Below are 55,391 nucleotides of genomic sequence, written 5' to 3'. Positions count from 1 at the left end.
TGCGCACCCGTCACGCCGGGCGACGTCGGCAGCCCGAGGGTGGCGACGCCCGAGCCGGCGTCCGCGAGCAGGGCGTCGACATGGCCGTGGTAGCAGCCGGAGAACTTGACGATCTTGCTGCGACCGGTGAACCCGCGGGCCAGACGCACCGCACTCATGGTCGCCTCTGTGCCCGAATTCACCAGGCGCACCTCGTCGACGGGATCGACGCGGCGCACGATCTCCTCCGCCAACTCGATCTCGCCGAGCGTGGGAGCGCCGAAGGACAGTCCCGTGGAGGCCGCCTTCTGCACCGCCTCGACCACGGCCGGGTGGGCATGACCGAGAATCATCGGTCCCCACGAGGAGATGAGGTCGACGTAGTTGTTGCCGTCGGCGTCGCGCAGGGTGTATCCGCTGGCCTCGGCCATGAACCGCGGGGTTCCGCCCACGGAGTGGAAGGCCCGCACGGGCGAGTTCACGCCACCGGGGATGACGGCGGACGCGCGTGCGAAGAGTTCTGCGGATCGGGCGGTGGGGACGCCGGTGTCGGTTCCGCTCGAATGAGTCACGCCCTCCAGTCTTTCACAGGACGCGGAGTGCTCTTTCTGATAAGGAGCAGTCTCACACCGGCTGTCTCACGCCTCGATCAGGAGCTGCATCCAGGTCAGGTCGAGCCACCGCCCGAACTTGACGCCGACCTGCGGCATGACACCCACCACCGTGAAGCCGAACTTCGCGTGCAGGGCGATCGAGGTGGTGTTCGAGGACTCGATTCCCGCGACGATCGCGTGGACGTCCCCACGGCGGGCGCGCTCGATCAGTTCCGCCATCAACGCGGTCGCGACGCCGCGCCGATGGAAGCCGTCGGCGACGTACACGGAGTTCTCGACGGTGTGCCGGTAGCCGGACTTCGGACGGAACGGCCCGTAGGACGCGTAGCCCGCGACCCGCCCGTCGATCTCGGCGGTGAGGATCGGCAGGCCGGCGCCGGTGCGCTGGTCGAACCAGGCCTGCCGGTCCGCGAGTCCCACCTGCTCCTCGTCCCAGATCGCGGTCGTGTCCGCGATGGCGGCGTTGTGCACGGTGAGGATCTCGGGCAGGTCGGCGGGCACGGCGTCGCGAATCAGCACAGCGACACGGTAGTCGGCTGCAGGCAGGCACGATCGACGAGAATCGACTTGGTCGAAAGTGTTAAATCTGTGTTACACCGGGCATATCCTTCTGCCATGACGGCACCACACGAGCCCGACCGGCACCCGGGATCCCGACTGGCCTGGCCGGAGGGGTTCCGCGAGCACCTCGTCGAGCAGTGCGACGGCTTCAGCTCGATCATGTCGCGCGCCATCGCGGACAACGGCGCCTCGCTCTTCCGCGACGGCCCCTACGCCCCGTCGACCCCGCAGGCTGCGTCGATGGACGCCACGAGTGTGATGTTTCGCAAGATTCGCGCGGTGTGGCGTGAATTTCTGTGGCCGCGCTGACAAGTCCCTCCCGGGCACCTCGAGTTTTGGTTACCGTCGAGTATGACCACTACCGAGACCGGCACCACTGACACCGGCACGTCCTCCGACAACGCTGCTCAGCTGGCGAATCACCTGCGCAGGACTCTCGACGGACGGTGGCGCGACGTACGGAACCAGACGCGCGAGCAGCTCGCGCGTCACGAGTTCGCACCGCACTACACACCCAACACCGCCATCGCGCGGACCAAGGCTTTCGAGCAGCTGCGTGTGCTCGCCGCGGCCGGCGCGGCAGAGTCCGGTTTCGCCAAAGAGGTCGGCGGCACGGGCGACATCGGCGCCGCCGTCACGATGATCGAGATGCTCGCCATGTCGGATCTGTCGCTCATGGTGAAAGCCGGCGTGCAGTGGGGCCTCTTCGGTGGCGCGATCGAGAACCTCGGCACCGAGAAGCACCACAAGGAGTTCATCAAGCCCCTGATCGATCTCGAGACGCTCGGCTGTTTCGCGATGTCGGAGACCGGCCACGGCAGCGACGTGCAGTCGATCGGCACCACCGCGACGTACGACCGCGAGACGCAGGAATTCGTGATCCACACGCCGGACAAGTCCTCGCGCAAGGACTACATCGGCGGCGCCGCCGAGTCGGCGAAGTACGCCGCCGTGTTCGCGCAGCTGATCACCGCCGGACCGGGTGAGGAGCCCGAGAGCAAGGGCGTGCACTGCTTCGTCGTCCAGATCCGCGACGAGAACTTCGGCAGCGACCTCCCCGGCGTCACCACGTTCGACATCGGCTACAAGGGCGGCCTGCCCGGCGTGGACAACGGCCGCATCATGTTCGACCACGTCCGCATCCCGCGCGAGAACATGCTCAACAAGATCGCGGACGTCGCGGCCGACGGCAGCTACTCCTCGGACATCGACAACCCGAACCGGCGCTTCTTCACCATGCTGGGCACCCTCATCCGCGGCCGCATCACCGTGGGCGGTTCGGCGGGCGCCGCGGCGCGCGTCGCGCTGACCATCGCGACGAAGTACGCGCTGCAGCGCAAGCAGTTCAGCGCGCCCGGGACCGACGACGAGGTCACGATCATGGACTACCTCGTCCACCAGCGTCGACTGTTCCCGCTCATCGCCAAGTCGTACGCGCTGCAGTTCGCGCAGAACGAGCTCGTCTCGAAGATGCACGACATCCAGAGCGCCGAGGATCCCGACGCCACCGAGCAGCGGGAACTCGAGTCGCGGGCGGCCGGCCTGAAGGCAGCGAACACCTGGCACGCGACGAAGGCGATCCAGGAGTCCCGCGAGGCCTGCGGCGGCGCGGGCTACCTCGCGGAGAACCGACTCATCGCGCTCAAGGCGGACTCGGACGTCTTCACCACCTTCGAGGGCGACAACGTGGTGCTCACGCAGCTCGTCGCGAAGGAGCTGCTCACCGCGTACGCCCACGAGGTCCGCTCGTTCGGTGCGGCCGACTGGGTGAAGTTCGCCGCCGGCACGGTCGGCGACGTGGTGAAGAAGCGCACGGCGGCGGCGCCCATCATCCAGACCCTCGTCGACTCGCGTCAGGACAACGAGGAGGAGGGCAGCCTCTTCAACCGCGGCACCCAGATCTCGATGTTCGAGGAGCGCGAGGAGTACCTCATCTCCACGGCGGCGAAGCGTCTGAACGGGTTGTCCAAGAAGATGAGCCAGTTCGACGCGTTCAACGCGGTGCAGGACCACATCCTGCACGCGGCCACGGCGCACGTCGATCGCGTGGTGCTCGAGGCGTTCGTCGCCGGCATCGACAACTGCGAGGACGACGACGCCAAGGAACTGCTCGGCGAGGTGTGCGACCTCTACGCGCTCACCACGATCGACGCCGACAAGGCCTGGTTCATCGAGCACCGCTACATCTCCACGGAGCGGTCGAAGGCCGTCACGCGCGGGATCAACGAGCGCTGCCGCACGCTGCGCCCGCACGCCCACACGCTGATCGACGCGTTCGGCGTTCCCGAGGCGCTGCTCGGTGCGGCGATGCTCGCCGACGACGAGCCGGGTGAAGTGAAGGAATCCGTCACCGCCGACTAGGCCGGCGTCCTTTCGGCCCCCTCGCGAGTACGCCGATGATGTCGTGATTCAGTGCTCCACCCACGGCACTGTGGACGTACTCGCCGGGGGCGGGGGACGTACTCGCCGGGGGCGGGGCTCAGGAACGGACGAGGCGAGCGATCGCCTCGGACGCCTCCCTGACCTTCGCGTCCGCTTCGGGTCCGCCCTCGCGGGCCGCGTCCACGACGCAGCCCGCGAGGTGGGCGTCCAGCAACTTCAGCGACACGGACTGCAGCGCCTTGGTGACGGCCGAGACCTGCGTCAACACGTCGATGCAGTACCGGTCGTCGGCCACCATGCGAGAGATGCCGGCCACCTGTCCCTCGATGCGGCGCAGGCGCTTGAGGAGGTCGTCCTGATCGAAACTGCTCATGCGTCCAGAGTACCCCCAGGGGGTAACGGGTAGAGGTCAGCGCCGCCGTACGACGCGCATCACCAGGTACACCGCGACGGCCGCCGCGACCACGGAGAGAGCTGCCCAGGGCCCCGCGACACGGGTCGAGTCGTACGTGACCGAGAACCCCTCGAACGACGACGTGGTGGGGAACTGCTCGGTCACGGTGGTCGTGGTTCTCGACTGCACCCACAGCACCGCGGCCACGACGGCGAGGACGACCGCGACCACCACCGGAGCGAACCGGCGCATCACGCGTCGGGCTCCGCGTCGGTGGCGGGCGCCACGAGTGCGAGCAGTTCCTCGCGGAGCGTCTCGTCGTCCTTCGCCCACGCCTGGACCAGGCCGTTGCCCCGCAGCTTCAGGCCGACGCCGGTCCGCTTGCGCGGCACCCCGGACAGCTCCCCCAGCACTCGCGCGGCCTGCCACTTCTCCAGGGTGTTCCCGTTGGCGTCGTAGTCGGCCTCCGGGTACACCTCGAGGATGTCCGCGATGGCGACGTTCTCCGTGCCCTGGCTCAGCGTCGTCGGCGTCAGGATCACCGTGGCGTGCCGACGGGCGGCCACGATCTGCACGTAGGTGAAGGCCATGAGAACCAGCGCGATCACGACGAGCGCCACGTAGTGCACGACGGGTCCCGTGTAGATCTCGACGCCGAGAGCGATGAGACAGAAGATCGGCCCCCAGGCCAGGGCGCGCCACTTCGCGCCGTACTCGGCGAAGATCACCGGTTCCGTCTCGTCGCTCACGGGGCCTCCGGTGCCGCGAACCACGGCGCCGCGGACGGTCGGTACACGAGCACGCAGGCCACGAAGAAGAGGATCGCCCCGAGCGTCGCCAGCAGGGGCACGATGGCGAAGCCGACGGTCACCGAGCCCAGAAGCACCAGCCCGAAGACGATCGACAGGACCGTCAGTGCCCGGCGGAACCGCGGATCGCCGCGTCGACACGCGGGCCCCGCGAGGAATCCGATGGCCAGTCCGACGATGATCTCGAGGACACCGACCGTGCGCAGCACCGTGATGACGCTCTCCACAGCATCCGGCTCGCCCCCGGTCTCGGTCAGCTGGGTCCGCAGCGAGTCGGCCGGGAACGTCAGCGAGATGAGGCCGAGCAGCACGACGAGGACGGCCCCGAGAACCCACACGGCGAACGCGACGGTGACGATCCGGGGACGGCTGGGCGACGCGGGCTCGGGCTTCTCGACGTTCACTCGACCATCCTGCCAAGACGCCTCCACACGGTGGAGTCCAGGCGTCTCTCGATCAGGTGAGGACGGCCGGCAGAAGCACTGCGGCAGCCATGAGGATGCCCGTGATCAGCACGATGGCGAGCAACCACAACTCACGTCGGCCACTGCTGCACTCGACGGTCTGCATACGAGTGCGAGGCGCCGTGGAACCGGCGGAGGTGGAGGAGAAATCGGCGGGCAACACTGTCTCCGTACTGATCAGAATGCTTGTGACAGTGGTCACGATACACCGATCGATGTTTGACGCAAAAAGACAGCCTGACCAGCCAGGACGGGCGTCTCAGGCGCCCGAGAAGCCGCTGGCGACGACGAGGACGACCACCACCACGGCAGACGTCAGGAGCAGCAGGGCGAACACCTCGGCGAGAGGGTTGCGGCGGTCGTTGGCGTCGTGCCCGACCGTCTGTCGTGGGGTCATGAAGATCCTCCGATCAGGGTGTGTCCGATCGTCAGAACCATAACGCCACTTCTGTAACTCAGGTCACATCTGTCACGGCGTGTCGCAGGTCAGCGCGGTGATCTCCGGGAGAGGAAGTACTCCGACGACTCGCGTCGATGCATCAGATACACCGCACCCGCGGCCGCGACGGCCTGCAGGATCCCGAGCACCGCGGTGACCAGGGCGATCGCGCCTCCGGAACCGAGGCCGAACAGCGTGGGAATCGTGGTGACGACGATGACCACGCCGATCGCCGTGAGAACCGCGCGCGCCCAGAGCTTCCCGGCCCGCATCTTCCGCACCACCAGGAGGACGAGCCCAGCGATCAGCACCCCGACGATCAACGACAACACCATGGCCACGACGAGCACGGTGTCCGCGGTCTCGGGCGGCAGTGCCAACGACGGGTCCTGCGCCTCGAGGTCCGTCAGGAACGCGTCGAGAAAGGCGTCACGATCGGTGAACAGGGAGTAGAGCCCGATGAGCATCGAGAGCAGACCGATGCCGATCACGCCGAACCACAGGTGGCGCGCCGTCTCGATGTCGACCGGCGCCTCGCTGTTCTCCGGTGACCGCATCGGCTGCATCGCGCTCGGGGGTAGACCCTCGGGGTGCCAGTTGCCCTGCGGCTGCTGACCCCACTGCGGCTGCTGACCCCACTGCGGCTGCTGACCCCACTGCGGCTGACCCTGCGGATCGTGGGGGTCGTGGCGAGGGTCCTCCGGGTTGCCGCCCGGGCGCTGGTCGTTCACAGCCGCGTCGCGATCTCGGTGGCCCAGTAGGTGAGGACGATGTCGGCGCCGGCTCGGCGAATACTGGTGACGGACTCCATGATCGCCGCGTCGCGGTCGATCCACCCGTTCTGCGCGGCGGCGGTGATCATCGCGTACTCCCCAGAGATCTGATAGGCGGCGACGGGCACGGGCGACGCGTCGGCCACGTCGCGCAGGATGTCGAGGTAGCTCATCGCGGGCTTCACCATCACCATGTCGGCACCCTCGGCGATGTCGAGGTCGAGTTCGCGCATCGACTCGCGCCGATTGGCCGAATCCTGCTGATAGGTCCGGCGATCGCCGCGCAACGTCGACCCGACGGCCTCGCGGAACGGGCCGTAGAACGCGGAGGCGTACTTCGCCGTGTAGGCCAGCTGGCCCACGTCGGCGAATCCGGCGGTGTCGAGGCCCTCGCGGATCGCGCCGATCTGCCCGTCCATCATGCCGCTCGGGCCGAGCAGGTGAGCGCCCGATTCCGCCTGCGCCACAGCCATGTCCACGTAGCGCACCAGCGTCGCGTCGTTGTCGACGCTGCCGTCCGCGGCGAGGACGCCGCAGTGACCGTGGTCGGTGAACTCGTCGAGGCACGTGTCCGCCATCAGGACGGTGCTGTCGCCGAGGTCGTCTCGGAGCCGACGCAGACCTGTGTTCAGGATGCCGTCGGGATCCGAGGCCATCGATCCCTGTCCGTCCTTGTCCTCCGGACGCGGAACCCCGAAGAGCATCAGACCGCCGACTCCGGCCCGCACGGCCTCGTCGGCAGCGGCGGACAGCGAGTCCAGGGTGTGCTGGACGACGCCCGGCATGGAGCTGATCTCGCGCGGGGCATCGAGGCCGTCGGCCACGAACATCGGCAGCACCAGGTGCCGCGGTTCGAGCGACGTCTCCGCCACCAACCGGCGGATGGCTGGGGTACGACGCAGTCGCCGGGGACGGTCTACGGGGAACACGGAACCCTCACTTCGTTCGGCCGTGCGCCCTTTGCGTATCCCTGGATGCGCAAAGGGCGCACGGGCGGGTCAGCGCCTACGAGACTTCTTGCGCGGAGGCGGCAGTGCACCCTCGGCGCGCAGTCGTGCAGCGTGCTCGGCCAGTGCCTCGACCAGCGGTCCGACCTGAGCCGTCTCGGGCTGCACGTCGACACGCAGGCCGAACTCGACGGCCGTCTCGGCGGTCTTCGGTCCGATGCACGCCACGAGGGTGCGCGCGTGCGGCTTGCCGGCGATGCCGACGAGGTTGCGCACGGTGGAGCTCGACGTGAAGCACACGGCGTCGAAGCCGCCGGTCTTGATCATCTCGCGGGTCTCGGCGGCCGGCGGCGCAGCGCGCACCGTGCGGTACGCGGTGACGTCGTCGATCTCCCAGCCGCGCTCGCGGAGGCCCTCGGCGAGAGTCTCGGTCGCGATGTCGGCGCGCGGCAGCAGGACCCGGTTGACGGGGTCGAAGACCTCGTCGTACGGCGGGAAGTCCTCGAGCAGCCCGGTGGAACTCTGCTCGCCGGACGGGACGAGCTCGGGGTTGATGCCGAACGAGCGGACCTTCTCGGCCGTCGCTTCGCCGACGCAGGCGATCTTGACGCCGGAGAACGCGCGAGCATCGAGTCCGAACTCCTCGAACTTCTCCCACACCGCGCGCACCGCGTTGGTGGAGGTGAAGACGACCCACTGGTAGCGGCCGTCCACGAGGCCCTTGACCGAGCGCTCCATCTGAGCGGGGCTGCGCGGCGGCTCGACGGCGATGGTCGGCACCTCGATGGGGATGGCGCCGTGCGTCACCAGGCGCTCGCTCATCTCGCCGGCCTGGTCCTTGGTGCGGGGCACGAGGACGGTCCAGCCGTACAGCGCGCGGCTCTCCCACCAGGACATCCGGCTGCGCTGCGAGACGACCTTGCCGACCGTGACGATGAGTGATCCCACGAGCTCGGATCCCGCGTCGTTCAGCGTCGCGAGTGTCGCCTCGACGGTGCGCTGCTGACGCGTCGTACCGCGGACGGTGATGGCGACAGGCGTCTGCGGGGCCAGGCCGTGCTCGACGAGCGCGCTGGCGGTCTCGGCGAGGTGGCCGGACGTCGCGTGCAGCACGAGCGGTCCGGGTGCCGCGGCGAGCGACGCCCAGTCGACGTCGCCCCGGACGTCGGCCTCGGTGTGCTCGGAGCCCAGTGCCATGCCGGCGTAGCTCGGCACCGCGGACCCCGCGGGAAGGCCGGGAACGACCTCGAACTGCACCTGGGTCCGCGCCACGGCGGTGACCTCGGCGATGACGGAGTCGGTGGTCAGCGGATCACCCGAGACGAGCCGCACCACGTCGTGGCCGTTCTTCGCCTCGGCGACCAGCGTCTTGGCCACCTCGGCGGGCTCGCCGAGCGCCGGACGCACGTCCACGCCGTTCTCGCCCGTCTCGGCGTCGGCCGGGACTGCGGTGCCCACCAGGGCGATGACACCCTTGTCGACGTCGGGATCGGTGAAGGCCATCTCAGCGATCGCCAGCGCGTCCCTCGCCCGGACGGTGAGCAGGGCCGGGTCGCCCGGTCCGGAGCCCACGAACAGAATCCGTCCCGGGGTGTTCTTGCGGACTCGGCTCATGATTCGTTCTCCAGTGCAGTCTGTTCCGCGTACTTGTCGCGGAAGCGGATCTCGATCTCGGTGGCGGGACCCCGCTTGGGGATCAACCGCGATGTGGCGATGCGCTCGTACCGTCCCGGACGGGGTGTCACGCGTCGCCCGGGCAGGCCGCCACGTCTGTGTCGGCTCGCGGTCCCGACGACGCTCAGCGCCCTCTGCTCACGCATCGATCGACTCGCCTTTCTCGGTACCGCCCGGTCTCTGGGTCGAGGCGGCGGTGGACGAACTGGAGGGCTCGGTGACGGCGACCAGGTCTCGGGCGCCGAGATCGAGAAGTTCACGGGCGACGCGGCGGCCGATGCCGTCGGCGTCGTCGACGGGCCCCACTGCGGAGGCTCGGATCACGTCGGAGCCGTCCACCGCGGCGGCGCAGCCGCGCAAGGACAGTTCCTCGAAGACTCGGCCGTCCTCGTCGATGGACTCGACGACCTCGGCGATGGCCCCGACCGGAGCGGTGCAGCCGGCCTCGAGCTCGGCGAGCAGGGCCCGCTCCGCCGTCACCGAGGCGCGGGCCGCGGGATCGTCGAGGGTCGCGAGCACGGAGGCCAGATCGTGGTCGTCGGAGCGGCACTCCACTGCGAGTGCCCCCTGAGCGGGAGCCGGCAGGAACTGCACCGGCTCGAGAGCCTCGGTGACGACGTCCAGACGGTCGATCCGCGCCAGTCCGGCACGGGCCACGACGACGGCGTCGAGCTCACCGTTGGTGACCTTGCCGATGCGGGTGTCGAGGTTGCCACGCAGGGGCTGCACGTCCAGGCCGAGGCCGAGTGCGCGCAGCTGGGCGATACGCCGCGGTGCGGACGTGCCGACGGTGGAACCGGCGGGCAGTTCGCCGAGCACCAGTCCGTCGCGCGCCACCAGGGCGTCACGCGCGTCCTCGCGCTGCGGGATCGCGCCGATGGTGAAACGCTCGTCCTCCGCCGTCGGAAGATCCTTGTAGGAGTGCACGGCGACGTCGATGGTCTTGTCCGCCAATGCTTCCCGGAGGGCGGCGGTGAATACGCCCACGCCGATCTCCTGCACCGGTGCGGCCGACTTGTCGCCCGCGGTGGTCACGACGACCAGCTCGGTGCGGACACCGGCGGCCGTGATGGCAGCGCGGACGGTCTCGGCCTGCGTCGTGGCGAGCAGGCTGCCGCGGGTACCGATACGCACCACGCGATCACCCAGCGCAGCGGCGTTCGCGATCATTCCGTACTCCGCTCGTGGGAGAGGGTGAAGTCGTCCGCGAGGGCGGCGGTGGGATTGTCCGTGTCGACGGCGGTGGCGACCTCCATCGGCGACGCCACGGCCTGCACCGTGCTCGGCGAGAGCTCGAAGAGCTCCCGGAGCGCCTCGGCGTAGGAGTCGCCGCCCGGCGTGGTGGCCAGCTGCTTCACGCGCACGGTGGGCGCGTGCAGCAGCTTGTCGACGACGCGGCGCACGGTGCGGGCAACCTCGTCGCGCTGCGGGTCGGCCAGATCGGGCAGTCGCGAGTCGAGCCGCATGAGCTCCGACTCGACGACCTCGGCGGCCCGCTGACGCAGCGCCGTGACGGTCGGGGTGACCTCGGCGAGGCGCTGTCCGGACAGGTAGGAGGCGAGCTCGGCGGCCACGATGTCGCGGGCCGCACGCTCGTCGGACGCCGCGGCGCCGGCCGCGGGATCGTGCTGCAGCGACTCCATGTCCAGGACGGTCACGCCGGGCAGGCCGGCGACGGCGTGCTCGACGTCGCGAGGCAGGCCCAGATCGCAGATCACCAGCGGGCGAGCCTGCGTGTCGCGCTGGGCGAGCGCACGATGGGCGTCGGCAATGGTCACGACGGCACCCACCGCACCGGTACAGGTGACGAGAATGTCGGCGTCCGCCACCGTCGCGGAGAGCTGGTCGAGTGTGATCGCGAACGACGTCACGCCGCCCGCGGCCGCGGTCTCGGACAGGTGCTGCGCGCGGCTCTGGGTGCGGTTGGCGACCGCGATGCTGCCGATGCCGGTGCGCGTCAGATGAGCGACGGAGAGACCGCCCATCGCGCCGGCGCCGAGCACGACGGCCTTCTTGCCCGCGAGACCACCGAGCACGTCGGAGGCGCGATCGAGCGCGACGGAGACCACGGAGGCTCCCGCCTTGTCGATGCCCGTCTCGGAGTGGACCTTCTTGCCCACGCGCAGCGCCTGCTGCGCCAGCTCGTGGAGCGCGCGGCCCGATGCCTGCTGAGCGTCCGACGCCGCGTAGGCGGCACGGATCTGCCCGAGGATCTGCTGCTCACCGATCACCATCGAGTCGAGTCCGCCGGCGACGGCGAACAGGTGCTCGGCCGCGGCCTCGCTGTAGCGCACGTAGGCGTACTTCGTGAGCTCGGCGAGCTCAAGACCGGAGTGCTCGGACAACAGTGCACCGAGATCGGTCAGGGCGCCGTGGAAGGCGTCGACCACCGCGTACACCTCGACGCGGTTGCACGTCGAGACGATCATGACCTCGGAGACATGCGGCGACATCATGATCTCGTCGGTCAGTTTCGGGCGTTCCGTGTCGCTGACGGCGATACGTTCGAGCACCGAGACGGGAGCGCTTCGATGCGAAATCCCGAGGAGAAGGACACTCACGGTGCTATCACCGATCCGTTTCTACTAGCGGGGGTGACCGTCCGGGGATCACGACAGACCGGGCGGGCGGGACGGATGCGCGGTGCCTTGTGGGCGTTCGCGAACGAGAGGACCTGCAGCTCCACGGCGAGATCGACGCGGCGGAGATCGACGTGCGGGGGCGTCACCGGATCGGTGGACGCGAAACTGAGGATGCAGTCGATGTCGGCCTCGACGAGGGCGTCGACGGCGGACTGGGCGGCAGCGTCCGGCGTGGCGACGACGCCGACGGTGGCGCCGAGCTCGGCGGCGACCTCCACCAGCCGATCGACGTGCAGAACGGTGAGCTGCGAGTAGCCGTCGTCGGCGTTGCCGACGGTGATCTCACGGCCCACGACGGCCGGATCGCTGTCGAACAGGGCGACCATCGTGAAACCGCGACGACTGAACCCGTCGTACCCGACCAGTGCGGTGCCGAGGTTGCCGGTGCCCACCAGCACGACGCGGTGACCGCGATCCAGACCGAGCGCCAGCTCGATGCGCGCCCGCAGGCGAGCGACGTCGTATCCCACTCCGCGCACGCCCATCGGGCCGAGGAACGAGAGGTCCTTGCGCAGCGTGGCCGAACCGACCCCGGCGGCCGTCGCGAGGTCCTCGCTCGAGACGATCATCACTCGGGTGTCGGTCAGCGAACTCAGTACCCGGAGATACCCCGCGAATCGGGTGACCGTAGCCTGGGGCACAGCGCGAGAGACCGCACCACCGTCACGAGACACAGCACCACCGTCGCGGCCGGAGTCGGACACGGCGCCGGAGCGCGCGATACCGACGCCGGGCAGGCGGCGTTGTGAGGTCACGTCGAAGGCTCCTCGTCCGACGGCACGCCTGATGACAGGCATGCGGTCTCCACGGTCATCCGAGGATCGGCGGGCCACGCACAGGACCGTGGTACCTGTGACGCAGGGTTCGTCGCCGACCCCTTTCTTCTCTCCACGGTAACCTCTCGTGGAGGGATGAACAAAGTCGCCGACCCGTGTAGTACGATCCCGCGCCCGGCGATCCGACGGCCGCGCGCACCGACGGTGACGAGCGGCCCGGGTCAGTTCTCCAGATCGCGCCGCAGCCGGGGCACGTCGACGTCCCAGTAGCTGTGTTCGCGGCCGTCCAGCAGCACCACCGGCAGCCGGTCCCCGTACTCCGCCCGCAGGTCAGGGTCCTGCGCGGCCACCGCGTCGACGTCGACCGACTCGCAGGCCACGCCGTACTCCGCACACAGGGGAACGAGCACGCGCAGGGCGGCGTCGCACGCCCCGCATCCGGCGCGTGTCAGCAACGTCACGGTGCGTACCGGGCTGGTCATGAGTCGAGTGTCTCACCGCCTCGCGCACGCGGTTAGGGTGGATCGGCAGGACCGGGACGGCCCGCGCCCGTGGGACGACCGGTCGAGGTGGGGAGGTGCACCGTGCCCGATCAGCATGATCCGGACGACGCACATGCTGCTGTCACGCCCGATTCGGAACTCACCGAGTCGCCCGAGGTGATGGACGAGTCGCGGGAACGTCGACTCGTCGACCCGGAGGCGGCCGAGAAGCAGGTCCGTCGACGGATCCGCAATCCCCTCGGCCCCACCGCCGCCCAGATCCGCGCCAAGCTCGCCGGCGAGGCGAGCGCCGATGCCGCCATCGCGCTGCAGGCAGAGAGCGCCGAGGCCGCCGACGACCACGTCAGTACGGTTCCGCGTGATCTCACCGCCGCCGCGTTCTTCGACGTCGACAACACGATGGTGCAGGGCGCGTCGATCATCCACTTCGCCCGCGGGCTCGCGGCCCGCAAGTACTTCACGTCCAAGGACGTCTCCGAGTTCGCCTGGCAGCAGATCAAGTTCCGGGTGAGCGGCAAGGAGAACCTGGGCGACGTCAGCACCGGCCGCGAGAAGGCACTGTCCTTCGTCGAGGGCCGCTCGACCGCGGAGATCGTGCGGCTCGGCGAGGAGATCTTCGACGAGATCATCGCCGACCGCATCTGGGCCGGCACCCGTGCTCTCGCGCAGATGCACCTCGACGCCGGCCAGCAGGTGTGGCTCGTCACCGCCACCCCGGTGGAGCTGGCGTCCATCATCGCCAAACGCCTCGGCCTGACCGGCGCGTTGGGCACCGTCGCCGAGAGCAAGGACGGTGTCTTCACCGGGCGCCTCGTCGGCGACATCCTGCACGGTCGCGGCAAGGCCCACGCCGTGCGGACCCTCGCCGTGCGCGAGGGCCTCGACCTGCGACGCTGCACGGCCTACTCCGACAGCCACAACGACGTGCCGATGCTGTCCCTCGTCGGGACGGCCGTCGCGGTCAATCCCGACGCGGACCTGCGCGAGCTCGCGAAGAACCGCGGGTGGGAGATCCGCGACTTCCGCACCGGCCGCAAGGCCGCCAAGATCGGCGTCCCCACCGCTCTCGCACTCGGTGCCGTCGGCGGCGGCGTCGCCGCGGTGCTCGGCCGACGCAACGTATGAACCGACCGGCCTCCGGCCTACCCGCCACCCGACCGGCCTCCGGCCTACCTGTGAGAGCAGTCGTCATCGGTGCGGGTGTCGGCGGACTCGCCACGGCCGCCCGCCTGGCCCACCGCGGTGTCGAGACCGTCGTGCTCGAGCAGTCGCACGATCTGGGCGGGAAGCTCGGCATCGTCCGGCGGGACGGTTTCTCGTTCGACACCGGGCCGTCACTGGTCACCATGCCGCACGTGTTCGACGATCTCTTCGCGCAGACCGGTGGGCCGTCGGACCTCACGTTCGACCGGCTCCCGGTCGCGTGTCGCTACCGCTTTCCCGACGGCACCGAGCTGGACATGCCCGGTCGCGCGGAGGAGATCCCCGCCGCTCTGGACTCGGCGCTCGGAGCCGGTGCCGGTGCGCAGTGGTCCCGGTTCTCCGAGCGTGCCGAGCAGATCTGGGTCGCCACCCACGAGGCGTTCCTCGAGTCGCCCATCGGCCCCCGCGAACTGGTGTCGCTGTCGCGACGGGTGGGCGACCTCCGCACCATCAGCCCGTGGTCGTCGCTGCGTGATCTGGGTCGGCAGTACCTCACCGATCCGCGGCTCGCGATGATGCTCGACCGCTACGCCACCTACACCGGCTCGGATCCGCGGCGCGCCCCGGCGGCCCTCGCCACGGTGCCGCACGTCGAGCAGCGCTGGGGATCGTGGCACGTTCCCGGTGGGCTGCACCGCATCGCCGAGGCGATCGCCGACCGCGCGACATCGCTCGGAGCGGAGATCCGCACGGGTGTCACGGTGACCGGCGTGCGCGTCGAGAACGGACGCACCACCGGCGTCGACACCACACACGGACCCGTCGCGGCCGACATCGTCGTCGCGAACGCCGATGCCGAGCAGGTCTACCGGTCTCTGGTCCCCGCCACGCGGCGCACCGCGCTCGCCCGGCGGCGCCTCGACGCGACCACCGCGAGCCTGTCCGGCTTCGTGATCCTGCTGGCTCTGCGGGGCCGCGACGCCGACACCCCGCACCACCGGGTGCTGTTCCCGGACGACTACGACGCCGAGTTCGACGCCGTCTTCGGCACCCGCACGCGGCCGGCGCACCCCGCCGACGCCCCGACCGTCTACGTCAGCGCCCCCGACGATCCGGCTCTGCGCCCGGACGACGACACCGAGGCCTGGTTCGTCCTGGTGAACGCCGCGCGACACGGCACCGGTTCCTCGGCACTGGTCGACTGGGACGCTCCCGAACTGTCGGAGGGCTACGCCGACCGCATCCTCGACGTCATGGCGGCGCGCGGAGTGGACGTGCGCGAGCGGGTGCTGTGGCGGGAGATCATCTCGCCGGCAGATTTGATGCGCCGCACCATGACTCCGGGCGGGTCCATCTACGGAACGTCGTCCAACGGGGCGACGGCCGCGTTCCTGCGCCCCGCCAATCGCTCGCCGATCCCCGGCCTGTTCCTGGTCGGTGGATCGTCGCATCCCGGCGGCGGACTCCCGTTGGTGACGCTCTCGGCACAGATCGTCGACGAGCTGATCGCCGACGTCCTCTAGCCGAGGAAGACGTTCCGGCGACGGGTGAGCAGCCGGTAGAGCGTCTGCTGGATCGTCTCGCGCACGCGGTCGGTGACCTCGAACAGTTCCATCGGGTCGTCGGCGGCGGACGGCTCGTAGGACGTGGTCTCGATGGGCTCGCCGAACTCGATGTACCACTTCGACGGCAGCGGGACGAGACCCAGCGGACCGAAGTGCGGGAACAGCGGCGTGACCGGGAAGTACGGCATGCCGAGGACGCGTGCGAGCGTCGTCAGGTCACCGATCTTCGGGTAGATCTCCTCGGACCCGACGATCGAGCACGGGATGATGGGCGTCTGGGTGCGCAGCGCGGCGGAGACGAAGCCACCGCGGCCGAAGCGCTGCAGCTTGTAGCGCTCACTGAACGGCTTGCCGATGCCCTTGAACCCCTCCGGGAACACCGCCACGACCTCGCCGCCACGCAGCAGTCGCTCGGCGTCGGGTTGGCAGGCCAGGGTGTGGCCGGCGCGGCGCGCGATGCTGCCGACCAGCGGGGTCTCGAAGGCGAGGTCCGCGGCGAGCATGCGCAGCGCGCGGTGCTGCGGGTGGTGATCCCGCATGGCGACCGAGGCCATGAGTCCGTCGATCGGGATGACACCCGCGTGGTTCGAGACCACCAGGGCTCCGCCCTCGGCGGGTACGTTCTCGATCCCACGCACCTCGACGCGGAACCACTTCTCGAACAGCGGTCGCAACGCCGGAAGCCAGACGGAATCGGCGAAGTGGGGGTCGTAACCGAACTCGTCGACCTCGTAGTCGCCCGACAGGCGTGTCCGCAGGAAGTCCGCTCCCCCGGCGACACGGTCGACGAGCGCACGCCGTACCGACTCGACGGCCGACGGGAACTCGCCGACGTCCGGCGTCGCATGCGGTGCTGCCGTCTCGGGCAACACCAGAGGCGTCGGCACCTCGACACTCGGCACCATCGAGGGCGAGGGCGACGGGGACGCGTAGGACGAGGGGTGCCGGCCGCGGACGTCCGCCGGGTCGCTGCCGGCGCGTGGCCCACCGTCGGGCGTGGACTGCCGGAGGCGATCGAACGACTTACCGTGCAGCGGAATCACTTTGGCCACGTCGTTCACCTTCCCGCTCCGGCCGGCAACGACACGGGCGACGGGTGCACCCCGGAGGTTGCACCGCCCAACAGGCCGATGACGCGATTCTCGATCGCGTCGACCCATTCACGCCGAATCACCGGCGTCAGCGCGACTCCGCGCACGAAGTCGTCGAACGCCTGCACGGTGGTCCACCGTGGGGTGAATCCGAGGACGTTCTTCATCCGGGTGGTGTCCACCCCGCATCCGAAGTTGAAGTAGTCGAGCTGCTCCGCCGAGAAGTCGCGCATCAGCGATCCCATCACCGCCTTGCCGGTGGTGCGGAACAGTGCCATGGGCACCGGCAGCTCCACGCGGCCGGCTCGGCGGATGGCCTGCGACAGCATGATGATGCCGTCGGCCGCGATGTTGAAGGTGCCCGCGGGGCCGGCCAACGTGGCGCGTTCGAGTGCGGAGAGCGCGTCCTCCTCGTGCAGCAACTGCATGCGCGCATCGCGACCGAGAATCGACGGTGTGACCGGCGAGGTGAGGTAGCGCGAGACGGATCCGTTCAACCGGGGTCCGATCATGGGGGCGTTGCGCAGGATGCTGACGTCGATGTCCGGACGACGACGCCCCAGCCCACGGGCGTAGCCCTCGGTCTCGATGGCGTCGCGGGCGAAGCCGCCCTGCGGACGTGACCGCGCGCCCATCTCCTCGGTGAACTGCGCCGGATCCTTCGCACTGCAGCCGTACACCGCCGTCGACGAGCGCAGCACCACGTGCCGCACCGTCGGCGACTTCTGGCAGACGGCGAACAGCTGCATCGCCCCGAGCACGTTGAGGTCCTTCATCACCGTGCGGCCACCGCCGCTGGGCGGCCGGGACAGCAGCGACGCGTGCACGACGGTGTCGACGCCCGCGCTGCGGATGACCTTGCCGATCAACGGGTTACGGATGTCCGCTCGCACGAATTCGGCGCGACCCATCCGCCGGATCATGTCCTTGGTGGGTGCCACGGCATCGACGGCGACGACCCGCTCGATCGACGGGTTCTGCGCCAGTCGCATGGTGAGGTATCCGCCCAGGAATCGGCTCGCTCCCGTGACGAGCACGACGCGTGGAGCGTCGCGCCCGGTGTCGTCAGAGCTCACCAGACCCCCTCGGTTTCTCCCGTGGCCACCGCTCGCGCGGCGCCGCACACGCCATGGTGTCACGAACCCCGCGTGCGCGCTCCGGCACGAGAAGAACCGGCACGCGACACCCGCGGGACCGGATACGACAACGCCCGCGAGGACGGTCGAAACTCGATCCTCACGGGCGGAAGTCGTCGCGATCCCTAGCGGATCACTTACCCAATTTCCTGCGCTGAACGCGGGTGCGGCGAAGCAGCTTGCGGTGCTTCTTCTTCGACATGCGCTTGCGACGCTTCTTGATCACTGAACCCATGCGGGTGTCCTCGCGTTCTTTCGTCTCTGTACAGCTGCACTGCTGATACCGCTGCTGGTGCTGTTCGGTCGTCGGCGGACACGGCAGTGACGGGACTGCGCGCTCACGCGACTCAGCCCCATCATACCCAGCTCACACGACCACTCTCGACCGGCCTCCGCAGCAGCGGCGCACGCCCGAACCGTCCGATTCCGGTGAACCGTGCCGATGCCCTTCCCCGGGCATGCACCGTTCCACGTGGAACAGACGGGACGAGGCGTGCGTCAGCCTGCGTCGAAGTAGGACGTCTCCAGGTAGTCGTGCACCGCCTTCGCATGCACTCGGAACGAGCGGCCCACACGAACGGCGGGCAGCTCGCCACCGTGCACCAGGCGGTACACGGTCATCTTGGACACCCTCATCAGTGAGGCAACTTCTGCCACCGTGAGGAACTGGGTTCCGGCCACAGCCGGTTGGCCGTCGTGGGACGAGCTCTTGCTCGACCCGGACGGCTTGTTGACGGATTCCATAAATCCACATACCTCCGGCACGCCCGCGCTGCCGGCTTCCCCTCCGGCAGAACAGACACGCACGTGCTGCAGCGAGCTTAGCGGGACTCGAGTGACAAAAGCGACGGGTGGGGGGACCAATATTTATTCGACCGGTGAACCGAGAGCCGTTCCCCGCGCCTTGGCGGCGTCGATCGCGTCGAGAAGCGCAGCTCGGAAGCCCTTTCGCTCCAACTGGGCGATGGCCGCGGCCGTGGTGCCGCCGGGAGACGTCACACCGGCGCGGAGCTCCTGCGGTGACTCGTCCGAGCGATCGAGCATCGCCGCGGAGCCCACCATCGTCTGGACGACCAGTGTCGTGGCGGTGTCGCGAGGCAGTCCGAGACCCACGGCGGCGTCGATCATGGCCTCGGCCATGAGGAAGAAGTAGGCGGGTCCGGATCCGGAGACGGCGGTGACCGCGTCGATCTTGTCCTCGGACACGACGGCCGTCTTCCCGACGGTGCCGAGCAGCTTGCGCACCGTCTCGATGTGCTCCGAGCGGGCATGGCGGCCGGGGGCCAGCACGCTCATCGCCTCGCCCACCAACATCGGGGTGTTGGGCATGACACGGACGATCGGGATGCCCGCGGGCAGCTTCGGCTCGTAGCGCGACGCGGTGACGCCGGCGGCCATCGTGACGATGATCTGCTCGCGCTCCCCGTTGAGCTCGGCCTTGGACATCTGGGTGATCACCGAGTCGACGTCGTCGGGCTTCACCGCGACGACGATGACGTCGGCGCCCTCGATCGCGTCGATCACGCTGGTGGTCCGAATGCCGAACTGGGTGGCCACCGCGTCCGCGCGTGCCGGGTACTTCTCCGCCAGCACCACGTTGCCGGTGGGCAATCCGCCCTCGATCAGTCCTGCGATCAACGCCTCACCGATCCGGCCGCCGCCGATCACCGCAATTCTCGTCATGCGCTCAGCGTGCCATGCCGCGGGTGGCGATCGGCAGGGTGTCGCGGTCCCTCGGTCGGGCTCAGGTCGCGAGCGGCACCATGGCCAGCTGTCGGCTCTGCACCACCACGGCACCGGTGGAGTCGACGATGGTGTGGTCCTCCTCGAACCAGGAACCGCCGAGCACGGTGCTCGACGACTTCACGCGCAGCCAGCCGGGTGCCGGGGTGTGACGCAGGTACGTCGTGAGCTGGACCGTCGGAGCCCAGCCGAAGAGGCCGCGATTCATCGTCACGGGCGGGCAGATGTCGCCGGCCATGATGGCGAACAGCGCCGCGGTGACGGGATCGTTCTCGTCGTCGGGCCGCGGCCGGACCCACATGCGGATCTCCGCCGACCCCTGCGCGCCGGTCAGGAAGTGCGCGGCGGTGGGATCGAGACGCATGTCGCAGCCCGTGGCGACGTGGACGACGTCCGCCATCGGGTGACCGGGCGCCACTCGAGCAGCCGAGTCCGGCGGCTCGACGGCCATGTCGAGGACCGACGCCAGGGACGACTCGTGCTCCTGGTGCACGGGCGCTCCGCTGTCCGGCGTGCCGAGCGTGACCACGCTCCGCACCGCGGGACGACCGTTCTGCAGCAACACCGCGTCGACGTGCACCACGCGCCGACCACGCTTGAGCACCGTCGTCTCGACCGTCACCGGGCCGGGATCGGGCGCCGCGAGGTAGCTGGCGCTGACTGCGAGCGGAGTGAGCTCGATCGGGTCGTCGTCCAGCGCGAGACGCTGAGTGGCGGCCGCGGCACAGACACTCATCATGGCGCCGCCGTGCACCTTGGGGCCGATGGTCCACGTCGGGTCGATGCTGCCCTCGAACAGATCCGTGTCGGTGCGATCGAGTGTGGTGAGGGTGCGGAACGGGGCGTCGGTCACTGGTCGCTCGAATCTGTCGTCGGGAAGGTCGGAGGTCGGTCGGGAAGGCCGGAGGCCGGCCGGGTGAGTCGGTCGGGAAGGCCGGTCGGGGCGAAGTGCTGCTGGGCGAGATCGTGGTGCGCGAGGCGGCGCAGGGCGGTGACCACCGGTTCGTAGAGCACCGTCCCGAGGACGGCGAAGCGCACGGCGGCGCGTGGCTCGGTGTGGTCGAGCACCCGCGCCCACTCCCCCTCCGCGATCACGCGGACGGCACGGGCGTATGCGACGACGTCGTCGTCAGAGAGCGGAACGCCCGCAGCGTCGGCGGCGGCGAGGGAGTGGTCGAGCTGACGAGCCGCCGAACTGCCGGTCGGGAGATCGGCGGCGGCGTGGCCGAGCCGTTCCAGGATCCGCGAGGTACGCGGCGCCAGACCCGGGTCGAGTCCGTCGTGCCCCGCGTCGTCGAGGTAGGGCGGGAGCGCACCGAGTGCCCGGCTCATCGCGGGATGGACGTCGCCGGTCGCCTCGTCGAGGGCCGCGAGCACCGTCCTGATCCGTCCGAGAGGAAGGGAGGCGCCGGTCAGGGCCTTGATCAACCGGAGGCGGTCGAGGTGCTCGTCGGTGTACTCGGACACCGTCGCCGCGCCGACCCCGGGCATGAGGAGCCCTTCGCGGAGGTAGAACTTGATCGTGGGTCGCGGGACCCCGGACCGTTCGACCAGCTCGGACATGCGCACCGGTCGAACTCTAGACCACAGTGGATAGTGCGACTATCCGAGGGTGCGATCTTCCGAGAGTGCGGACTTCAGAGGTGAGGGACGTCAGAGGTGCTGCCGGGCGAACGCCAACGATCGTTCGAGTGCGGCCGACCGCTCGGTGGCGGTCCGCGCGTTCTGGGTGTTGATCTCGAGCACGGCCTGACCGTCGAAGCCTCGCGCGACCAGCGCCTCGCAGACCTCCGCGACCGGCTGCGTGCCGTCGCCGGGCACGAGGTGTTCGTCGACGGAGGCGCCGCGGCCGTCCGCGAGATGCAGATGCTTGAGCCCGGCGCCCATGCGCTCGGACAGCGCCACGGCATCGAGCCCGGACGTCGCGGTGTGCGAGAAGTCCAGCGTGTAGTGCTGGTGGCCCACGTCGGTCGGGTCGTAGGACGGCGCGAACGCGGTGAACCCGATGCCGGGCTTCCCGCCGCGCTTCTCGAGCCGCTTCACCGAGCCGGTGCCCGCACCGAAGAGCCGGTCCGCACGCATCGGGAACATGTTCTCGACGGCGACGACCATGCCCTCGTTGTCGGACTCGAGCTCGGCGACCTGGTCGGGAAAACCGTCGGCGTAGATGCGTTGCCACCGGAACGGCGGGTGCACCACCACGGTGGACGCGCCGAGCGCCTCGGCAGCGTGGACCGAGCGCACCAGCTTCGAGACCGGATCCGAACCCCACACCCGCTGGGTGATCAGCAGGCACGGTGCGTGCAGCGCCAGAACAGGAACGCCGTACGCGCGGCTGAGCTGCTTGATCGCACCGACGTCCTGGCTGATCGGCTCGGCCCACACCATGAGCTCGATCCCGTCGAAGCCGAGCTCCGCGGCGAAGCGGAACGCGGACTCGGTGTTCTGCGGATAGACCGAGGCCGTGGACAACCCCACCGGAACGTGCCGGCGACCGGGCGTCGTCACGTGGTGCTGAGCATGAAGGCCAGCGGGCCCAGAGTGACGAATCCGCCCACGACCACCGCCAGCAGGATCGACACGATGTCGTCGGTGCGGCGCAGCACACGCACCACGGCCACGAGTCCGACGATGACGAAGAACGCGAGGACCAGGGCGACCCAGGGCAGCATCTCCCACAGTCGCTCGAACCCCTTGAACAGGAGCGCGCCGAGCACGATAGCCACGATGCCCTGGCCGATCAGCGACAACCACTGCTTGACCGGGCTGCGGGACTTCGACGGCGCCACCGGTGCGTCCTCGACGGGTTCCGCATCGGTGGGGGTCGCGAGATCGGCGTCGTCGGCCGTGTCGGTGGCGATCGTGTCCGGGGTCTCGGAATCCTCGGTCACTGCCGGGACGATCGTGGTCACCGCGTCGTTCTCGGCCGTGACCTCGTCGGCGTCGACCTCCGGCTCGGCCGGCGTCGATCGCTGCTGCTCAGGAGTGCCGGATCGATCGGAAGCGGGACGCTCCTGCGCCGGCCGCTCGGGTGCGAGCGCACGCTCCTCGGTGGAGGCGCGCAGGCGGTCGACCGCCACGGACGGAGCGCCGGAGAACAGCGCGGGTTCGGGCCGAGCGGATCGGGCGGCACCGAACGCGGGGGTCGGGCGGGCCTGCTGCTCACGGCGGCGGTCGTCGATCCGGGGCGTGGTCCGTGTGGGCTCGGGTGCCGGGGCGGGCCGCTCGGGCTCGGCGTCGCGGGTCGACTCCTCGGCCTCGGCCTGCCGCGGCTGGTCCTGCGGCGACTCGGTCTCGGGCGACGCGTCGGTCTCGTCGTCGGGCGCCTCGGCCGGGGTCTCGTCGCGGACGATCGGGATCTCGCCGGTCAGCTCGGCGACGGAGATCCCGCCAGCCATGCCGCGTCGACGTCGACCGCCACCGGACTGCGTGTCCACCTTGGCGCCGTTGCGCGCGAGCAGTTCCGCCACCGACACCTGTCCGGTGTCGGCCGCGCCACTTCCGTTGTTGTCGTCACTCATGTCTCTCGAGTCTCCACCACATCGCCGAACGTCTCCGTGTCCAGCTTGCGCAGGATCAATCCCTCACGCAGCGCCCACGGACAGATCTCCAACGAATCGATCGACAGCGCGCGCATGCTCGCCTCGGCGACCAGTGCTCCGGCCACCATCTGTCGTGATCGATCCGCGCTCACGCCTTCCAATTCTGCACGGTCCGCCGAGGTCATCCTCGAGATGAACGAGATGACCTGACGCAGACCGTCGGCCGTCAGGGTCCTGACGACACGGGGGCCGGCAGCCGACGGAGCGGCGCCGGTCAATCGAGCCAACGAGCGGAACGTCTTCGACGTTCCCACCGCCCGGTCGGGCAGCCCCGGCTCGAGCAGCTTCTTCGCCGGTTCGACGAGTTCCGCGTCGAGCCAGTCACGCAGCACGGCGACCCGCCGCTTGCCGGGAGGATCCTCGGCCAGCCAGTCGCGCGTCAGTCGGCCGGCCCCGAGGGGAAGCGACATCGCCACGTCCGGGTTCTCGTCGATCCCGGTGCTGAGCTCGAGGGATCCGCCGCCGATGTCGAGGTCGAGGATGCGCCCGGCACTCCAGCCGTACCACCGACGCACGGCCAGGAACGTCAGTCGCGACTCGTCCTCGCCGGAGAGAACCTGCAGGCTCACGCCGGTCTCGTCACGCACTCGGTTCAGCACGGCGGTCGAGTTGCGTGCGTCGCGGACGGCCGACGTGGCGAAGGCCATGAGCTCGCCGCAGCCCGACGATGTGGCGATCGACGAGAAGTCGGCGACCGTCCGCACCAGTCGATCGGAGCCGGACTGGGTGATGTCACCGGCGTCGTCGGTGTTCTCCGCCAGGCGCAGGGCAGCCTTGGTGGAGCTCATCGGTGTCGGGTGACCGCCGCGGTGAGCGTCGACCACGAGCAGATGAACTGTGTTGCTTCCGACGTCGAGCACCCCTAACCGCACAGGGAACACCGTACTGGGTCTAGCGTCGTGGCTTGTGACACGTGCTGAGAAGGCGGGTAGGCCGGAGGCCGGCCGGGCCGCAAAGCAGACGACGAGCGTGGGCGACGAGGCCGGACGGCGGTCTGGCGAGGCCACCGGACGGCCCGCGGACGTGCTGGAACCCGCGGCGACCCACAAACTCGATCCCGCACCCGAGGTGGCGCCGGACTTCCCGCGCGAGTGGGTCGAGTTCGTCGATCCGACCAACCCCGAGCACGTCGTCCGCGCGGATCTGACGTGGTTGCTGTCGAGTTGGACGTGCGTCTTCGGAACCCCCGCGTGCCAGGGAACGGTCCCCGATCGGCCCGACGACGGGTGCTGCTCGCACGGGGCGTTCCTGTCGGACGACGACGACCACGCCAAGCTCGTCGCCTCCGTCGAGATGCTCACGCCGGACGACTGGCAGTTCTTCGACAAGGGGCACGGCAAGAAGGGCTTCGTGGAGGTCGACGACCTCGAGGGCGAGCAGGCGCTGCGCACCCGCAAGTACAAGGGTGCGTGCATCTTCCTCAACCGACCGGGCTTCGAGGGCGGCATCGGGTGCGCACTGCACCGGATGGCGCTGCGCACCGGCGTCGAACCCCTCGAGGTGAAGCCCGACGTCTGCTGGCAGCTGCCCATCCGCCGCACCCAGGACTGGGTGACCCGCCCCGACGGTGTCGAGATCCTGCAGACCGTCGTCGGCGAGTACGACCGACGCGGCTGGGGTGAGGGCGGCGCCGACCTCAGTTGGTACTGCACCGCCTCCCCCGACGCACACGTCGGCTCGAAGGCGGTCTGGCAGTCGTACGCGCCAGAGCTGACGGAGCTGCTCGGCAAGGACGTCTACACCGAACTCGCCGCGCTGTGTCGGCGTCGGCAAGGCTTGGGATTGATCGCCGTGCACCCCGCGACCCGCGAGGCTCAGCGCACGTAGTCCCGTCAATGCCCCGCGAGTACGTCGAAAGTGCCGTGATCTCGGCGCTCGCCGCAGCACTTTCGACGTACTCGCCGGGGCTTGGTCACGCTTCATCCACAGGCACCCCGTCATCCCCACGGCACTGGCGAGTTGCTCGATCGACGCGGCGCCTGTCGGTGCAGCTCGTGACGGTCTGCGCCATGGACCCCACACTCGTCGACGCAATGAGAGCCAACGGCGGCTTCCTGCACACGACCGATCTCCTCCGACGCATGTCCCCGAGCCGCGTGCGGTGGCTGGTGCACACTCGTCAGCTGACCCGCGTACGGCACGGGCTGTACGCGGTCGGAACGCTCCCTGTCTCGGCGCGACTCGACGCTCTGAGCATCGAGCTCGGAACGCGGGTCGCCGCATCCATGGACACGGCGGCGGCGATGCACGGTTTCGATCTCGACCAGACGCAGCAATTACATGTGGTGGAGCCGGACGATCGGCGCATCGAGAGCAGACCAGGGGTAGTGGTGCATCAGCGGCGGGGTGCGCCGCTGGTGGCGGTCGGCACGCGATTGGTCGTGGAGCCGGCCTGGACTGCTGTCGAGGTCGCACGGCAACGTGCCCCTGGTCGCGCGCTCGCCGTTCTCGACGCCGCGGCCCGGGTGGGCTGCGAACCCGGATCGCTGGAACGAGCAGTCGATGCGCAACGGGGGCGGCGGGGCATCGTCGAGGTCCGCCGTCTGGCACCGCTCGTCGGTCGAAGATCCGGCTCACCGATGGAGTCGGAGACCCGCCTGGTGCTGCACGACGGCCACCTTCCGGCACCCGAGTTGCAGTGGAACGTGATGCACGGACTCGGCATCTTCTATCTCGACCTCGCTTGGCCAGCACGACGATTCGCGGTGGAATACGACGGCGGCGAATTCCACGGAACGCCCGAGAGTGTGCGACGCGACAAGGCGCGCCTTGCACTGCTCGCAGACGAGGGTTGGCGAGTTCTGCAGATCACGTCGGACGATGTACGGCGCGAACCCGATGTCCTGGTCGGTCGTGTCCGCCGGCTACTCGCCGCCTGATGTCCGCGAATACGCCGAAAGTGTCGTGATCAACGGATCCGCAGCGACACTTTCGACGTACTCGCCGAAACCGAACGGCCTCACTCCTCGAGCTTGTACCCCAGTCCACGCACCGTGACGAGGTGCACGGGCTTCGCGGGGTCCGCCTCGATCTTCGAGCGCAACCGCTTGACGTGGACGTCCAGCGTCTTCGTGTCGCCCACGTAGTCGGCGCCCCACACGCGGTCGATCAACTGTCCGCGGGTGAGCACTCGACCGGAGTTGCGGAGCAGGTACTCCAGCAGGTCGAACTCCTTGAGCGGCAACGTGATCTGCTGCCCGCCGACCATGACGACGTGGCGCTCCACGTCCATGCGTACCGGTCCGGCCTCGAGGATGCTGTTGTCGTCGATCTCCTCGGTGTCGGATCCACGGCGCAGGACCGCACGGATGCGCGCGATGAGTTCACGGGACGAGTACGGCTTGGTGACGTAGTCGTCGGCACCCAGTTCGAGTCCGACCACCTTGTCGATCTCGCTGTCGCGCGCGGTGACCATGATGACCGGCACACCGGAGCGGCTGCGCAGGTGCTTGCACACGTCGGTGCCGCTCATGCCCGGCAGCATGAGGTCGAGCAGGACGATGTCCGCTCCCACGCGATCGAACTCGGCGAGGGCGGAGGGGCCGTCGCCGACGACGGTCGCGTCGAACCCTTCCTTGCGGAGCAGGAACGCCAGCGGGTCGGCCAACGATTCTTCGTCTTCGACGATGAGCACGCTCGTCATGGGGTGTCCTTCTCGGTCATGACGGCTCGCCGTCGTCTTCGATGTGAGCAGGAATGAGGAGCGTGAAGGTCGAGCCCGTCCCGGGCTTGCTCCACAGCTCGATGCGGCCGTTGTGGTTGGCGGCGACGTGCTTGGCGATGGCCAGTCCCAGACCGGTACCGCCGGTGGCCCGCGACCGCGCCTTGTCGACGCGGAAGAAGCGCTCGAACACGCGCTCCTGGTCCTCCTTGGCGATGCCGATGCCGCGGTCGGTGACCGAGAAGGCCACCATGCTCTGTGGGCCCGTCGCATCCTCGTCACGCAGGGACCGCGTCACCGACACGGGAGACCCCTTCGGGGAGTACGCGATGGCGTTCTCGACGAGGTTGGACAGTGCGGTGACCAGCAGGGTCTGATCGCCGAGCACCTCGAGTCCGCTCGGTCGGTCAGTCGTGACGACGATGCCCGTGGCCTCGGCCTTGAGGGCCGAACGCGAGAGCGCGCTCTTGACCACGGTGTCGACGTCGACGACGTCGAGATCGGGGAGCTTCTCGGCACCCTGCAGCCGGGACAGCGAGATGAGTTCGCTGACCATGTTGCCCAGGCGCGTGGACTCGTCGAGCATCCGCTCACCGAAGCGCTGCACCGACTCGGGATCGTCGCGCGACTGCAGCAGCGCCTCGGCCAGCAGGCTGATGGCGCCGACGGGGGTCTTGAGTTCGTGGCTGACGTTCGCGACGAAGTCCCGCCGCGTGGCCTCCATGCGGACCTGCTCGGAGTCGTCGTCGGCGAACAGGACGACGAACCGGCGATCCTCCTGGGAGAGCAGCTGCGCGTGCCCCTTCACGGCGATGCCGGCGCGCCCGCGGGCGTCGAGAACCGTGAGGTCGACCTCGACGTGGTCACCGGTCTCGAGGACCCTGGTGGCGGCCTTCCAGGCCCGATCGTCGAGCGACCGACCGCGGACGAGACCGAGCTCCTCGGCGCGCGGATTGAACAGCACGACGTCGTGGAACTGGTCGACGACGGCGATACCGCTGTGCGCGGCCAGCACGATGAGGTCGAGGACCTGGGACATCGTCAGCCCGTTGTCGCGGGTCTGACGCAGGATGTGGCGGGAGTTCAGATACGGGATCAGCACTCCACCGACGAGGTACCCACCGAACGCCGCGACGGCGGCGATCAGTACGACGGTCGGAGTGGTCACGGGCCGATCGTACGGTCACACGACCGTGCACCGACGCACGGTGGGCCGGGTTTTCCGGCCGTCACCGCACGTCCGGCGCACGTTCGCACCGCGTTCATCGAGTTGTTACTTCTTGCCCTGGTTCGCCACTGCCGCGGCTCCGGCCGCAGCGGCCTCCGGGTCGAGGTAGGTGCCGCCCGGCACGGTGGGAACGAGCTTGTCGCCCGACTCCGTGAGGTCGTACTGCAGCGGGATGCCGGTGGGGATGTTGAGCCCCGCGATGTCCGCGTCGGAGATGCCGTCGAGGTACTTGACGAGGGCGCGCAGCGAGTTGCCGTGGGCGGCGATCATGACCGTCTTCCCTGCCCGCAGCTCGGGGACGATGACGTCCTCGTAGTACGGAACGAAGCGTTCGACGACGTCCTTCAGGCACTCGGTCAGCGGCACGCTGTCGAGATCGGCGTAGCGCGGATCGGCGTCCTGGCTGTACTCGGAGCCGACCTCGATGGGGGGCGGCGGGGTGTCGTAGCTACGACGCCACAGCATGAACTGCTCGTCGCCGTACTTCTCCTTGGTCGCCGCCTTGTCGAGACCTTGCAGTGCACCGTAGTGCCGCTCGTTCAGACGCCAGTCGCGGACGACCGGGATCCAGTGCCGATCGGCAGCGTCGAGCGCGAGGTTCGCAGTGCTGATGGCGCGACGCAGAAGCGAGGTGTACAGCACGTCGGGAAGCACACCGGCCTCCTTGATCAGCTCGCCGGCACGCTTCCCCTCCGCCTCACCCTTGGCGGTCAGGCGCACGTCCTGCCATCCGGTGAACTGGTTGGACGCGTTCCACTCGCTCTCGCCGTGGCGGAGAAGGATCAGGGTTCCGATGCTCATGCCGCCCAGTTTCTCACGATGCCGTCGGCGGGACGACCGGTCGGGCGCGCCGCAGGTCGCGCGGGGTGCGCAGCGGGAACTGCGCTTCCGCCGAGCCTAACCGGCGTGACCGCTAGCCTCTGCAGATGAGAACCCGCTGGACAGTGGCGCTCGCGGCGTGCGCGTGGCTCGCGTGCGCCCCGACCGCAACGGCCGATCCCCTCCCCGTCGACTACAACTTCTTCAGTGGCTTCCCGGCGGAGATCGCGAACCCGGGCGGATCGCTGCCCGGAACCAACGACTTCTCGTGCGCGCCGACGGCGGAGCACCCGAATCCGGTGATCCTGGTGCACGGCACGGGGACCGGGCAGCAGACAGGGTGGGGCGTGTACGCGCCGCTGCTGAAGAACGAGGGGTACTGCGTCTTCGCTCCGACGTACGGTGCGCTGCCGGGTGCGTGGCCGATCAGCGCGATCGGTGGCCTCGGGCCGGTTCCCGAGAAGGGAGCACAGTTCGCGGCGTTCGTCGACGAGGTGCTGTCCGCGACGGGCGCCGAGAAGGTCGACATCGTCGGACACTCGCAGGGCACGGTGCTGCCCAACTACTACGCGCAGGTGCTCGGCGGAGCGGACGACATCGACAGGTACGTCTCGCTGGCCCCGCTGTGGAAGGGGTCGGGCCCGTCGCAGTTCGCGTGGCCCGACGCGTCGTACCGCTACGCGCCGGGCATCACGTACACCAACATCATGACGCGGTACGACGAGGTGGTCGTGCCGTACACGGACGGCTACGTCGAGGCTCCGAACGCGACCAACATCGTCGTACAGGACACGTGCGACGTCGACTTCTCCGAGCATGCCGGCATCGTCGGGTCGCCGAGGGCCGCGGCGTTCGTGCTGAACGCTCTCGACCCCGCGCACCCGCGACCCGTGCCCTGCGAGTTCGTCCCGCCCTTCACCGGCTAGCGCGCACCGTCCCACACCGTGCGGGTGTCGGGCCGCGGGTCGTTCACCACGGCCGACTCCGTCCCGAACATCTTCACCGTGCGCTCGGACCCGTACTGCGCCCAGCCGGGATCGCCGTCGCGCACGAAGTCGACCCAGACGCGGTGCATCTCGTCGGCGACCGCCTGCGGCGGGTTCGGCCCCGTGATGCGGGCGGTCTCGGGCTTGCCCAGCATGTCGAAGACGAACGGGATCTCGAGCGCGTGGCACGCGCCGAGGTTCCCGTCGAACAGCGGTGAGCGCCAGGTGAACTCGTAGACGTGGGCCGGGTGCACCTCGGCGACGCGCACGGCGGGGATGCGGAAGAACCAGTCGGTCATGACCGCGATCATGAGTTCACCGGGCGAGGCGTCCGGATACCGATCGCGGTACGTGTCGAGCACCGACGGGTCCAGTCGATACCCGGCGAGCACCGTCCGCAGGTAGTCCTCGGTGATGTGCGGAACGATGCCGGCGGGCACGAGGAAGAACGCGTGCTCCTCACTGGTGGTGCCGAGCAGGAGTTCGACGTCGGCGCCCGCACCGTCGGCGATGCGCGAATACGGCAGCGCAGGAACGACATCACCGTCGATGCACGGCTCGAACGCCATCATGTTCAGTGCCACCTCACCCCACGCGCCGCTCGACGCCTCCGTGGCGATGCGATCGGACAGGGTGCGCTGGGCGTCGACGAGGGCGTCGACGGGTACCGAGCCGAGCCCCTCCACCGTCGCCGGAACGCCGAGGGCCGACGCCAGCGCGGCCGAGACGGTGCCCGCGGTCTCCGCCGAGATGACGTGATGGCCGGCGCCGCTCTGCAGGACCGCGCGGTGGAACAGCCCCTCCGCGCGGGGCATCGACAGCAGCGTGCCGACGCTCATGGCACCCGCGGACTCTCCCGCGACGGTCACCCGCGCCGGATCGCCGCCGTACGACGCGATGTGGTCCCGGACCCATTCGAGCGCCGCGACCTGGTCCAGCAGACCACGATTGGCGGGAGCGCCCTCGATCTGCGCGAAGCCGTCCACGCCGAGCCGGTAGTTGATCACCACGGCGACGACGCCGTCCCGCGCGAAGGCGGTGCCGTCGTAGGCGGGTACTGCGTTGCTGCCGTTCACGAAGGCGCCGCCGTGGATCCACACGAACACGGGCGCGGAGCCGGCGACGTCCGGCGAGTACACGGCGACGTTCAGGCACTCCTCGCCGGGCACCACGGGCTCGCTGAGGATCTCGCTGGTGGGCGGCCGGTACCCGACCTTCGGGACGGTGGCGCCGTGCTCGAGGGCGTCGCGCGTGCCGGACCACCGCGGCGGCGCGGTCGGCGCCTGGAATCGGTGCGGTCCGAACGGCGCCTCGGCATAGGGAACTCCGAGGAACGAGGCGATGCCGTTGTCGGTGCGACCGCGCACCTGGCCCTGGGCTGTGTCGACGGTGATCGTGTCCATGGCTCATGAGTACCACCCCGAGTGCCCCCACACCCCTCACATGACGCGAACACCCTCTCCAGCACGCTGGAGAGGGTGTTCGGGTGGTATAGGGAGTGTCAGCCGGCGGCAGGCTCGGCCGCGCGCAGATCCTTGCGCAGGATCTTGCCGGACGCCGACTTCGGCACCGTGTCGATGAACTGCACGCGGCGAACCTTCTTGTGCGGCGACACCTTCTCGGACACGAACGCCATGACGTCGTCCTCGGTGAGCTCGGCGCCCTGCTGCAGCACGACGAACGCCTTCGGTACCTCTTCGCCCTCGTCGTCGAGCACGCCGATGACGGCCGCGTCGGCGATCTGCGGGTGCGTGAGCAGCAGCGACTCGAGCTCGGCGGGCGGCACCTGGTAGCCCTTGTACTTGATCAGCTCCTTGAGCCGGTCCACGATGCTGACGCACCCACGACCGTCGACGACGGCGATGTCGCCGGTGTGCAGATACCCGTCGGCGTCGAGCGTCTCGGCCGTCGCAGCGTCGTTGTTCAGGTATCCGGCCATGACGTTCGGGCCCTTGATCCACAGCTCACCGGGCTCGCTGACCTTGTCCGAGCCGGGCTCCGGGTAGGCCACCTCCTCGCCGGTGGCCGGATCGACGAGCTTGTTCTCCGAGTTGGCGACGGCGGTGCCGCAGCTGCTCAGCGGCATGTCGTCGCCGTCGAACGGGATGGCGTGCGAGACGGGGCTCAGCTCGCTCATGCCGTAACCCTGACGCACCTTGGTCTTCAGTCGCTTCGCGACGGCGTTGCCCAGGTTCTCGTCGAGGGCGGCGGCACCGGAGAACACCATTCGCACGCTGGAGATGTCGTACTGGTCCACCATCGGGTGCTTGGCCAGTGCGACGGCGACGGGCGGCGCGATGAAGAGGTAGGTGATCTTCTTCTCGGTGGTGAGGCTCAGGAACTGTTCGAGATCGAAGCGCGGCATCGTGACCAGCGACGCGCGCACCTTGAGGCCGAGGTTGAGCAGCACGGTCATGCCGTAGATGTGGAAGAACGGCAGCACGGCGAGCAGGACGTCGTCCCGGTTCGCGCCCATGCGCGGCTCGATCTGCGACACGTTGGCCACCAGGTTGCGGTGCGTGAGCATGACGCCCTTCGGCCGTCCCGTGGTGCCCGAGGAGTAGGGCAGCACCGCGAGGTGGGTCGACGGGTCGAAGCTGACGTCGGGCGCCTGTGCACCCTCGGTGAGGAGGTCGCGCAGCGACTCGTGGCCCTCCGCGCCGTCGAGCACGACGATGCGATCGGCCGACAGACCGACCTGCTCCGCTGCGGCCTTCGCCTGCGGGAGCAGCGGCGAGACCGTGAAGATCATGGTCGCGGACGAGTCCGTGAGCTGCTTCGCGATGTCCTCGGCGTTGTACAGAGCATTGATCGTCGTGGCGATCGCACCGGCGCGCAGGATGCCGTGGAACACCGACGCGAACGCCGGCACGTTGGGCGAGTGCACCGCGACCACGTCGCCGACCTTCACTCCGCGCGAGGCGAGTGCGCCTGCGACACCGTTGATCTGACCGACGAGAGTGCGGTAGTCGGTGACGGCGCCGCTGGGGCCGTCGATCAGGGCGGGGCGCGCGAGGTCGTCCTCGGTGAGGTCACCGAAGAGGAACTCGTAGACGCTCTGCTCGGGAATCTCGACGTCGGGGTACGGGCTGCGGAAACTCATGGAACTCCTCATCGGCACAGCAGGGACGACGGAAAGGCAACCTTAATGTGTCGGGCGGTCACATAAACATCCTACGGACATTCCGGGTGACAGCCATCACACGAAGGAGCCTACCTGCACGGTGTCCGAATCAGTCCCGGTCGTCGTCGTCCGCTCGGTCCGCCGGCTGCACCCAGGACGTGGGCCCGTCGTCCGGCCTGCCGTTCACCAGATGCTCGAATGCCTTCAGGTTGTTCAGCGACTCGCCGCGCGAGACGCGCCACGCCCACTCGCGGCGGATGGACTCGGCGAAGCCCAGTTCGAGCAGCACGTTGAAATCGCCGTCGGCCGCCTCGAGCACCTGCCCGAGGATGCGGTCGATCTCGTCTCCCGTGACCGCGTGCGTCGACATCTTGCCGACGAGGTAGATGTCACCGATCTTGTCGATCGTGTAGTGCACTCCGTACAGACGGCGGTTGCGCCGCAACAGGTATCGGTACACGCCCTCGAAGTTCTCGTCGGGCTTGCGGCACACGAAGGCCTCGATGCGCACGCCGTGGTTGCCGACCGTCAGCATCGTCGAGGTCTTGAGCTTCTTCTCACCGGGAAGGTCCACGACGAACTGCGTGTCGGTGGCCCGGGAGTAGTCCAACTCCCGGTCGGCCAACACCGAGTCGATCAGTTCCGTCACCTGGTCGGTCGTCGTCACAGCGCTCTCACCGGTCCTGTCCGTCGTAGTCGCCACAGACCACGGGGTCTGCGAGGCGAGAACTCACCTGTCGGTCTCTCGACACCCGCGGTACGGCCGAATCTCCACGCCGCGCGGGCGTAGGTGTCCAGCAACGCGTCCGAGGTGTGTTCCCACGAGAAGTTCTCCGCATGTCGTGAGGCATTCGACGCCATCACGGTGCGCAGACGGTCGTCGGCGAGCAACGACTGCACCGCGGTGGCCCAGTCGGCCGGATCGTGGCCCTGCACCAGCACGCCGGTCTCCCCGTCCCGCACGGCCACACCGAGGCCCCCGACGTCCGCGGCGACCACCGGGACACCGCACGCCTGGGCCTCGATGGCCACGAGACCGAAGGACTCCGAATAACTGGGCACCGCAACGAGATCCGACGCGCGGTAGACGTCCGCCAGCCTGTCCGGAGGTTGCGGCGGGAGGAACGTCACCCGATCCTCGATGCCCAGCCGGCGACTCAGCTCGATGAGGGAGTCGGGCCGTTCCAGACCGGTGCCCGACGGGCCACCGACCACCAGCACGCGCACGCGCGACGACGGGTCCCGCCGGTGGATCTCGGCGACGGCCGCGACGAGGACGTCCGGCGCCTTGAGAGGCTGGATCCGTCCCACGAACGTCACGAGGGGGTCGTCGGCGTCCAGCCCCAGGGAGCGTCGAGCGGCGGCGCGATCGCCCGGCCGGAACATGCTCAGGTCCGCTCCCGGCGCGACGACGTCGATCTTGTCCTCGGCCGCGTCGTACAGATCGACGAGGGCCCGGGCCTCGTCGAGAGTGTTGGCCGTGAGCCGATCGGCTTCCTCGACGACCTGCTTCTCACCGATGCGGCGGGCCGCCGGTTCCGGCTTGTCCCCCGCCGCCACCGACAGGTTCTTCACCGCGGCGAGCGTGTGCGCGGTGTGCACCAGGGGGACCTTCCACCGGTCGCGGGCGAGCCAGCCGACCTGCCCCGACAACCAGTAGTGCGAGTGGATCATGTCGTAGTGGCCCGGCTCGTGCCGTGCCTCCTCGCGCAGGACGCCCGCGGCGAAGGCGCAGAGCTGGGTGGGCAGGTCGTGCTTGTCGAGACCCTCGAACGGGCCGGCCGCGATGCTGCGCACCAGTACGCCGGGCGCGGCCTCGACCACGGGTTCGTCACGGGAGGACGTGGCCCGGGTGAAGATCTCCACCTCGACTCCGCGCGCCGCCATCTGCACGGCGGTCTGCAGGACGTACACGTTCATGCCGCCCGCGTCCCCCGTGCCGGGCTGCGCCAGCGGAGACGTGTGCAGCGACAACACGGCTACCCGATGCGGGCTGTGACGGCGGACCACCGTTCCAGTGTGCCCTGTCCGATTGCGTCGCAGGTGCGCGCCCACCCGGTCAGGTCCGGCGGCCCAGCGCGTCGACGAAGTCCGTGACCTCCCCCAGGAACCGCGGCGGATCGGCGACGAACGGACCGTGGTCGACGCCCTCCCACCACGAGGTCGACGCACCGGGCACGACGGAGGCGGTGTGCCGACCCGCGCCGACGTCCACCACCGTGTCCGCCGTGCCGTGCATCACCAGGGTGGGGACGTCCAGCGCCGCCAGCGTCTCGTCGTGTCCCACGTCGCGCCGGAACACCGCGGACCGCACGCGTGGACGCGTCGCCAGGCTGGCGCCGAACAGTGCCTGAGCTGCGGCGCCGTGTCCTTCGCCGGGTCCGGTGAGGGCGTTGCCGAAACTCGCGAGCGCCCTGATGGCCACGCGCGAGTCCTCGCTCATCGCGCCGGGGATCGCCGCACGCATCGCCGTGCCGACGGCGCCGCCGGGTCGGTCCGGACCGATCGCGGTGATCGCCGCGACGAAGACGACACCCGCCACCGCACCGGTGCCGTACACCGACAGGTAGTCGCACAGCACCAGACCGCCGTATGACCAGCCCAGCAGGACCGCACCCGAGCGGATGCCCTCCTGCTCGAGAACGGCGTGCACGTCCCCGGCCCACAGCGCGGACCGGTCGTAACCGACGTCGGGGGCACCGGACATGCCGTGCCCGCGCAGGTCCACCGCGATGACGCGGTACCGCTCGGACAGGTCGGCGAGGAGGTCGTCGCCCCAGCAGGCTCCGGTCTGGGCCCAGCCGTGCAGCAGCACCAACGGTCGAGCCGAGACGTCTCCCGTGACGCGGTAGACCAGGGATGTTCCGTCGCGCCCGAGCGCCTCTCGTATTGCCATGCCACCAACATATTGGGCGCACGTTGTGGGATGTCAGAAGGGCTCGTGCAGCGGCCTGAGCAACGTCGACTCGTCGGTAAAGTTCCGTCGTGACCGAAACACACCAGCGCTCCATCTCGCCGAAGACGGGCGAATGGCGTGACCTCAACCGGTACTACTGGCCGTGGGCTCTCATCGCTCCGATGCTTCCGCTCATCTCCGTGGGCATCGTCTTCGGACTGCAGTGGTGGGCACCGGGAGTGTCACAGGTCGCGTGGTGGTCGGGTCCCCTGTTCCTCTACGTCGTGGTCCCCATCGCGGATCGCATCGTCGTCCCGTTCGACGAGAATCCGCCCGAGGATCTGGTCGAGTCTCTCGAAGCCGACTTCTGGTATCGCGGCTGCGTCTACGCCTACATCCCCATGCAGTTCTTCGGCATCGGGCTGTCGTCCTGTCTGCTGACGGCCGACGACCTCTCGTGGCTCGGGCTCGAGAACGGCCTGTCACTCGCCTCGAAGATCGGCGTGGCACTGACCATCGGACTCGTCGGCGGCATCGGCATCAACACGGCGCACGAGCTCGGTCACAAGAAGGTCGAGTACGAACAGTGGCTCTCGCGCATCGTGCTCGCGCAGAGCTTCTACGGGCACTTCTACGTCGAACACAATCGCGGGCATCACGTCCGGGTCGCCACTCCGGAGGATCCGGCGAGCTCGCGTCTCGGTGAGACCCTGTGGCAGTTCTACCCCCGCAGCGTTCTCGGCGGATTCCGTTCCGGGTGGGCACTCGAGCGAGATCGTCTGCACCGCACCGGGAAGCGCACCTTCTCCTTCTCGAACGCGAATCTCACCGCCTGGCTCATGAGCCTCGCCCTGTGGGGTGCGCTGGTCGGCGTGTTCGGTGTCGAACTGCTGCCGTTCCTGGTTCTGCAGGCGGTGTACGGGATCTCGCTGCTCGAGGCCGTCAACTACCTCGAGCACTACGGGCTGCTGCGGCGCACCAAGGAGAACGGACGCTACGAGCGCTGCACTCCGGAACACAGCTGGAACAGCGACTACGCCGTCTCCGACATCTTCCTCTACCACCTGCAACGGCACAGCGACCATCACGCCAACCCCACGCGCCGGTACCAGGTGCTGCGGAGCATGCCCGAATCTCCGCAGCTCCCAGCGGGTTACGCGCCCCTGATCCTCGTGTCGTACTTCCCGTTCCTGTGGCGGGCGCTGATGGACAAGCGCGTGGTCGCGCACTACGACGGCGACCTCCGGCGCTCCAACATCCAGCCCGCGAAGCGGGAGAAGTACCTCGCGAAGTACCCCGCGCCGACGCGGTAGCTACTTCTTCCGGCGCCGACTACCGCCGTGCCAGTCCTGCTGTACGCCCGCCTCGTCCTCGCTCACACCGAGAGCCCGCAGCTGGGGTAGCTCCCGCAGACTGCGCTTCAGCTCCGCGAATCCCGGGAACCGTGCCAGTCCCACGACGTGGTCCCACAACTCGACCGCGTCGTCGTCCGACGGGAGCCGGCTGATGACCGGGCCGAAGAACGCCACACCCTCGGGCGGCTCGACGTGGATGATCGGTGTTCCGACGTCCTTGCCCGTGAGAGACAGCGCCTCGTCTGTCGACGCCTGGATCTCCTCGTCGAACGACGTGTCGTCCAGTGCCCGGACATGATGCTCGGGCAGGCCGAGGCCGGCGAGGATCGGTGCGAGGAACTCGGCCGTTCCGCGGTGCGCGTGAGCACCGGCCTCGTCGGGCACCGGCTCCGCATCGAAGATCCGCGCGCCGAGCGCGGCGTACAGCGGGCCCATCGCCTCCCGGCCGTGCTCGGCCCGCACGCTCGCGGCAGCCCGGAGCAGCCGGAGCCCCGCAGTGTGTCCCGCCTCGTACTCCGGCGGGAAGTGCGTCGCGTAGTCGATGTGCGCGTTGAGTTGTCGCAGGGAGATGAAACTCCAGTCGACGGTGTAGTCCCGTTGCGCCTGGACGAGGCGGACCCACCTGCTGGTCATCCAGGCGAACGGGCACACCGGGTCGAAGTAGAACCGGAGATCGGGCGCTGTCATGTCCGCAGTATTCCCCGTGCGATCAGCGCTGAGCGTCGATCTTCCGCATCGTCACCACGGGATCGGCGTAGAGCGAGCCGAGGGACACCGCCGCCGCAGCGTGGTCCTGCACGCGCTTGCCGAAGCTGGTGACCCGCACTCGCCGCGACGTCGCGACCGAACTGGAGGACTCGAACGCGGCCTCGACGCGCTCCATCGCCGCCGGATACGCGGTGAACGCCTGACCGCCCACCTGCACGCTGTCGGGGTTGACGACATCGTGCACCAACGCCAGTGCGCGACCCAGCGCATCGGCGCGGTCGTTCAGAAGTCCCTGTGCCACAGTGGAACCCGTGCGCGCCGCCAGGTACACCGCGGCGATGGAACGCTCCGACTCGTCCAGCAGTCCGGCGCGCTGCGCCGCGGCCACGACGGCCCGATCGCTCACGGTCGCCTCGAGGCATCCCGTACGCCCGCAGTCGCACACGGCGTCCGAGCCGGTCGGTAGATGAGCGATCGACCCCGGGCCGCCCGCGGGGGTGTGCACCCGACCGTCGATGGTCAGCGCCAACCCCGTCATCTCCCGCGCATAGAAGTACAGCGACGTACCCGGCCGGCCGCCGACAGACCCACCGGCCTCCGGCCTTCCCGCATCCTCGGGGGCCGACTCCGTCGCGAGCAGCAACTCCGACGCTGCCATCGCCTCGACGTGGGGCGCCACGGCCACCACGGCACCGAGCCGCTCGCCCAGGACCGCGCCCACCGGGGCGTCGGACCAGGCGAGGCGAGGGTGATCGACGGTGCCCTTCTGCACGTTCACGCGGCCACCGATGGCGACACCCACGAACAGGATGCGGCGCCGGTGCCACCGTGCGGCGAAGGACGCGGCACTCTCCGCGATGGAGCGCAGTGCGCCGGCGTGCGGGCCGGAGGGTGTGGCGATCTCGACGCCGCCGAGCACGGTGCCGCGCAGGTCGACGGCGACGATGCGCGTGGTGGTCGCGCCGATGTGCACCCCGAGGGTGCACTGCCCCTCGTGGTCCACCTCCACCGGAACGCGGGGACGCCCGACGGCGCCGGACGTGGACAGATCGGCACGCTCACGCAGCAGCCCTGCGGCGATGAGCGCACTGACGTGGCGGTTGACGGTGGCGGTGCTGATGCCGGTGGCCGAGACGATGACGTCGCGCGACACGGGGCCGCGCTGCACCACGGCGCGCAGGACGACGGCGGCCGGAGTGTCGCTGACGCGCAGTTCGGGCGCGACGACGCGCGCCGGCCTCGGCCGGTGGGGACGTCCGTACGGGGACCGCGTGGCGGAACCCGGCGTACGAGGAGCAGAACTCTGGGCGAGAACGGTGGGGGCAGACATGGGAATCCCTCGAAAGCGAGACGGATGGGCCGGGAGCCTGGGAACGAGGCCGGTCACACCCGATCGTCAGACCTCACATCGAGGTCGTCCGTCGACGCGCGATCAGACTCGTGAGAGACCGCGTCGACAACAGAGTTCGCGAGCGAGAGGCAGACGGGAACCGAGCGCGGCGGTCACATACGTGACCCGCGGTGCGGACTTCCTCGCTGGTGCCATGACCGAAAAGTAGCACCGATGTCGCCGCGCTGCAGAATCGCCTGTTTCGCTCGAGGTGATTCGAAGGGTGGACAACCTGCGACTTCGGCATCACAGTGAGCCCATGAAGACCGTGAAACTGGGCGCGAACATCGGCGCACGTATCGACGACGTGCAGATCGGCGGCGATCTCCCCGACGAGATCGTGCACGAGATCAACGAGGCGCTGCTCGAGCACGAGGTCGTGTTCTTCCGCGGCCAGCATCACGTGGACGAGAAGGTGCAGTACGCGTTCGCCGAGCGGCTCGGGATCCCCACCACCCCGCACCCCACGGTCCGGTCGCGCGGAACCCGCACTCTCGCCATCGATTCCACGTACGACAAGGCGGACAGCTGGCACACGGACGTGACGTTCGTCGACCGCGTGCCGAAGGCGTCGATCCTGCGGGCCGTGCACCTGCCCCCGTACGGCGGCACCACCACCTGGGCGTCGGCGACCGCCGGCTACGAGCAGCTGCCGCCCGCGATGAAGGCCCTCGCGGAGTCGCTGTGGGCCGTGCACACCAACATCTACGACTACGCGGCGACCGCTGCCGAGAAGTCCGTCACGTCGACGGCCGAGCGCTACCGCGCGGAGTTCCGCAGCGAGTACTTCGAGGTCGAGCATCCCGTGGTGCGCGTGCATCCCGAGACGGGGAAGCGCGCGATCCTGCTGGGCCACTTCGCCAAGTCGTTCCCGGGCCTCTCCTCCAAGGAGTTCCGCGCACTCTTCGAGCTGCTGCAGGACCGGGTGACCCGCCTGGAGAACACCATCCGGTGGTCGTGGGAGCTCGGCGACATCGCCATCTGGGACAACCGGTCGACCCAGCACTACGCCGTCTCCGACTACGACGACCAGTACCGCCGCCTCGAGCGCATCACCCTCGCGGGCGACGTTCCCGTCAGCGTGCAGGGCGAGTACTCGCGCGTCGTCGCCGGCGACGCGTCGGGCTACAGCGCGATCGCGAGCTGACGCGATCTAGCCTGGTTCCCATGACCAGCGTTCCGACGACACCGTCGACACAGACCGACCGCCCCACCGCCGTCGTCACCGGAGCCAGCTCCGGGATCGGCGCCGCCACCGCGCGGACACTCGCCGCCGGCGGCTATCACGTGGTCGTGGGCGCCCGCCGCGTCGACCGCCTCGAGGCACTGGCCGAGGAGATCGACGGCACCGCCCTCGCCCTCGACGTGACCGACGAGGACTCCGTCGCGGCCTTCACCTCGGTGCTGCCGCGTGTGGACGTCCTGGTGAACAACGCGGGCGGCGCGAAGGGCCTCGCCCCGATCCTCGAGGCGGACCTCGACGACTGGCAGTGGATGTGGGAGACCAACGTCGTCGGCACGCTGCGCATGACCAAGGCGCTGCTACCCAAACTGATCGAGTCCGGCAACGGTCTCGTCGTGACCATCACGTCCATCGCCGCGTTCGAGACGTACGACAACGGCGCCGGGTACACCACGGCCAAGCACGCACAGGGCGTGCTGCACCGGACGCTCCGCGGCGAACTGCTGGGCACGCCCGTGCGTCTGACCGAGATCGCTCCGGGCGCGGTGGAGACGGAGTTCTCCCTCGTCCGCTTCGACGGTGACGAGGAGAAGGCCGCGAAGGTCTACGAGGGCATCGACCCGTTGGTGGCCGCCGACATCGCCGAGATCATCGGCTTCGTGGCGTCCCGCCCCTCGCACGTGAACCTCGACACCATCGTCGTGCGCCCGCGCGATCAGGCCCCGAACGGCCGTTTCAGCCGCCGGACCTGATTCTCATGCGGCAGTCCGACTTTCACGCGGCAGTCAGGGCGCTCATGCTCTGCCATGTGGGCCAGTCGATCGCCCAGTCGTAGATGTCGCCGTCCGCCGCCGAGAGATCGATGCGCGTGCCGGTGACCTCGACGGGGTCACCGTAGACGGCCATCTGGAAGTACGTCTGCGCATCCTCGGTGGAGAGGTTGATGCAGCCGTTGGTCACGTTGGACGAGCCCTGTACTCCCGTGGTCAGCGGATTGGCGTGGATGAACTCGCCGTTGTTCGAGATGCGGGTGGCCCAGCGTTCCCGCACGTTCTCGTAGTACGGCGGGTTGGACATCAGGAAATCCTCGTACTTCTCGGTGACGACGTGGATGCCGCTGCGTGTGACGTTGCGGTCCTCGTTGCCCTCGCCGTAACTCACCGGGATGTCCATGACGGTCTGGCCGTCGCGGACCACCTGCATCCGGTGGCTGGTCGCGTCGGCGATGACGACCTGGCTCCGACCGATGGTGAAGTTCACCGTGACGTCCGAGTCGCCGTAGGCGCCGCCGCCGTAGTTCACGCCGTAGAGCTTCGCCGACACGTCGACGGTGGTGCCGGGTGCCCAGTAGTTCTGCGGACGCCAGTGCACGCGGGACCCGCCGTCGTCGGGCAGCCAGGCCCACGAGCCGGCCGTCGGCGGGTTCGTGGTCACCGTCAGCGCCTTCTCGACCGCCTTCTTGTCGACGATCGCGTCGTCGAACTTCAGGATGATCGGCGCCGCGACACCGACCTCCTGGCCGTCACCGATGTTGGTGGAGACCGACGTGATCGACTGCGGTGCCACCGTGCCGAGAGTGCCCTCGACCGGCACCGGCTTGCCGTCGCTGCCGACTGCCGTCCCTGCCCACGTGTAGACCGCGTCGTACCCGAGGGGCTCGGTGACGGTGAACGTCGTCTTCGCCGGGTCCAGCGTTCCCGCGACGGCGCGGCCGTCGGCGGTGGTGAGCGACACGGCCTCGAAGGTGCCGTTCGCGACCGAGACGGAGATCGGAGCGGTGGGTGAGACGTCGGTCGCACCGGCCGCCGGTGCGTAGGTCACCGCCGCCACGGGCGCGGCCTCGGTGGTCGGCGCGGCGCTCTCCGAGGACCCGGGTGTGCCGGAGCACCCCGCGACCAGCGCGATCACGAGTGCCAGCACGGCCAGGACGGCTGCGTACGGTGTTCTCCCCTGCATCTTCACGGGGACGACGTTACCTGTGGCAACAGACCGATCAGTCGAGCGTGCAGTTCACCAGGCGGCACTCGGGGATCAGCGTGATTCCGTACTTCTCCTGCACACCCGCGCGCACGTGCGACGCGAGGGCGGTGACGTCCGCTGCACTCGCGCCGCCCCGGTTGGTGACGGCCAGGACGTGGCGGGTGGAGAGGGTGGCCCGTCCGGTGCCGACGCGCTCGCCGTACCCGCGGGAGAACCCGGCGTGCTCGATGAGCCAGGCAGCACTGAGCTTGATGCCCTTCGGGTCCGTGAACTGCGGCGATCCGAGCGCCTCGGGCGGTACGGACGACACGATCGGGTTCAGGAAGAAGGACCCGACACTCCACGAGTCGTGCTCCGCCTCGTCCCACACCATGCCGCGATCGGTCCGCAGAGCGATCACGGCATCGCGCACCTCGCGCGCCGAAACGCTCTCTCCGATGCGCACGCCGAGCCGCTCGGCGAGCGCCGCGTAGCGCACCGGCGCCGACTCGTCGCTGCGTCGGAGCGCGAACGTGACATCCACCACGACGTAGCGATCGGTGTACTTGAAGGCCGACGACCGGTGCGAGCCGAAGCCGCAGCGTGCGTTGTCCCACACCTCGACCTCCCCGCTCTCCCGGTCGAGCACCGTCACCGACTCGAGCCAGTCCGAGGTGGAGGCGCCGTACGCGCCGACGTTCTGCACGGGCGTTCCGCCGGTGCTGCCCGGGATGCCGGAGAGTGCCTCGATGCCGGCGAGCCCGTGATCGAGCGCGGTGCGGACGACCAGATCCCACTCGACTCCGGCGTCCACGTGCATCCTGGTGCCCTCGACCCGGAGCCCGGACGTCGCGACGCGGACGACGGTGCCGTCGAAACCGTCGTCTCCGACCAGCAGGTTCGAGCCGCCGCCGATGACGAGCACCGGAGTTCCGGCCGCGTCGGCGCTGCGTACGGCGTCGACGAGCTCCTGCGAGGTGGTCGCCTCGACGAGACGCCCGACGGGGCCACCGACGTGGATCGTGGTGAGGTCGGCGAAGGACACGGGGCGGTGCGCGGCTGTCGCGGAGCCGGGATCGCCGGTCTCCGAAGCCGTCGCGGACTGGAGGGGACTGCTCGTCACGGGGGTGAACGCTACCCGGCGCTGCCCCCGCCTCGTCGTGAGCACCGGGTGTGCACGCCTACCATGGTCACCGAACCAGGTTTCATATTTCGGGAGGATTCACGTGCAGGTCACCAGTGTCGGACACGCGGGATTTCACATCCAGACGTCTGCGGGGTCCATCCTGTGCGATCCGTGGGTCAACCCCGCGTACTTCACGTCGTGGTTCCCGTTTCCCGACAACTCCCAGCTCGACTGGGACGAGCTCGGCAACTGCGACTACCTGTACGTCTCGCATCTGCACAAGGACCACTTCGATCCGAAGCACCTGGCGAAGCACGTCAACAAGGACGCGGTCGTGCTGCTCCCCGACTACCCGGTGCCGGACCTGCGCACGGAGCTGGAGAAGCTCGGTTTCACCACGTTCTTCGAGACGACCGACTCGGTCAAGCACACGGTGTCCGGCCCCAAGGGCGACCTCGACGTGATGATCGTGGCGCTGCGCGCTCCTGCCGACGGACCCATCGGCGACTCGGGTCTGGTGGTGAGCGACGGTGAGACCACCGCGTTCAACATGAACGACGCCCGGCCGGTCGACCTGGACATGATGACCGAGGCGTTCGGCCACATCGACGTGCACATGCTGCAGTACTCCGGCGCCATCTGGTACCCGATGGTCTACGACATGCCGCAGCGCGCCAAGGACGCGTTCGGGACGCAGAAGCGGCAGCGTCAGATGGACCGGTGTCGGCAGTACATCGAGCAGGTCGGCGCCACGTGGGTCATTCCGTCCGCAGGTCCCCCGTGCTTCCTCGACGACGAGCTGCGCTCGCTCAACGACGTCTACGGCGATCCGGCGAACATCTTCCCCGACCAGATGGTGTTCCTCGACCAGATGCGCCGCCACGGCCACGACAAGGGCCTGCTGATGATGCCGGGAACCACGGCGGACTTCTCGGGTTCCGAACTGAACGAGCTGGCGCACCCGCTGCCCACCGACGAGGTGGAGGCCATCTTCACCACCGGCAAGGCCGACTACATCGAGGCGTACGCGCAGCGCCAGGCCGACGTCATCGCGGCCGAGAAGGCATCGTGGGCGACCGCGGCGGGCGAGCCGCTGCTGGGGCCGTTGCGCGCACTGTTCGAGCCGATCATGGCGCAGACCGACCAGATCTCCGACGGCATCGGATACCCGGTGGAGCTGAATCTGACGGGCAGGCCGGAGGCCGGTCGACCTCCGGTGGCTGCCGACAGAGTGGTGCTCGATTTTCCGAAGCGGATCGTCCGCGAACCGATCCAGGACGAGAAGTTCCGCTACACGTTCGAGATCCCGGCCGAGCTGGTCCGCACGGTGCTGCGGGACGGCGAGTCCGACTGGGTCAACTCGATCTTCCTGTCGACGCGGTTCCGCGCGAAGCGGGTCGGTGGCTACAACGAGTTCCTGTACACGTTCTTCAAGTGCCTCACCGACGAGCGCATCGCTTACGCGGACGGCTGGTTCGCCGAGGCGCACGACGACACGGCGACCATCGTCAAGGACGGCTGGGAGATACAGCGACGGTGCCCGCACCTCAAGGCGGATCTGTCGAAATTCGGAGTGATCGAGGGGAACACGCTCACGTGCAATCTGCACGGGTGGGACTGGAACCTCGAGACGGGCAAGTGCCTCACGTCGAAGGGCCACCCGCTGCGGTCCGAGCGCGCCGCGCAGAGTTAATCTCAGCTCATGCCACGCAGGTTCGATCACACGGTCCCGTCCACGCTCGCCGCGTCCGACGTCCACGCCGCCCTCACCACCGAGCAGTACTGGACCGATCGGCTCGAGGCCGTCGGCGGCCCCAAGGCGCAGCTGAACGACGTGACCGTCGCAGGCGACGACGCGGACAGCCGCACGGTGTCGGTGTCGATGACCCAGGCCATCGCGGAGGAGTTCCTGCCCGGCGCCATCACCAGCATCCGCCCGGGCGATCTGATCATCCACCGGACCGAGTCGTGGGGTTCCCTCGACGCGCAGGGCGCCTCGGGCACCTTCGAGGCCAAGGTCGAGGGCGCCCCGGCGTCCATCACGGGCACCCTGGCACTGCGCTCGAAGGGCTCCGCATCGAGCCTGACGGCGACGGGTCAGGCCGAGGTCAAGGTGCCGATCTTCGGCGGCAAGATCGAGCAGGCGGTCATCGAGCAGGTTCTCGCGCTGATCGACGCCGAGCAGGAGTTCACCGACACCTGGGCGCCGGAGCACCTCTGACTCACCGGTAACCTCATCGACCATGGCACGTCGCATGAACTACTCGGCTCGTCTCCCGTTCACCACAGAGCAGGTGTACGGGGCGCTGACGACGCGTGACTACTGGGACGCGGTGATCGAGGAGCTGCGCAAGTACTCGGAGAACGAGCTCACGCGCTTCGAGGTCACGGCAGACGGCGTCGACGTGGTCATGCGGCACATCATTCCGCGCGACACGCTGCCCGACGTCGCGCAGGCGGTGATGAAGAAGGACATGGTCATCACCCGCAACATCCATCACGACGCGTACTCGGAGACCACCGCCGGGAAGTACGACGCGTCGATTCCCGCCGGCCCGGGCAGCCTCACCGGCACGACGTCCCTCTTCGCCACCGAGGCCGGCTCCACGTTGCGCACCACGTCCGAGGCCAAGGTGTACATCCCCTTCATCGGCGGAAAGCTCGAACAGTTGATGCTCGTCAACCTCGTCGATCTGTGGCGGGGCGAGGGCGAGGTCACGCACGACTGGCTCACGAAGAACGCCTGACCGGCGGGTAGGCCGGAGGCCGGTCGGGATGAGCGGAACGAACTGCTGGGCACTGTGATCTCCCGGATCGGTCCCGAGGGTGTGGTCACTCGAGGGACGACCAACATCAACCGGTTGCGGCGCAGTGATCGCCGGCTGGTGCACGATCCCGACGTCCGAGCGTTGCTCCGCGGAGCGACGCGTCCCCTGGTCGTCGACCTGGGCTACGGCGCCAGTCCGGTCACCACTCTGGAGTTGGCCGCGCGACTGCGCACCGTCCGTGCGGACGTCGCCGTCGTCGGGCTGGAGATCGACCCGTCCCGCGTCGTCCCCGATCGGGACGGTGTCTCCTTCCGCCGCGGCGGCTTCGAACTCGCAGGACTGCGGCCACACCTGGTGCGCGCGTTCAACGTGCTGCGTCAGTATCCCGAGGACGCGGTACCGGGTGCGTGGGCACGCATCACCTCCGCTCTCGCGGACGGCGGCCTCCTCGTCGACGGCACGTGCGACGAACTGGGGCGTCGGGCCACGTGGGTCACCGTGGACGCGTCGGGACCGCGCAGTCTGACCATCGCGTGGGATCCGTTCACGGTGGAGCGGCCGTCGGACATCGCGGAGCGGCTGCCGAAGGTCCTGATCCACCGCAACGTCGCGGGCGAGCGCGTGCACGAGGTGCTGCGGGCGGCCGATCGGGCGTGGGACGTGGCGGCGCCGCTGGCACCGTTCGGACCCCGCGTGCGGTGGCGTGCGGCGCTGACAGCCCTGGCGGCGCAGGGACTTCCGGTCACCGTGCCGCGCCGACGACTGCGGGACAACGTGCTCGCGTTACCGTGGTCGGCCGTCGCTCCCGCCGAGGACACGCAGTAGCGCGTCGACCTTGAGGTGCATCTCGTCCACCTCGTCCTGCGGGTCGGACAGCGAGACGACGGCGCCGCCCGTTCCCACCGACGCCCGGCCGTCCGCGAGCACCACGGTCCGGATGACGATGGACAGGTCCGCCGCGCCGGTGAGCGAGAACCAGCCCAGCGCACCGGAGTACACGCCGCGCGGCCCGCCCTCGAGGCGGTCGATGATCTCCATCGTGCGGCGCTTCGGGGCGCCGGTCATCGATCCGCCCGGGAACGCCGCGCGCACACAGTCGACGGCCGAGAGCCCCGGGCGCACCCGACCCTCGACCGTCGAGACCAGTTGGTGCACATGGGTGTGGCTCTCCACGTCGAAGAGCACCGGCACGTGCACCGACCCGGGCACGCACACCTGATTCAGGTCGTTGCGGACGAGATCGACGATCATGACGTTCTCGGCGCGGTCCTTCTCGCTCGTCGCCAGGTCGAGGCGCGCGGCCGCGTCCTCCGCCGGCGTGCGCCCGCGAGCCCGAGTTCCCTTGATGGGCTTGGAGTCCACGACGCCCGACGCCGTGATCCGCAGGAAGCGCTCCGGTGACGCGCTGAGTATCGCCAGCCCGGGGAATCGCAGGAACGCCGCGTACGGGGCGGGACTGGCGCGCCGCACCGCGAGGTAGAGGTCGGCGGCGTCGCCGTCGAACGGCACGCTCATCTCGTTGGTCAGACAGATCTCGTAGCTCTCCCCCATCGTGATCTGCTCCAGGCAGTCCGCGATCGCCGCGCGATACGCGCCGTCGTCGTGCCGGGTGTCGATCACCGACGGCAGCGCGCCGAGGGGGGTGTCGGACACGGCCGGGCGACCGCGCTCCGAGCGGGGCATCGCGGTCACGGCCGCGGCGGTCTCGTCCAACCATCCGAGCGCCGCGGTGTCGTCGCCACCGACGAGTGTGAGGGTGAGCAGATAGGTGCACCGATCACGGTGGTCGAGTGCGATGAGTCTGTCCGCGAACATCATTCGCGCATCGGCCGTCGGCGACGCATGCGCCGCCGCTCCGCCCGTCTCGGCCTTGAGCTCGTAGCCGAGGTGACCGACGTAGCCGAGGGCGAAGTCGAACGGCACCGCGGGCACCCGGTCGACGGCCCGCGCCGCGATCTGTTCCCCGAGGTGGTCGAGGAACGACGTGACCGTCTCCTCGGTCGTGCCGTCGGCGGTCGTCGTCGTCACGCACGAGGTGGCGACGTCGTACGACACGTCCTCCGCCAGTGGGCCGTCACCGGGTCCGAGGTAGGAGAACCGGGCACTGCCGTCGAGCTCGGCGCTCGAGTCGAGCCAGAACGTGGACCGTCCGCGGAGTGGGCGCGCCACCTCCTCGGGGTCCGGCAGAACGTCGAGACGGCGCACGAGCACCCGGTAGCGGGGGTCGCGCACGACCGGGTCACGCGGCGCCACGGTCGGCGCGGAGGTGTGGGTGCTCGGGCGGGCGTCCCGCGCGAGGTCGAGAAAGTTGGCGATCACCTGCAGTCCACGTTCCGTGCCGATCGACTCGGGATGGAACTGCACTCCCCACAGCGGCCGTGACCGATGACGCAGCGCCATCATCACCCCGTCGTCGGTCCACGCCGTCGCCTCGAGCTCGTCGGACAGGGCCGTGACGGTGAGGGAGTGGTACCGCACCACGCGCAGGGGCGACGGCAGGCCGGCGAAGAGATCGGTGCCGTCGTGCCGCACGTCGGACATCCGGCCGTGCATGGGCTCGGGTGCCAGATCGACGACGCCACCACAGCTGTCCGCGATGCCCTGATGCCCCAGACACACCCCGAGAAGCGGCAGACCACCGTCCCGGATCACCCTGCTGCTGACGCCCATGTCGGCCGGGCGACTCGGGCGGCCCGGGCCTGGCGAGACGACGACGGCGTCCACCCGGTCCAGCGGGAGGGAGGACCACGGGACGTCGTTGTGCACGACGATGGGGGCGGTCCCGGACACCTGCTCCAGGTACTGGGCCAGGTTGTGGGTGAACGAGTCGTAATTGTCGATCAGCAGCGTGCGCATGAGAGGAACATCCTCTCAGCGCAGCGCCGTCTCCACCCGCTCGGCCACCCGGTCACCGCACTCCACAGCCTGCTCGAAGAGATCGTCGACGACCAGTCGTCCGAGCACCAGACCGTCGGCGACCACTTCGTCGAGGGTGAACTGCGAGATGCCGCCCGCCGCGAGATCCAGCACGGTGCGGACCGGCGTCGTCATGCGGAAGGCACCGGAGAGCTCGATGTCCGCGCCCGTCAGGCGTCCCCGATGGATCGCGAGGCGCTGGTCGTGCGCTCGGGCCGTCCCACTGACCCGGACGTGGACGAACTGCGGGTGCAGGCTGCCCATGCCGTGCAGCTCGGCCGCGCTCTGGTGGGAGATCACCGCGGTGGCGCCCAGCCACACGCACCACTTCGAGTACTCCTCGAGATCGTGGCTCGGCCAGTCCGACAACCGCAGCAGATCGGTCTCGACCCGCGTCCAGGATCCGTCGGCGACGTGCGCCTCGATCTCGCACGGCAGATACCCGGCATCGAGCGCGTGAGCTGCGGTGAAGTACCCGTCCTGTTCGGCGACCACGCCGTCCAGACGTTCCGCCACATCGTCGCCCGCCATGCTCGAAGAGCCTACGTGGTTGTGTCACGCGTCACAGAGAAATGGCGCTGTCGCCGTGCACCCGATCGGCCGGTCCACAGAGGAACCTCAGAGATGTCGTCCACACTGTCTCTCATGACTCACGACACCGCACCCAGACGACGCTCCCGGGTGCCTCTCATCGCCGGAGTGCTGGTCATCGTCGTCATCGCGGCACTCGTCGGCGGCGAGTTCTATGCCCGCAACCGCGTCGAGAACTGCCTCACGACCCAGTTCGAGAGCGAACTCGGCTCACAGATCGACGTCGGCCTCGGCCTGCAGCCCGTCCTGTTCTCCCTCGCGACCGAGAAGTTCTCGTCCGTCGACATCTCGAGCGACGACACGAAGTTCGGGCCCGCACAGGACATGCAGGTCCAGGCGACCGTGAACGACGTCGACCTCACCTCCACGGACACCACGTCCGGTCAGATCGGCAGCAGTTCGGCCGACGTCACGTGGTCGACCGGCGGCATCCTCGCGACCCTGCAGGAGCAGGGAGTCGGCAGCGTCGTGTCCGGTGTGACCAGCGATCCCGCCGCCGGAACGCTGAAGTTCGCCATCGTCGGTGGACTGGCGGAACTCACCGTGAAGCCCGTGGTGCAGGGCGACACGATCGAGGTCCAGACCACGGACGCGTCGATCCTCGGGATCGGCATTCCCACCGACCTCGCGGACAGCGTCGTCTCGGTGCTCACGGACAGCCTGCAGGCGTACCCGCTCGGCATGACGCCGGACGCCCTCGAGGTGACCGACACCGGGATCCACATGACCCTCAGCGGCGGCCAGTACACGATCCCCGCCGCGCAGGGCGGTCAGCAGCAGGTCACCTGCTAGTCGGCGAAGCCGTCCAACACGCTGCGGGTCCCGGACAGGCCCAGTCGGGTGGCGCCGGCCTCGATCATCGCTCGGGCGGTGTCCGCATCGCGGATCCCGCCCGACGCCTTGACACCCAGGCGGCCACCGACGGTGCGGGCCATCAGACTCACGGCCTCCGTCGACGCTCCACCCGCGGGATGGAACCCCGTGGACGTCTTGACGAAGTTCGCGCCGGCCCGCTCCGCCGCCCGGCAGCACTCGATCACCGCGCGCTCCCCGTCCGCCGACGCGAGCAGCGCCGCCGACTCGATGATCACCTTCAGGACGGCGTTCTCGCCCATCGCCTCCCGGACGGTGATGATGTCCGCCAGGACGGCGTTGAAGTCACCCTCCACCGCGGCGCCGACGTCGATCACCATGTCGACCTCGCGCGCCCCGTGCTGCACCGCCAGACGCGCCTCCGAACCCTTGATCAACGAGTGGTGCTTTCCGGACGGGAACCCCGCCACCGCGGCGACCACCAGGTCACCCGTGTCACGAACCGGGAGCATCGACGGCGACACGCAGACCGCGAGGACGCCCAGATCCTTCGCCTCCGCGACGAGCGCCCGGACGTCGGCGACCGTCGCCTCGGGCTTGAGCAGAGTGTGATCGACCATGCGGGCGACGTCGGTGCGCGTGAGGGTTGTCATGCGCTCCACCTTTCCAGACGGAGGCCGGTCGGGATCGGTCAGGAAGGGACGGGTGTCAGTGAGACAATGGCGCCCATGCCGCCCGAATCTCCACGCTCCGACTCTCGCCGCTACGTCCTCACACTGGGCTGCCCCGACCGCACGGGCATCGTCGCGCGCATCTCGACCTTCCTGGCCGATCTCGGGGGCTCGATCGTCGAGGCCGCCTATCACGCCGACGCGGACAGTGGCTGGTTCTTCACCCGTCAGGCCGTCGCGGCCTCGTCGATCGACATCGGAGTCGACGAGCTGCGCGCACGGTTCGCGGCGGTCGCCGCGGAGATCGGCCCGGAATCCGAGTGGTCGCTGCACGATTCCGGAGAGCGCAAGAAGGTCGTGCTCCTGGTGAGCAAGGAGGGACACTGCCTCCACGATCTGCTCGGGCGCGCCGCCGGCGGAGAACTGCCGGCGACCATCGAAGCGGTCATCGGAAACCACCCCGATCTCGAATCCGTCACGCGCGCACACGGTGTGCAGTTCCACCATGTTCCGTTCCCCGAGGACCCCAGCAAGCGCGGGCCCTCCTTCGACGCGCTCCGCGACCTCGTCGACGGCTACTCCCCCGACGCGGTGGTGCTGGCCCGCTTCATGCAGGTGCTGCCGGAGTCGTTGTGCGAGCACTGGTCCGGGCGCGCGATCAACATCCACCACAGCTTCCTGCCGTCGTTCGTCGGCGCCCGGCCGTATCACCAGGCGTTCGCACGAGGGGTCAAGCTCATCGGCGCGACGTGCCACTTCGTCACCGCCGAGCTCGATGCCGGACCCATCATCGAGCAGGACGTCATCCGCATCGACCATGCGGACGCGGTCGCCGACATGGTCCGTCAGGGCCGGGACATCGAGAAGATGGTGCTCGCGCGCGGACTGCGCTGGCACCTCGAGGACCGTGTGCTGGTGCACGGCCGCAAGACCGTGGTGTTCGACTAGACAGCTGGTCGTATCAGGCAGCTGGGGTTCGACCCACCACGACGGTCTCGTTGTAGACGAACAGCTTTCCCACCGGACGCGGGAACGGGAACGAGGCGGACGTCGTGCGCTCGATGCCGGCGGCAGCGCAGAGGGCGAGCAGGTCGGCGGCGTCCAACCAGCTCGTGTGCGTCGGGTCGCTGGCGAACCCGACTTCCTGTGGGCACACGATCATGACGACGGAGTCCGGCTGCAGACACGGCAGGTACTCCGTCAGCACTTCGCCCTCCGCGCCCGGCGGCAGGTGCTCGAGCAGGTGGGCCATGAGCATGCCGTCGAAGCCCGTGTCGCCGAGGGCGTGGAACTCCTCGGGTGTGTACGCGGTCATGCCCTGCGAGCGGCAGAACTCGACGGACGCGACGTTGTGATCGACACCGACGCTGCCCGCGGGAAGGTTGCGCAGATTCCGGCCGATCCCGCAGCCGACGTCGAGAACGCGCCGCCCAGCGAGATGGCGTCGGATGTTCCACTGGTATGGGGCCTGCACGCGCAGAATGCGTTTCCACCGCGCACCCTGCAGCTCGCGCAGCCGCTCGGTGTAGGCGTCCCCTCTGGTGTCGTCGCTCATGCCGGCAGCTCCGCCAGCCGGACCAGCTCGGCGTCGAACTCCGCGATCGATTCCACCGAGCTCATGTGTCCGACACCGTCGAGTTCGAGGAACCGGCCCAGCACTCCGGCGCGGGAGAGTCGATCGGCGAGCTTGCGGGCGTGCACCGGCGGCGTCAGGCGGTCGCGAGTACCGACGATCACCGACGTCGGGACGTCGATGTTCTCCAGCGCGTCGTGAATGTCCAACGCGGACAGCGCCGATCCCCACATGCCCCGCGTTCGAGGGGAGCACTCGCGCACGATGCGTTCGCAGAACGCCACCTGCGCCGGAGTGGACTCGGCGCCCATCGTCACGTACTTCAGAGCACGAGCGGAGAACGGACTCGACGGGATGGGCAGTGCCGATCCGAGCACGCTCGACGCCACCCGCGCCGGCACCTGAGCGACACCGGGTGGCAACGGGATGACAGTGGTCTCGCGGACCAGACTGTCGGTGGCCGTGTTGGCCAGCAGTATCGCCTTCACGTAGTGGCGCACCTGCGCGGGATACTGTGCCGCCCAACTCATCACGGACATGCCGCCCATGCTGTGTCCGGCGACGACGGCCTTGGTGTCCGAGTCGACCGTCGCGTCGAGCACCGCGGCGAGGTCGGCCCCCAGGACGTCGGCACCGAGCGGCCGGGTCCCCACCTCACTGGCTCCGTGCCCGCGCTGGTCGTACACGACGACGCGGTACCGTCCGGCGAGGTCGTTGATCTGCGGCGCCCAGAAGTCGGCGGAGCAGGTCCATCCGTGACTGAGGACGATCGGGGCGGCGTCCGGGTCGCCGTACTCGCGCACGTGCAGCGCGGCACCGTCCTCGGCGACGACCGTGCGCACCCGTGGGGTGAGCTCCGGACGCGCCAGCAGTACATCGGTGTCCGCCATCCGCGCCGAGGGCGGTGACGCCCGTCGAGTCGACCGGATCGAGGCTGCACCGGCCACCGCGACCGCGGCCACGGCAGCGGTCACCACTGCACCACGAGTGTTCATCGGTCTCCTGTCCTGCTGCTCGAGCTGGTGCTCGCGCCGTTGCCGTCACTGTCGTCGGTGTCCGCCGTGGCGGCGTCGCCGCTGTCCTCCGTGGCGGCGTCGCCGCTGAGCGCCGTGGCGGCGTCGCCGCTGAGCGCCTTCTCCATCGCGTGCACGATCTCGGCGTCCATGGTCTCGGAGAAGAGCGCCTGCACGGCACGGCTGGCCAGCGGACGCAGGGTGGTGATGAGGTCCGCCATGGCCGAGAGCTCGCTGGGGTCGAGCGTGAACGGATCGGCGCCGCCCGGAACGAACCTGTCGACGACCAGACGCACGAACTGCTGGGACACGCTCGTCAGGTCCTGGTGGACGCGCTCGGTGCGGGACAGGATGTCCGGCAGCGCGAGACCCGCGTCGAACAGCACCTTGGCCGCGCGGACCAGGGCGGGGTTCTCGATGCGGTAGCCGTCCCCGTCGCGGGAGAAGACGTCGAGCGCTTCCGCACGCGTCAGATCGTCGTCGCTGATCCGTCCGTCGAACATGGTGTCGATCTCGTCGCGGGTCAGCCGCGCCGGGTGGTCGACGTTGGCGGCGCCGTCGGGATCCTCGGTGCCCAGGACGTCCTCGACGCGGAGTCCGTACTGCGCCGCGGTGAGGAGTTCGCTGATGGTGACGAAGGTGTAGCCACGGTCGAGCATGCGCGAGATCATCTGCAGCCGAGCGAGGTGCGACTCGTCGTACCAGCCCGTCCGACCCACCTTGCGCGGGGGCGGCAGCAGACCGCGGTCCTGATAGACGCGCACGTTGCGGACGCTCACGCCGGCTTCCCTGGCGAGGTCGTCGATCCGGTACTCGGTCAGGCCGACTCGGCGGAGATCCCGGGGATCACGCGAGCGAGCATCGTCGAGTGGGGAGTCCGGCACCCTCAGACCTTAACCCTGCCGCCCTCCCGTACCAGTACCTATTGATTTTCGATAGATCCTGACCGATACTCGATGCATGATCACGGAAAGACGCGTCGTCGCGACACTCAGGGTGTTCCTCGCCGGCCTGTTCGCCCTGCTCGTCCTGTTCCAGGTCATGTCGCTGCCGGGACAGTTCGCGCACATGGCCCGCGAGAACCCGGAATCCGCGTACCTCCGATGGCCCCTCACCGCGCTCACCATCTTCTGGGTGGTGTGCGTGCAGATCGTCGTCATCGCCACCTGGAAGCTGCTCACTCTCGTCCGCCGGGATCGCATCTTCTCCGGTGCCGCGTTCGTGTGGGTCGACGCGATCGTCCGCGCGATCGTGGCCGCCGGTGTGTCGCTCGGTGTCGTGTTCCTCGTCGTCGGGTTCCGCGCGGACGATCCGGGGCCCGTGCTCCTGCTGTTCCTGCTCTGCATGATCGTCGGCGTCGCCGCACTGCTGATG

Annotated in this window: 61 protein-coding genes (2 of these 61 cut by a window edge); 17 read left to right on the top strand and 44 right to left on the bottom strand. The window is 69.1% G+C overall.

What is annotated here, in order from left to right; translation table 11 throughout:
* Together hemL and QRN16_RS00915 are read right to left on the bottom strand one after the other, a co-directional pair.
* On the bottom strand, positions 1-551 hold the start of the coding sequence (gene hemL, locus QRN16_RS00920) for a glutamate-1-semialdehyde 2,1-aminomutase (protein ID WP_285184330.1). Its footprint begins 787 nt before the window's first position; only the first 551 of its 1,338 coding nucleotides appear in the window; its start codon is at positions 549-551; its stop codon lies beyond the left edge, outside the window.
* A gap of 66 nt (positions 552-617) precedes the next feature.
* On the bottom strand, positions 618-1,112 hold the full coding sequence (locus QRN16_RS00915) for a GNAT family N-acetyltransferase (protein WP_056441643.1): 495 nt from the start codon (positions 1,110-1,112) through the stop codon (positions 618-620).
* Positions 1,113-1,208: 96 nt separating this feature from the next.
* On the opposite strand from QRN16_RS00915, the gene QRN16_RS00910 reads away from it, so the two are divergent.
* Both QRN16_RS00910 and QRN16_RS00905 read left to right on the top strand, forming a co-directional pair.
* Positions 1,209-1,463, top strand: a complete 255-nt coding sequence (locus QRN16_RS00910) for a hypothetical protein (protein WP_056441640.1) — start codon at positions 1,209-1,211, stop codon at positions 1,461-1,463.
* 42 nt (positions 1,464-1,505) lie between these two features.
* A complete protein-coding gene (locus tag QRN16_RS00905) occupies positions 1,506-3,515 on the top strand; it encodes an acyl-CoA dehydrogenase family protein (RefSeq protein WP_082544307.1) in 2,010 nt (669 codons plus the stop codon).
* A 118-nt stretch (positions 3,516-3,633) separates the two neighbouring features.
* Here the strand turns inward: QRN16_RS00905 and QRN16_RS00900 are convergent, their stop codons facing one another.
* From QRN16_RS00900 to QRN16_RS00835, 14 genes are all read right to left on the bottom strand, one after another.
* A complete protein-coding gene (locus QRN16_RS00900) occupies positions 3,634-3,909 on the bottom strand; it encodes a metal-sensitive transcriptional regulator (RefSeq protein ID WP_027504515.1) in 276 nt (91 codons plus the stop codon).
* Between the two features lie 36 nt (positions 3,910-3,945).
* On the bottom strand, positions 3,946-4,185 hold the full coding sequence (locus tag QRN16_RS00895; protein WP_285184329.1) for a hypothetical protein: 240 nt from the start codon (positions 4,183-4,185) through the stop codon (positions 3,946-3,948).
* A complete protein-coding gene (gene mce1N / locus QRN16_RS00890; protein WP_056442321.1) occupies positions 4,182-4,679 on the bottom strand; it encodes a transport-regulating membrane protein Mce1N in 498 nt (165 codons plus the stop codon). The genes QRN16_RS00895 and mce1N overlap by 4 nt, the downstream gene beginning before the upstream one ends.
* On the bottom strand, positions 4,676-5,143 hold the full coding sequence (locus QRN16_RS00885; protein WP_056441633.1) for a hypothetical protein: 468 nt from the start codon (positions 5,141-5,143) through the stop codon (positions 4,676-4,678). The genes mce1N and QRN16_RS00885 overlap by 4 nt, the downstream gene beginning before the upstream one ends.
* A 52-nt stretch (positions 5,144-5,195) precedes the next feature.
* Positions 5,196-5,405, bottom strand: a complete 210-nt coding sequence (locus QRN16_RS00880) for a hypothetical protein (protein WP_027504511.1) — start codon at positions 5,403-5,405, stop codon at positions 5,196-5,198.
* Positions 5,406-5,462: 57 nt separating this feature from the next.
* Positions 5,463-5,600: a hypothetical protein gene (locus QRN16_RS00875; RefSeq protein WP_155956937.1), complete on the bottom strand. Its 138-nt coding sequence runs from the start codon at positions 5,598-5,600 to the stop codon at positions 5,463-5,465.
* An 89-nt stretch (positions 5,601-5,689) separates the two neighbouring features.
* Complete coding sequence (locus QRN16_RS00870; RefSeq protein ID WP_051613084.1) at positions 5,690-6,373, bottom strand: DUF5336 domain-containing protein; 684 nt, start codon at positions 6,371-6,373, stop codon at positions 5,690-5,692.
* The gene (gene hemB, locus QRN16_RS00865) at positions 6,370-7,344 is read right to left on the bottom strand and encodes a porphobilinogen synthase (RefSeq protein ID WP_027504510.1); all 975 of its coding nucleotides are present in this window, start codon (positions 7,342-7,344) and stop codon (positions 6,370-6,372) included. Before hemB ends, QRN16_RS00870 begins: the two co-directional genes overlap by 4 nt.
* A 69-nt stretch (positions 7,345-7,413) precedes the next feature.
* Complete coding sequence (locus tag QRN16_RS00860; protein WP_027504509.1) at positions 7,414-8,976, bottom strand: bifunctional uroporphyrinogen-III C-methyltransferase/uroporphyrinogen-III synthase; 1,563 nt, start codon at positions 8,974-8,976, stop codon at positions 7,414-7,416.
* Positions 8,973-9,182: a hypothetical protein gene (locus QRN16_RS00855; RefSeq protein ID WP_155956936.1), complete on the bottom strand. Its 210-nt coding sequence runs from the start codon at positions 9,180-9,182 to the stop codon at positions 8,973-8,975. The genes QRN16_RS00860 and QRN16_RS00855 overlap by 4 nt, the downstream gene beginning before the upstream one ends.
* Positions 9,175-10,173 (bottom strand): hydroxymethylbilane synthase, encoded by a 999-nt coding sequence (hemC, locus tag QRN16_RS00850; RefSeq protein ID WP_156380477.1) that lies wholly within the window; start codon positions 10,171-10,173, stop codon positions 9,175-9,177. The genes QRN16_RS00855 and hemC overlap by 8 nt, the downstream gene beginning before the upstream one ends.
* Positions 10,174-10,202: 29 nt before the next feature.
* Positions 10,203-11,597: a glutamyl-tRNA reductase gene (locus QRN16_RS00845; RefSeq protein ID WP_285184328.1), complete on the bottom strand. Its 1,395-nt coding sequence runs from the start codon at positions 11,595-11,597 to the stop codon at positions 10,203-10,205.
* Positions 11,594-12,475 carry a redox-sensing transcriptional repressor Rex gene (locus QRN16_RS00840; RefSeq protein WP_037184687.1) on the bottom strand — a complete coding sequence of 294 codons (882 nt, stop codon included), beginning with the start codon at positions 12,473-12,475 and terminating at the stop codon, positions 11,594-11,596. The genes QRN16_RS00845 and QRN16_RS00840 overlap by 4 nt, the downstream gene beginning before the upstream one ends.
* A gap of 200 nt (positions 12,476-12,675) precedes the next feature.
* Positions 12,676-12,936 carry a glutaredoxin family protein gene (locus QRN16_RS00835; protein ID WP_027504505.1) on the bottom strand — a complete coding sequence of 87 codons (261 nt, stop codon included), beginning with the start codon at positions 12,934-12,936 and terminating at the stop codon, positions 12,676-12,678.
* Between the two features lie 180 nt (positions 12,937-13,116).
* On the opposite strand from QRN16_RS00835, the gene QRN16_RS00830 reads away from it, so the two are divergent.
* Both QRN16_RS00830 and QRN16_RS00825 read left to right on the top strand, forming a co-directional pair.
* Positions 13,117-14,082: an HAD family hydrolase gene (locus QRN16_RS00830; RefSeq protein ID WP_222631034.1), complete on the top strand. Its 966-nt coding sequence runs from the start codon at positions 13,117-13,119 to the stop codon at positions 14,080-14,082.
* A 50-nt stretch (positions 14,083-14,132) separates the two neighbouring features.
* Positions 14,133-15,623 carry a phytoene desaturase family protein gene (locus QRN16_RS00825; RefSeq protein WP_285184327.1) on the top strand — a complete coding sequence of 497 codons (1,491 nt, stop codon included), beginning with the start codon at positions 14,133-14,135 and terminating at the stop codon, positions 15,621-15,623.
* On the opposite strand, the gene QRN16_RS00820 is transcribed toward QRN16_RS00825, so the two are convergent.
* The 10 genes from QRN16_RS00820 to QRN16_RS00775 form a co-directional block, all read right to left on the bottom strand.
* The gene (locus QRN16_RS00820) at positions 15,620-16,726 is read right to left on the bottom strand and encodes a lysophospholipid acyltransferase family protein (RefSeq protein WP_285184326.1); all 1,107 of its coding nucleotides are present in this window, start codon (positions 16,724-16,726) and stop codon (positions 15,620-15,622) included. The genes QRN16_RS00825 and QRN16_RS00820 overlap by 4 nt on opposite strands.
* A complete protein-coding gene (locus tag QRN16_RS00815) occupies positions 16,723-17,835 on the bottom strand; it encodes an NAD-dependent epimerase/dehydratase family protein (protein WP_261769952.1) in 1,113 nt (370 codons plus the stop codon). Before QRN16_RS00815 ends, QRN16_RS00820 begins: the two co-directional genes overlap by 4 nt.
* A gap of 190 nt (positions 17,836-18,025) precedes the next feature.
* Positions 18,026-18,127 carry a 30S ribosomal protein bS22 gene (locus QRN16_RS00810; RefSeq protein WP_003402602.1) on the bottom strand — a complete coding sequence of 34 codons (102 nt, stop codon included), beginning with the start codon at positions 18,125-18,127 and terminating at the stop codon, positions 18,026-18,028.
* Positions 18,128-18,390: 263 nt separating this feature from the next.
* Positions 18,391-18,636, bottom strand: a complete 246-nt coding sequence (locus QRN16_RS00805) for a helix-turn-helix domain-containing protein (protein ID WP_027504502.1) — start codon at positions 18,634-18,636, stop codon at positions 18,391-18,393.
* 123 nt (positions 18,637-18,759) lie between these two features.
* Positions 18,760-19,575 carry a pyrroline-5-carboxylate reductase gene (gene proC, locus QRN16_RS00800; protein ID WP_056441616.1) on the bottom strand — a complete coding sequence of 272 codons (816 nt, stop codon included), beginning with the start codon at positions 19,573-19,575 and terminating at the stop codon, positions 18,760-18,762.
* 61 nt (positions 19,576-19,636) lie between these two features.
* Positions 19,637-20,488, bottom strand: coding sequence for a thioesterase family protein (locus tag QRN16_RS00795; RefSeq protein WP_027504500.1), 852 nt, complete (start codon positions 20,486-20,488; stop codon positions 19,637-19,639).
* Positions 20,485-21,198: a MerR family transcriptional regulator gene (locus QRN16_RS00790; RefSeq protein ID WP_285184675.1), complete on the bottom strand. Its 714-nt coding sequence runs from the start codon at positions 21,196-21,198 to the stop codon at positions 20,485-20,487. The genes QRN16_RS00795 and QRN16_RS00790 overlap by 4 nt, the downstream gene beginning before the upstream one ends.
* Positions 21,199-21,288: 90 nt before the next feature.
* Positions 21,289-22,143 (bottom strand): sugar phosphate isomerase/epimerase family protein, encoded by an 855-nt coding sequence (locus QRN16_RS00785; RefSeq protein ID WP_285184324.1) that lies wholly within the window; start codon positions 22,141-22,143, stop codon positions 21,289-21,291.
* Positions 22,140-23,156 (bottom strand): Rv0497 family membrane protein, encoded by a 1,017-nt coding sequence (locus QRN16_RS00780; protein WP_285184323.1) that lies wholly within the window; start codon positions 23,154-23,156, stop codon positions 22,140-22,142. Before QRN16_RS00780 ends, QRN16_RS00785 begins: the two co-directional genes overlap by 4 nt.
* On the bottom strand, positions 23,153-24,109 hold the full coding sequence (locus QRN16_RS00775; RefSeq protein ID WP_027504497.1) for a Ppx/GppA family phosphatase: 957 nt from the start codon (positions 24,107-24,109) through the stop codon (positions 23,153-23,155). Before QRN16_RS00775 ends, QRN16_RS00780 begins: the two co-directional genes overlap by 4 nt.
* 154 nt (positions 24,110-24,263) lie before the next feature.
* Here QRN16_RS00775 and QRN16_RS00770 point away from each other — a divergent pair, with 154 nt between their 5' ends.
* Together QRN16_RS00770 and QRN16_RS00765 are read left to right on the top strand one after the other, a co-directional pair.
* Positions 24,264-25,064 carry a DUF3109 family protein gene (locus QRN16_RS00770; RefSeq protein ID WP_027504496.1) on the top strand — a complete coding sequence of 267 codons (801 nt, stop codon included), beginning with the start codon at positions 24,264-24,266 and terminating at the stop codon, positions 25,062-25,064.
* A 182-nt stretch (positions 25,065-25,246) separates the two neighbouring features.
* Positions 25,247-26,116, top strand: a complete 870-nt coding sequence (locus QRN16_RS00765; RefSeq protein ID WP_285184322.1) for a type IV toxin-antitoxin system AbiEi family antitoxin — start codon at positions 25,247-25,249, stop codon at positions 26,114-26,116.
* A gap of 80 nt (positions 26,117-26,196) precedes the next feature.
* On the opposite strand, the gene QRN16_RS00760 is transcribed toward QRN16_RS00765, so the two are convergent.
* From QRN16_RS00760 to QRN16_RS00750, 3 genes are all read right to left on the bottom strand, one after another.
* Entirely contained in the window at positions 26,197-26,880 is a 684-nt protein-coding gene (locus QRN16_RS00760) for a winged helix-turn-helix domain-containing protein (protein WP_042576719.1), read from the bottom strand.
* Between the two features lie 16 nt (positions 26,881-26,896).
* On the bottom strand, positions 26,897-28,066 hold the full coding sequence (locus QRN16_RS00755; RefSeq protein WP_285184320.1) for a sensor histidine kinase: 1,170 nt from the start codon (positions 28,064-28,066) through the stop codon (positions 26,897-26,899).
* Between the two features lie 105 nt (positions 28,067-28,171).
* Complete coding sequence (locus tag QRN16_RS00750) at positions 28,172-28,927, bottom strand: phosphoglyceromutase (RefSeq protein WP_027504492.1); 756 nt, start codon at positions 28,925-28,927, stop codon at positions 28,172-28,174.
* Positions 28,928-29,052: 125 nt separating this feature from the next.
* On the opposite strand from QRN16_RS00750, the gene QRN16_RS00745 reads away from it, so the two are divergent.
* Positions 29,053-29,871 carry an esterase/lipase family protein gene (locus QRN16_RS00745; RefSeq protein ID WP_222631915.1) on the top strand — a complete coding sequence of 273 codons (819 nt, stop codon included), beginning with the start codon at positions 29,053-29,055 and terminating at the stop codon, positions 29,869-29,871.
* Here the strand turns inward: QRN16_RS00745 and QRN16_RS00740 are convergent.
* From QRN16_RS00740 to QRN16_RS00720, 5 genes are all read right to left on the bottom strand, one after another.
* Positions 29,868-31,334, bottom strand: coding sequence for a carboxylesterase/lipase family protein (locus QRN16_RS00740; RefSeq protein ID WP_285184319.1), 1,467 nt, complete (start codon positions 31,332-31,334; stop codon positions 29,868-29,870). The genes QRN16_RS00745 and QRN16_RS00740 overlap by 4 nt on opposite strands.
* Before the next feature lie 98 nt (positions 31,335-31,432).
* Complete coding sequence (locus QRN16_RS00735; protein WP_285184318.1) at positions 31,433-33,034, bottom strand: AMP-binding protein; 1,602 nt, start codon at positions 33,032-33,034, stop codon at positions 31,433-31,435.
* A gap of 130 nt (positions 33,035-33,164) precedes the next feature.
* Positions 33,165-33,722 carry a type III secretion system chaperone family protein gene (locus tag QRN16_RS00730; protein WP_037186136.1) on the bottom strand — a complete coding sequence of 186 codons (558 nt, stop codon included), beginning with the start codon at positions 33,720-33,722 and terminating at the stop codon, positions 33,165-33,167.
* Positions 33,719-35,098 (bottom strand): D-inositol-3-phosphate glycosyltransferase, encoded by a 1,380-nt coding sequence (gene mshA, locus QRN16_RS00725; protein ID WP_222650065.1) that lies wholly within the window; start codon positions 35,096-35,098, stop codon positions 33,719-33,721. The genes QRN16_RS00730 and mshA overlap by 4 nt, the downstream gene beginning before the upstream one ends.
* 16 nt (positions 35,099-35,114) lie before the next feature.
* A complete protein-coding gene (locus tag QRN16_RS00720) occupies positions 35,115-35,951 on the bottom strand; it encodes an alpha/beta fold hydrolase (protein ID WP_056441593.1) in 837 nt (278 codons plus the stop codon).
* Positions 35,952-36,040: 89 nt separating this feature from the next.
* On the opposite strand from QRN16_RS00720, the gene QRN16_RS00715 reads away from it, so the two are divergent.
* Positions 36,041-37,264 (top strand): alkane 1-monooxygenase, encoded by a 1,224-nt coding sequence (locus QRN16_RS00715; RefSeq protein WP_285184317.1) that lies wholly within the window; start codon positions 36,041-36,043, stop codon positions 37,262-37,264.
* Here the strand turns inward: QRN16_RS00715 and QRN16_RS00710 are convergent, their stop codons facing one another.
* Positions 37,265-37,993, bottom strand: a complete 729-nt coding sequence (locus tag QRN16_RS00710) for a mycothiol-dependent nitroreductase Rv2466c family protein (RefSeq protein ID WP_056441587.1) — start codon at positions 37,991-37,993, stop codon at positions 37,265-37,267.
* A gap of 22 nt (positions 37,994-38,015) precedes the next feature.
* The gene (locus tag QRN16_RS00705) at positions 38,016-39,344 is read right to left on the bottom strand and encodes an ROK family transcriptional regulator (protein WP_222649801.1); all 1,329 of its coding nucleotides are present in this window, start codon (positions 39,342-39,344) and stop codon (positions 38,016-38,018) included.
* A gap of 319 nt (positions 39,345-39,663) precedes the next feature.
* On the opposite strand from QRN16_RS00705, the gene QRN16_RS00700 reads away from it, so the two are divergent.
* Positions 39,664-40,551 carry a TauD/TfdA dioxygenase family protein gene (locus QRN16_RS00700; RefSeq protein ID WP_056442310.1) on the top strand — a complete coding sequence of 296 codons (888 nt, stop codon included), beginning with the start codon at positions 39,664-39,666 and terminating at the stop codon, positions 40,549-40,551.
* A gap of 20 nt (positions 40,552-40,571) precedes the next feature.
* Positions 40,572-41,339 (top strand): SDR family NAD(P)-dependent oxidoreductase, encoded by a 768-nt coding sequence (locus tag QRN16_RS00695; protein ID WP_222631935.1) that lies wholly within the window; start codon positions 40,572-40,574, stop codon positions 41,337-41,339.
* 22 nt (positions 41,340-41,361) lie between these two features.
* On the opposite strand, the gene QRN16_RS00690 is transcribed toward QRN16_RS00695, so the two are convergent.
* Positions 41,362-42,543, bottom strand: a complete 1,182-nt coding sequence (locus tag QRN16_RS00690) for a L,D-transpeptidase (RefSeq protein ID WP_285184674.1) — start codon at positions 42,541-42,543, stop codon at positions 41,362-41,364.
* A 37-nt stretch (positions 42,544-42,580) separates the two neighbouring features.
* Positions 42,581-43,669 carry a UDP-N-acetylmuramate dehydrogenase gene (locus QRN16_RS00685; RefSeq protein WP_285184316.1) on the bottom strand — a complete coding sequence of 363 codons (1,089 nt, stop codon included), beginning with the start codon at positions 43,667-43,669 and terminating at the stop codon, positions 42,581-42,583.
* A 103-nt stretch (positions 43,670-43,772) separates the two neighbouring features.
* On the opposite strand from QRN16_RS00685, the gene QRN16_RS00680 reads away from it, so the two are divergent.
* From QRN16_RS00680 to QRN16_RS00665, 4 genes are read left to right on the top strand one after another with little or no spacing between them, the layout of a single operon-like run.
* Complete coding sequence (locus QRN16_RS00680; protein WP_285184315.1) at positions 43,773-45,365, top strand: MBL fold metallo-hydrolase; 1,593 nt, start codon at positions 43,773-43,775, stop codon at positions 45,363-45,365.
* 9 nt (positions 45,366-45,374) lie between these two features.
* Positions 45,375-45,893: a DUF2505 domain-containing protein gene (locus QRN16_RS00675; protein WP_056441577.1), complete on the top strand. Its 519-nt coding sequence runs from the start codon at positions 45,375-45,377 to the stop codon at positions 45,891-45,893.
* A 22-nt stretch (positions 45,894-45,915) separates the two neighbouring features.
* A complete protein-coding gene (locus QRN16_RS00670; RefSeq protein WP_027506337.1) occupies positions 45,916-46,419 on the top strand; it encodes a DUF2505 domain-containing protein in 504 nt (167 codons plus the stop codon).
* Positions 46,420-46,473: 54 nt separating this feature from the next.
* Positions 46,474-47,265 carry a class I SAM-dependent methyltransferase gene (locus tag QRN16_RS00665; RefSeq protein WP_502943967.1) on the top strand — a complete coding sequence of 264 codons (792 nt, stop codon included), beginning with the start codon at positions 46,474-46,476 and terminating at the stop codon, positions 47,263-47,265.
* Here the strand turns inward: QRN16_RS00665 and pabB are convergent.
* Positions 47,224-49,296, bottom strand: a complete 2,073-nt coding sequence (pabB, locus tag QRN16_RS00660) for an aminodeoxychorismate synthase component I (protein ID WP_285184314.1) — start codon at positions 49,294-49,296, stop codon at positions 47,224-47,226. The two genes, QRN16_RS00665 and pabB, sit on opposite strands and share 42 nt — an antisense overlap.
* A gap of 15 nt (positions 49,297-49,311) precedes the next feature.
* Complete coding sequence (locus tag QRN16_RS00655; RefSeq protein ID WP_222646260.1) at positions 49,312-49,887, bottom strand: type IV toxin-antitoxin system AbiEi family antitoxin domain-containing protein; 576 nt, start codon at positions 49,885-49,887, stop codon at positions 49,312-49,314.
* Positions 49,888-50,001: 114 nt separating this feature from the next.
* Here QRN16_RS00655 and QRN16_RS00650 point away from each other — a divergent pair, with 114 nt between their 5' ends.
* A complete protein-coding gene (locus QRN16_RS00650) occupies positions 50,002-50,739 on the top strand; it encodes an LmeA family phospholipid-binding protein (protein WP_027506333.1) in 738 nt (245 codons plus the stop codon).
* Here QRN16_RS00650 and deoC read toward each other — a convergent pair.
* A complete protein-coding gene (gene deoC, locus QRN16_RS00645; protein ID WP_037186135.1) occupies positions 50,736-51,413 on the bottom strand; it encodes a deoxyribose-phosphate aldolase in 678 nt (225 codons plus the stop codon). The two genes, QRN16_RS00650 and deoC, sit on opposite strands and share 4 nt — an antisense overlap.
* Before the next feature lie 75 nt (positions 51,414-51,488).
* Here deoC and purU point away from each other — a divergent pair, with 75 nt between their 5' ends.
* Entirely contained in the window at positions 51,489-52,379 is an 891-nt protein-coding gene (gene purU, locus QRN16_RS00640) for a formyltetrahydrofolate deformylase (RefSeq protein WP_285184313.1), read from the top strand.
* 13 nt (positions 52,380-52,392) lie between these two features.
* On the opposite strand, the gene QRN16_RS00635 is transcribed toward purU, so the two are convergent.
* Genes QRN16_RS00635 through QRN16_RS00625 form a run of 3 tightly spaced genes read right to left on the bottom strand, consistent with a single transcriptional unit; the run spans position 52,393 to position 54,901 of the window.
* Positions 52,393-52,986, bottom strand: a complete 594-nt coding sequence (locus QRN16_RS00635) for a class I SAM-dependent methyltransferase (RefSeq protein ID WP_285184312.1) — start codon at positions 52,984-52,986, stop codon at positions 52,393-52,395.
* The gene (locus tag QRN16_RS00630; RefSeq protein WP_285184311.1) at positions 52,983-53,999 is read right to left on the bottom strand and encodes an alpha/beta fold hydrolase; all 1,017 of its coding nucleotides are present in this window, start codon (positions 53,997-53,999) and stop codon (positions 52,983-52,985) included. Before QRN16_RS00630 ends, QRN16_RS00635 begins: the two co-directional genes overlap by 4 nt.
* Positions 53,996-54,901, bottom strand: a complete 906-nt coding sequence (locus QRN16_RS00625) for a MerR family transcriptional regulator (protein WP_285184310.1) — start codon at positions 54,899-54,901, stop codon at positions 53,996-53,998. The genes QRN16_RS00630 and QRN16_RS00625 overlap by 4 nt, the downstream gene beginning before the upstream one ends.
* Positions 54,902-54,977: 76 nt before the next feature.
* Between QRN16_RS00625 and QRN16_RS00620 the strand changes: the two genes are divergently transcribed.
* Positions 54,978-55,391: the 5' portion of a DUF2975 domain-containing protein gene (locus QRN16_RS00620; RefSeq protein ID WP_027506328.1), read on the top strand. The gene runs 66 nt beyond the window's last position; the window shows 414 of its 480 coding nt (coding positions 1-414); it begins with the start codon at positions 54,978-54,980; its stop codon lies beyond the right edge, outside the window.

The sequence above is a fragment of the Rhodococcus sp. MEB041 genome (genome assembly GCF_030208955.1).
Classification (GTDB): domain Bacteria; phylum Actinomycetota; class Actinomycetes; order Mycobacteriales; family Mycobacteriaceae; genus Rhodococcoides.
This window is presented reverse-complemented; position numbering and strand designations above follow the sequence as displayed.

Excerpts from the sequence above, each read along its gene's own strand:
- QRN16_RS00810 (WP_003402602.1), bottom strand. The coding sequence starts at position 18,127 with ATGGGTTCAGTGATCAAGAAGCGTCGCAAGCGCATGTCGAAGAAGAAG.
- QRN16_RS00710 (WP_056441587.1), bottom strand. The coding sequence starts at position 37,993 with ATGACAGCGCCCGATCTCCGGTTCTACTTCGACCCGGTGTGCCCGTTC.
- QRN16_RS00630 (WP_285184311.1), bottom strand. The coding sequence starts at position 53,999 with ATGAACACTCGTGGTGCAGTGGTGACCGCTGCCGTGGCCGCGGTCGCG.
- pabB (WP_285184314.1), bottom strand. The coding sequence starts at position 49,296 with ATGCGCACGCTGCTGATCGACAATTACGACTCGTTCACCCACAACCTG.
- QRN16_RS00705 (WP_222649801.1), bottom strand. The coding sequence starts at position 39,344 with ATGTCTGCCCCCACCGTTCTCGCCCAGAGTTCTGCTCCTCGTACGCCG.
- purU (WP_285184313.1), top strand. The coding sequence starts at position 51,489 with ATGCCGCCCGAATCTCCACGCTCCGACTCTCGCCGCTACGTCCTCACA.
- QRN16_RS00695 (WP_222631935.1), top strand. The coding sequence starts at position 40,572 with ATGACCAGCGTTCCGACGACACCGTCGACACAGACCGACCGCCCCACC.
- QRN16_RS00650 (WP_027506333.1), top strand. The coding sequence starts at position 50,002 with ATGACTCACGACACCGCACCCAGACGACGCTCCCGGGTGCCTCTCATC.
- QRN16_RS00910 (WP_056441640.1), top strand. The coding sequence starts at position 1,209 with ATGACGGCACCACACGAGCCCGACCGGCACCCGGGATCCCGACTGGCC.
- QRN16_RS00675 (WP_056441577.1), top strand. The coding sequence starts at position 45,375 with ATGCCACGCAGGTTCGATCACACGGTCCCGTCCACGCTCGCCGCGTCC.
- QRN16_RS00860 (WP_027504509.1), bottom strand. The coding sequence starts at position 8,976 with ATGAGCCGAGTCCGCAAGAACACCCCGGGACGGATTCTGTTCGTGGGC.
- QRN16_RS00735 (WP_285184318.1), bottom strand. The coding sequence starts at position 33,034 with ATGAGTTTCCGCAGCCCGTACCCCGACGTCGAGATTCCCGAGCAGAGC.
- QRN16_RS00905 (WP_082544307.1), top strand. The coding sequence starts at position 1,506 with ATGACCACTACCGAGACCGGCACCACTGACACCGGCACGTCCTCCGAC.
- QRN16_RS00720 (WP_056441593.1), bottom strand. The coding sequence starts at position 35,951 with ATGGCAATACGAGAGGCGCTCGGGCGCGACGGAACATCCCTGGTCTAC.
- QRN16_RS00765 (WP_285184322.1), top strand. The coding sequence starts at position 25,247 with ATGGACCCCACACTCGTCGACGCAATGAGAGCCAACGGCGGCTTCCTG.
- QRN16_RS00840 (WP_037184687.1), bottom strand. The coding sequence starts at position 12,475 with ATGCCTGTCATCAGGCGTGCCGTCGGACGAGGAGCCTTCGACGTGACC.
- QRN16_RS00655 (WP_222646260.1), bottom strand. The coding sequence starts at position 49,887 with ATGGCGGGCGACGATGTGGCGGAACGTCTGGACGGCGTGGTCGCCGAA.
- QRN16_RS00635 (WP_285184312.1), bottom strand. The coding sequence starts at position 52,986 with ATGAGCGACGACACCAGAGGGGACGCCTACACCGAGCGGCTGCGCGAG.
- QRN16_RS00835 (WP_027504505.1), bottom strand. The coding sequence starts at position 12,936 with ATGACCAGCCCGGTACGCACCGTGACGTTGCTGACACGCGCCGGATGC.
- proC (WP_056441616.1), bottom strand. The coding sequence starts at position 19,575 with ATGACGAGAATTGCGGTGATCGGCGGCGGCCGGATCGGTGAGGCGTTG.
- QRN16_RS00805 (WP_027504502.1), bottom strand. The coding sequence starts at position 18,636 with ATGGAATCCGTCAACAAGCCGTCCGGGTCGAGCAAGAGCTCGTCCCAC.
- QRN16_RS00700 (WP_056442310.1), top strand. The coding sequence starts at position 39,664 with ATGAAGACCGTGAAACTGGGCGCGAACATCGGCGCACGTATCGACGAC.
- QRN16_RS00670 (WP_027506337.1), top strand. The coding sequence starts at position 45,916 with ATGGCACGTCGCATGAACTACTCGGCTCGTCTCCCGTTCACCACAGAG.
- QRN16_RS00900 (WP_027504515.1), bottom strand. The coding sequence starts at position 3,909 with ATGAGCAGTTTCGATCAGGACGACCTCCTCAAGCGCCTGCGCCGCATC.
- QRN16_RS00740 (WP_285184319.1), bottom strand. The coding sequence starts at position 31,334 with ATGGACACGATCACCGTCGACACAGCCCAGGGCCAGGTGCGCGGTCGC.
- deoC (WP_037186135.1), bottom strand. The coding sequence starts at position 51,413 with ATGACAACCCTCACGCGCACCGACGTCGCCCGCATGGTCGATCACACT.
- QRN16_RS00780 (WP_285184323.1), bottom strand. The coding sequence starts at position 23,156 with ATGAGTGACGACAACAACGGAAGTGGCGCGGCCGACACCGGACAGGTG.
- QRN16_RS00875 (WP_155956937.1), bottom strand. The coding sequence starts at position 5,600 with ATGACCCCACGACAGACGGTCGGGCACGACGCCAACGACCGCCGCAAC.
- QRN16_RS00760 (WP_042576719.1), bottom strand. The coding sequence starts at position 26,880 with ATGACGAGCGTGCTCATCGTCGAAGACGAAGAATCGTTGGCCGACCCG.
- QRN16_RS00745 (WP_222631915.1), top strand. The coding sequence starts at position 29,053 with ATGAGAACCCGCTGGACAGTGGCGCTCGCGGCGTGCGCGTGGCTCGCG.
- QRN16_RS00830 (WP_222631034.1), top strand. The coding sequence starts at position 13,117 with ATGGACGAGTCGCGGGAACGTCGACTCGTCGACCCGGAGGCGGCCGAG.
- QRN16_RS00855 (WP_155956936.1), bottom strand. The coding sequence starts at position 9,182 with ATGCGTGAGCAGAGGGCGCTGAGCGTCGTCGGGACCGCGAGCCGACAC.
- QRN16_RS00790 (WP_285184675.1), bottom strand. The coding sequence starts at position 21,198 with ATGTCCGAGCTGGTCGAACGGTCCGGGGTCCCGCGACCCACGATCAAG.
- QRN16_RS00750 (WP_027504492.1), bottom strand. The coding sequence starts at position 28,927 with ATGAGCATCGGAACCCTGATCCTTCTCCGCCACGGCGAGAGCGAGTGG.
- QRN16_RS00690 (WP_285184674.1), bottom strand. The coding sequence starts at position 42,543 with ATGCAGGGGAGAACACCGTACGCAGCCGTCCTGGCCGTGCTGGCACTC.